The following is a 57,671-nucleotide window of genomic DNA, read 5'->3' as shown; positions in this document are numbered from 1 at the left end:
GTAGATCACCGTGGCGCCGGCTGCGATGGCCTGATCCACGGCCCGGCGGGCAGCAGCTCACGCAAGGGCGTCGTTGAGGTGCGATCTGCGGTCGGACACGTGCCGCATCTCGCCGCGCAGCGCGTCCGGCTCGGTGGCGAGCGTGTGGTGGTCGCGGTCACCAATGAGCCGTACGTACTGGTCGGCCTTGGCGTGCAGTCGCTCCGACAGGCGGCGCAGCCGGTGCTGCTCGGCCGGCACTCCGGCGGCCTGGAACTGGGCGCCGTGCCCGGGGCGATGATCTGCCCGTCGTCGTGGAGCCGTACGGTCCCGGCCGACAGCAGAGTGCCATAGCGAACAACGCTGCCATCAGGGGACGTCGCGGCACACCATCGCCCGTGGCCGGGACATCAGCCGCCTCCCTGCGAACGGTCGGCATCCCCCTGTGGGCCGGACACGAAGGCCAGGATGTGAGGGACTGCCTCGCGGAGACTGACGAAGTGGCGGTGCACCCCCTCCACCGCGACATCGGCGTTCACGCCCCACACCGTCATCCCGGCCCGCAGCCCGGACTGCACCCCGGACGGGGCGTCCTCGATGACCAGACAGTCTCCCGGCTCGGCACCCAGCCGCGCAGCGGCCCGCAGATAGGGCACAGGAGAGGGCTTGCCCTCCTCCACGGCAGCCGCGTCCACGATCACGTCCGGCACCGGCAGGCCCGTCCGCAGGAAACGGCCGCGCACCCGGTGCTCGTAGTTCGAGGTCACCAAGGCCCAGACCTGCGGCGGCAGGCAGTTCAGCAGCTCCGACGCGCCGTCGAAAGCCGCATAGATGCCGGACCGGACGTCCTCGTCCTCCAGCTCGTGCAGCGTGGCCAGGCACTCGCGCGGATCACGCTCCGCAGCGACCTGCGCGAACGTCTCCATCGGCCGTGTCCGCAGAGCAACCCGGTAGACCTCCTCCGCGTCCAGCCCGTACCGCACCGCCCAGGTTCCCCAGACCCGGCGCTGGTTGCTCACCGCGTCGATCAACGTGCCGTCGACATCGAACAGTACGTACCTCATGCGGCCCGGCCGCCCAGGTTCACCTGTCACGCATCGATCATGCCAGGCGACGAGTAGGGGATTTGGGGGACAGCTCTTGGTCCGGAGCGGATCGATGCGCTCGAAGCGCGCGCCGGTCAGCGACTCGAACCGGGTTATCGGTTGCTGTTGCTGACGGACGGAATGGACGCATTTCAATTGACCATGCCGAGGGCCGGGGCCCGCAAGCTCATCGAGGAGCTGAAGGACGGCGCTCCATCCGCACGACCACTCCAGCCGCCGGTGGCGTAATGGTCGCGGGCCAGGCGGCGGACGGCCCACACCGCTTCGGGGCCGGCGACCCAGTGGACCGCGGTCTGCCGTACGGCGAATGCCCGTACGGCGAGAGACGCCTGCTTGAGCGCAGCTCTGTGGGGCGGTGTCCCGGCCGTCCCACGGGTCCTTCGGTGCCATGGGGGTGAACGGCCACCGGCGTTCACCCGTATCCCCTTGTTGAGTAACTCCGCCCCTGGTCCTCGGGCGGGCGCGACCGATCCGGAGAGGCAACGTGCCGCAGCAGCAACCGCGAGTCATAAACCGCCCCCTGTCCACCGCTCGCCTGGTGCGCGGCGCCGCAGTGGCCGGCAGCCTGGCGCTCCTTCCCCTGGTCAGTGCCTGCAGCGGAGGCAAGGAGAACGTGGCGGCGGACAGCAAGCCGTCGATATCGTCCGCCCCCGCGGCCGGGGTGGTGGCGCCGGCGAAGGTCGAGGTGATCGCCGGCCTGACCGGCTGCAAGGCCAAGATCCGCGTCGAGGCGGAGGAACTGCGCCAGGGCCTGTGCCACACCGAGAAGGCCGACTACCTCATCACCACCTTCCCCGAGGAGAAGTACAAGCAGACGTGGCTGGACGAGGCCAGCGTGTACGGGGGCAAGTACCTCGTCGGCTCGCGCTGGGTCGTCGCCGCAAAGCCGCAGATGCTGGAGCAGTTCCGTACGAAGCTCGGCGGAACCATCAAGCAGTTGCGCGGCATGGGCCCCACGCCGAGTGGGTCGTAGCGACTGAGCCATCGCCACGCTGCTTCACGCACACGGCTTCACGCCGGGCCGCCTGCGCCCAGGCGGCCCGGACCGGATCCGACCCCGGCGACACCGCCGTCCCCAGACGGCCTCCCACCCGGGTCACGGGGGAGTGCTGCGGCTGTCGCGTCCATGGCGGGCGTCAACGGGTGCGCGGCTCGTAGGCAGTGATGACGTACAGAGCCTCGTCATCGATCGCGTTCTTCTCCCAGTCCAGCGAGATCCGCACCGGGTGGCCGTCGGCCGCGTACTCCGCTTCAGCCGTGTCCGCCCCGTCGCGCCGGGCCTGCTCCAGTTGCCCCAACAGCTCACGGAGGGTGGGCACTTCAGCGGGCGCCTGACGGACCACCCGGCGGCCGGAGTCGTCGAGGCCGACCGCCTCCGCCACCTTGCCGTCGCGCACCGTGACCCGGAAGGCCCCCAGCAGTGTTCGTTCCCCTTCCGTCGACTGCAATGTGTACGTGTAGGAGTCGGGCTCTTCCCAAGCGGCCGTGCTGTGCGCGCTCGCAGGCTTCGTCCCGGACACCTCGGCCGACGACGAGGAACCAGTGCCACAGGCGGCGGTCGCCGACATCACCCCCCCGATCAGCACAACGGCGGGCACGAATCGGGGGGTTCTGCGTACGGCGGTCATGGCGGAGGTCCTCTCAGGCGGCTACCGCTATGACGCCGACCGGCCGGGGAACGTTCAGGAACCCGTCCGTGCCCCGGCGACCGCGGATCAGCCTTGCAGCGTGGCGTTCCGGCGCCTTCCGATCCACCATGCGCCACCACCGAGGACGGCCGGCGCCACCACAACCCCGCCGACGATCAGTCCGGCCGAGCCGCCTTCGTCCTCCTTGTCCGCGGCGGGAGAGGACGACACGGTGGCCGACGGCGTAGGGCTTGAGGTCTCGCTCTCAGTGAGGCCGGGGCTGATCGGGGTCGCGCCGGGGGCGGCGTCCTTCAGCTTGAGGACCGGGCGGGTTGTTCCGGCTCCTCGCCTCCGCCGGGCAGTTCGATCCAGCGGGAGACCTGGCCGTCGCTGTAGGTCTCGACCGTTTTGAACGCGAGCTCCTTGGCATCCGGCAGCTGCCGGACCCTGACCTTGCATTCGGCGTCGGAGACGAACGTCAGGGTGACGTTCTCCGCGAGGGCCTGCGGGATGTCGGCCTCGGCCGAAGCGGTACATGGACGAAGACACAGGTCCTCTGCGCACCAGCACGTGCGCCCGCGTCTGAGTCCGAGCCTCTTCCAGAGGGGAAGCGGCCGATGAGCCGTACGGAGGGCGGCTCGGGTACGGCAGCACCCGTGGGGGACCGCATCACCCGGGCCAGGACGTCAGCCGCCATCGCCCGCACAGTCCGAGCAGCGGACAGGGCACCGGCAACCGCCGTGTCGGCCCGCTGAAGCAGCCAGGCCGCCGCGAGGGCGGCAGCGACATGCCCGGCGGTCATGGCGGCCCCGGCGTGATGCCAGGCGTGGCCGTCTCCCCTCACCGCTCCTGAGCGACCGGCATGGGCCGCATGGCCGGACTCTGCGTGACGCGCGCCTCCCACCACCGTCAGCGCAGTGTGCAGCACGGCCTGCGCCGCGAGCGTGCATCCGATGACCGTCGGCGGGGCCGTAGGACGATGGGCAAACGGCCGTACAACGCCGAACCGGACGGCGGCGAAGGCAGCCACCAGGCGCCATGGCACCGGCCCCTCGGCGACCGAGTGATGGCCGACAGCCGCGAGCACGCTGCCCACGAGCGCGAACCGCCCGGCCCGGACACATGCCTCCGCATGACTCCTACGACGCGCTCGCCGAGCAGCGCTGCGGCCGCCGTAAGCCGTCACCCGATCACCCGGCACGGTCGCCGGACCTCCTCTCTCGCGTGACCTTGTGCCAGACGGAACTGCGGATCGCATCGGCGAGCCGCTCGGGTACGCCGATGGAGACGTGGACGTACGGCGTGGGATCGTCCGGGTCGACCACCCACCGCGGTCCGACGAAGACCCCGGCCCGACCCGTGACCGCCACCAGGGGACCTGCCTACGACGAACGCCTTATCGCCGCCCTGGTCCTGGCGGGTCACTGCCCTCCTCTTCGGACTCTCCAGGGCCACGGTCTACCTGCCCCACGGTCCGATCGTCGCCCTCATCGCCCTGAGCGCCGTACCTTCCGGAACGCAGAATCGCCCTGGCGGCGATTCTGCTTCCCCTGCCCCGCTACGCGGGAGCGGGCATTCATCCCGGCCCTGAAGGACCGGGCACCCTGCCCGAAAGCAAGGTGGACTGCATGGCGGTGACCGCGGGGACAAGCCCCGGCGGACGTGGCCGGGGCTCCGTGCCACGACCGATCCCCCGGGCGCTGCTCATGGGGGTCTCTTCTCGGTCACCGTGCCTTTTTGACCGGCAGTTCCAGGCGAAGCTGGTAGCCGCCGTCGGCGGTGGGGCCGGAGGTGACGGTGCCGCCGAGGAGGGCGGCGCGCTGTCGCAGGGCGACCAGGCCGTAATGCGCGCTGGGCAGGGGGACGGCGGGCCGCGTGGGCGCGCTGTTGCTGACCGTGACGCGGACGGCGTTGTCCTCGTAGGAGGCGCGCACGGTGGCGGTGGCCCCGGGGGCGTGTTTGCGTACGTTGGTCAGCGCTTCCTGGACGGTGCGATAGACGGCGCGCTGCAGGGTCGGTGGAAGGCCGCCGGGCAGGTCCGTCGTCAGGTGGGCGTCGATGCCGCTGCTGTCGATCAGCCGCCGCAGGTCGGTCAGGGACGGCTGCGGAGTCAGTTCCGTAGGGCGGCTGCGCGAGTCGCGCAGCACGTTGACCATGTGCCGCAGTTCGTCCAGCGTCTGCACGCTCAGCCGCCGTATCGTGGCTGCGGCTTGCTTGGCCACGGTGTCCTGCGTGCCGACCTGCAGTGCCCCGGCCTGCACCGCGATCAGGCTGACCTGGTGGGAGACCACATCATGCATCTCGCGGGCGAGCTGGGCGCGTTCCTCGGCCAGGACAGTCTGCGCGCTCAGCCTGCGCTCGTGGTCGCGCGCCTGTGAGATCTCGGCGAGCCGCAGGGACAGGTCCCGCCGGGCCTGAACGAGCTGGCCGAGGAAGACGGGAGCCGCAGCCGTTGCCGCGGTATAGCCGAGGGCGATCAGGCCCGAGGGGCTCCAAAGGTCGAGTTGCGGGGACGGCGACCACTCGATCATGTCGCTGAGCGTGAGCGCCAGGCCGCAGACGGCCAGGAGAGTCCGCCGCCGGGTGAATGTGGCGAGGGTGTACAGCGCCGCCAGAGAGGCGAAGATCGCGCTCGTGAGCAGGACGGCGGGCAAGGTGAGCAGGAAGACGAGCAGCGGAAAACGCTGACGAAGCACAAGCAGGCAGGCGGCGGCCAGTGCCAAGGCCAGGCTCAGCGGCTCGTCCGGGGCGACATGTACCCAGACATCAAGCAGTGCTGCGGCGACGAACGCAGTGTTCCGCAGTGTGCGGGCCGTGGGGCGGGGAATCATCCCGGCTCCGGGTCGCTGCACGGCTTGAGCAGTCCGGCCCGTTCGGCGACCACGACCGCCTGGACGCGGCTGCTGACCTCCAGCTTGGTGAGGATGGCGCTCACATGGTCCTTCACCGTACCGGTGCTCAGGTGCATCCGGGCGGCGATGTGCGCGTTGGACAGTCCCTGGGCGATCAGGACGAGCACGGCGCGTTCGCGGTCGGTCAGCCGGTCGACACCGTGCGTGGCAGGTGTCTGGCCGCCGGCCTCGAGGTATCCGTCCACGACCGTCCGCGTGACCTTGGGCGCCAGGACGGTCCCCCCGTCGGCCAGGGCGCGCACGAGGAACGGCAGCTCCTCCGGGTCGGTGTCCTTGAGCAGGAAGCCTGCCGCGCCGCAGCGCAGGGCCGTGGCCACGTACTCGTCCATGTCGAACGTCGTGAGCATGGCCACCACCGGGGGCTGCCGCAGTCGAGACAGATCGGCGAGGACGGTGAGTCCGTCCACGTCCGGCATACGGATGTCCAGCAGCACGACATCAGGGTGGGTCTCCTGCGCCACCTGGACAGCTTCTCCCCCCGGAACCGCCCCCACGACCTCGATCTCGTCGGCGGCGTCCAGGATGCATCTGAACCCCGTACGGATCAGCGCCTCGTCGTCGACCACCAGTACCCGGATCATGCGTGCTCCCACTCACCATCGGGTCACTGTCCGTCGTACCACGTCGACAAGCGCCCCGCTTGCCCACGCCGAGACCGGCCAGGTGGCGGGGCCGGAGCCAGCCAGTCGGCGGGGGCGTTCCGGACTCCTGCCGGATGGATATGGCAGGAGGTTTCGCGAAGCCTGAGAACGTGACGCGCAACGTGTCGACCGCCGCGCTCCGGGAGACGGCGCCGGTGGCCGTGGTCGACCGCTTGCTGCCGCCGGAGGGACGTCACCACCGCCGCTGATCCGAAGCGACCTGGCGGTGTCGCACCCTCCGGTGTCAGGCAGGAGCAAACCGAACAGGAGGGCAGCCGCATGACGATTCGCCTGACAGTTCTGGGCATGCACCCCTCAGCTGCATCCGCAGATGCGATCTTCGGCCACGCCCCACTCAGTGAGTACGATCTCCACGAGACAGGCGCCGCCCTGGCAGCGCTTCCGCCCCAGTCGTCGGCCACGCGGTCGCCTTCCACCCGCTGCGCGCTCACCGCCGCATTCCTCGGGCTGAAGGCCACAGCCGAGCCGGCACTGCGCGACATCGACTACGGCACATGGCGCGGCCGCACCCCGGCCGAAATCGTCGCCGCAGACCCGCACGGATACAGCGCCTGGCTCACCGACCCGGATGCCGCACCACACGGGGGCGAAACCGTACGCCAACTCTGCCGACGGACCGCGAACTGGCTCAGCAGCCTGCCCCCTGAGACAGGCCGAGCCTTGGCCATCGTCGAGCCGGCTGTTGTCCAGGCCCTGCTCGTCCATGCCCTGTCCGCACCAGCACGAGCCTTCTGGAAACTTGAGGTACCGCTCCACTGCACAGTCTGTCTGACGCGGCGCGACGGCGTCTGGGACAGCACGTGGACCGCTACCCCGTACTGCCCCAGGACCCGTGCGAGCGGTGCGGGCCGGCCCCGCACCGGCCAGACCGGCGTCGTTCGCGCCGGCACCCCGCAGGAGGACGGCAGGCACCGCCCGGACTACCGGATCGACCTCGCGCTGCGGTCTTAGTAGCTGTTGTCTTTCCGATCTTGAGAGATGCGCGTCGAACGGGAGTCCCGATTAGGTGGTCCTGGGTGCTTGGGGGCGCGTTCGCATCCCGCGGATCCGGGGTGACCCCCGTGCCGACGGTGTTGCCGCCGTCCGGAGCCAGCACCGTGTTGACCCGCCTGCGGGCGATCGCCCACTCCTGCCATTCCAGCTCGGCCGCGGCCAGCTCGGCCTGGATACGGCAGCCTCCTCACGCAGCCCGTCGACTCGACGGCGAGCGGCGAACTCGTACTGTTTCCAGTAGCCCGACCCCGACGGCATTCGAGGCCTCCCGCCGAGCGACAACACAACAGGCCACAGCTCCCACGGAATCACCGACCCCAAGCTTGACCAGCTGAAACGCCGTCCTCAAGTTCGGCAAGCCAACAGCCACCCACCCTTACCGCTTCAGGGGCGGCGGCGCCGTGCTGCTTCTGACCACCAGGCGGGTGGGAACGATGTCCGTGCCGGATCGGGGGACGTCGTGTTCGTGGATCTGCCGCAAGACCTCCTGGGCACTTTTCCGGCCCACCTCGGCGAAGTCCTGGTGGACGGTGGTCAGGGGCGGGGCGAAGTGGGCGGCATCGGGGAGGTCGTCGAAGCCGACCACGCTGATGTCGCCGGGGACGGCCTTGCCTCGTTCTTGGAAGGCGTGCAGGAGACCGAGTGCCATCTGGTCGTTGGAGGCAAACACCGCGGTGCAGTCCGGCTCTTGTGCGAGTTCGAGGCCGGCCGCGTAGCCCGATTCGGCGGTCCAGTCGCCGTGCAGGGGCGGTGGCACAGGCCGTCCGGCTTCCTCGAGCACGGTCTGCCATGTCTGGGCTCGGCGCTGGCTTGCGTACGACGTCTCCGGACCGGTCACGTGCCAGACGGTCTCATGTCCGAGTTCCAGCAGGTGGCTGATGGCCTCTCGGGTGCCGCCGGCCTGGTCGGTATCGACCACGCGATAGCGGTCTCCGGCGTCGGAGTCCACGACGACCACGCGCACGCCGGGCGGCAGCTTCACGGTTCCCGCGTCAAGCAGGTGGACCTCGATGAAGACGATGACTGCGTCGACGGCCAGTTCACCCATCCGGGTGAAGGCGCCCAGCACACTGTCCTGGGTCGGAATATCGACGGGGATCACCGTGATCGCGTATCCCTCGGCCGCGGCCTGGGCCGCGATCGCTTGCACGGTGTCGCTGTGGCCGGTGGCGGAGAGGCTGTGGAGGATCACGCCGATGGTCTTGAACTGCCCGTACCTGAGGGCGCGCGCGGCACTGTTGGGCCGGTAGCCCAGTTCCCGCATCGCGGCCTGCACCCGCTCCCGGGTCGAACCGATCACGCTGGGATGGCCGTTGGCCACCCTGGACACGGTCTGACGTGAAACGCCGGCAAGCGCGGCGACGTCGGCCCTCGTGACGTGCTGCCTGTGGCGCCCGCCCGGTACGGCCGAACCGACTTGCTGTGCGCCCACCGCAGGACCAGGATCCTGCTGTCCCGGCTCACTCAGGTCCATCGAGCCTTCGCTCCTGTCTGTCCACTCGTCGCCGTCCGCTGAAGGCTCGGGCGGAAGTTTTAACGTGCGAGAAACCTTGACCTCCCACTGTGACGGGTGCCACGCTACCGCATCATGTTCACGTGACCAACCGCCTGCGGGCTGAATGGTCACGTGAACAAGGTTCGGATCGGTGCGCTGAGCCGGACTCGATGTTCACGTGACCACGCAGTGTGGTCAGCGTTCGCGCAGCAAGGAGTGAAGCGGTGGTCGCAGCACCCCAGGCAGGGGTTCCAGGTGCCAGGAGGCCATCGGCCTCGAGACGGCGGTCATGGGTCGGCTGGCGGTTCGTCGGGCCGTTTGTGGCGGTGTTTGCGCTGGTCTTCCTCGCACCGATCGGCTACTCGATCTACCTGAGCCTGTTCCGTACACAGCTGATCGGCGGAACGGCCTTCGTCGGTGCCGACAACTACACCGAGGTGCTGGGGGACGCACAGTTCTGGTCCGCCTTCGGGCGGGTGGCGGTCTTCCTTGCCGTGCAGGTCCCGATCATGTTGCTCCTCGCGCTTCTGCTGGCCCTGGCGATCGACAGCGGCCGCCTGTACGGGGCGGGCTTCTTCCGGATCTCGGTGTTCCTGCCTTACGCGGTGCCGGCCGTCGTCGCAACGCTGATGTGGGGCTTCATGTACGGAACCCGGTTCGGCCTGGTCGGCAACATCAATGAGGCGTTCGGGATCTCGCTTCGTGACCCGCTGTCGCCCGATCTGGTCCTGGCGTCGATCGGCAACATCGTGACCTGGCAGTTCGTGGGCTACAACATGCTGATCCTCTACTCGGCGCTGAAGGTGGTCGATCCGGCGCTGTACGAGGCCGCGGAGATGGACGGGGCCGGGCAGCTGCGGATCATCCGGGCGATCAAGCTCCCGGCGCTGCGCGGGGCTCTGTCGATCGCGACGATCTTCTCGATCATCGGCAGTTTCCAGCTGTTCAACGAGCCGAGCGTCCTCAAGAGCCTGGCGCCGAATGCGATCACGTCCTACTTCACGCCGAACCTCTACGCCTACTCGCTGTCGTTTGCCGGACAGAAGTTCAACTACTCGGCCACGGTCGCCATCGTCATGGGCGTGATCACGATGATCATCGCCTACGCCGTCCAGCTGCGCGGCATGCGAAAGGAATCCTGATCATGGCGACCACGACTCCCCGCGTCGGGCACAAGCCGCGCACCGCACGGCACGCGGGTGCCTCTTCGGGCCCGCTGGTGGTCCGCCCCGCCCGGCGCGCCTCCCGCCGGAAGCGGCGCAGCGCCACGCTGACCGCCCTGACGGTGGTCATGCTGGTGTACACGTTGCTGCCGCTGGCCTGGCTGGCGATCAACGCCACCAAGACGCAGAAGGGGCTGTTCGACTCCTTCGGTCTGTGGCTGGATGGCGACTTCGCCCTGTTCGGCAACATCGCCGACACCTTCAGCTACAACGACGGGATCTTCACCCGCTGGCTGCTCAACACCGTGCTGTATGTGGTGCTCGGGGCGGGCGGCGCTACCTTCCTCGCGACGCTCGCCGGGTACGGGCTGGCCAAGTTCGACTTCCCCGGCAAGAAGGCCGTCTTCGCGACCGTCATCGGAGCGGTCGCGGTGCCCGGTACCGCACTGGCGGTTCCCACCTTCCTGATGTTCTCCGAGATGGGGCTGACCAACACCCCGTGGGCGATCATCATCCCGTCGCTGGTCTCGCCGTTCGGCCTCTACCTGATGTGGACCTTCGCCACCGACGCCGTCCCGAAAGAGATCCTGGAGTCGGCGCGCGTCGATGGCGCCGGCGAGTTCCGCACGTTCTTCCGGATCAGCATGCCGATGCTGGCGCCGGGAATCGTCACCGTTCTTCTCTTCAACGTGGTCGCGACCTGGAACAACTACTTCCTGCCGCTGATCATGCTGAAGGATCCCGACTGGTACCCGCTGACCCTCGGCCTGAACAGCTGGAACGCCCAGGCTTCCACCGTGGGTGGCGAAGCGGTCTTCAATCTCGTGATCACTGGATCACTGCTCACCATCGTCCCGCTGATCGTGGCGTTCCTGCTGCTCCAGCGGTACTGGCAGTCCGGCCTGTCCGCCGGGAGCGTCAAGGGCTGATCTGCGCCCGCCGACTGCAACCCCTCCCAGATACACCGCACGAAAGGGAACACCCCATGACGAGAACCCGTCGTCACGCCCTGCTGCTGGGCGCCGCGGCCCTGTCGGTGGCACTCACCGCCACTGCCTGCAGCTCCTCCGGCACCGAGGACTCGGGCAGCGCCAAGCCTGCGTCCAACGCCGACATCCAGGCCGCCCTGAACGCCGGGGGCGAGATCACGGTCTGGGCCTGGGACCCGACGCTGAAGAAGGTCGTCAGCGATTTCGAGGCCAAGTACCCCAAGGTCAAGGTCAACCTGGTCAATGCCGGTACCAACAACGAGCAGTACACCGCGCTGCAGAACGCGGTCAAGGCTGGATCGGGTGTCCCTGACGTCGCCATGATCGAGTACTACGCCCTGTCGCAGTTCTCGCTCGCCAAGTCCGTCACCGATCTCAGCGCCCTGGGTGCGGACAAGCTCAAGGGCACCTTCTCTCCTGGTCCGTGGAGCGCCGTCCACGCCGGCACCGAGGGTATCTACGCCCTGCCGATGGACTCCGGCCCGATGGCCCTGTTCTACAACAAGGAGGTCTTCGACAAGCACAAGATCAAGGTGCCGGCCACCTGGGAGGAGTACATCGCCGCGGCCAAGAAGCTGCACAAGGCGGACCCCAAGGCGTATCTCACCGCCGACACCGGCGACGCCGGCTTCACCACCAGCATGATCTGGCAGGCCGGCGGAAGGCCGTACACCGTGAACGGCACCCAGGTCGGTGTGAACTTCGACGACGCCGGGACCAAGAAGTTCACCACCGCCTGGCAGCAACTCATCAGCGACAAGCTGCTCGCGCCGGTCCCCGCCTGGAGCGATGCGTGGTACAAGGGCCTCGGCGACGGCACGATCGCCTCCCTCGTCACCGGCGCGTGGATGCCCGCCCCTCTCGCATCGGGCGTCAAGGCCGGCGCCGGGAAGTGGCGTGTGGCGCCCATGCCGCAGTGGAACAGCGGGGAGGACGTCACCGCCGAGAACGGCGGCAGCTCGCTGGCCGTCATGGAGGCCAGCACCAAGAAGAAGCTTGCCTACGCCTTCCTCAAGTACGCCACCGTCGACGAGGGCGCGCAGACCCGTATCGACGCCGGGACGTTCCCCTCCACCACCAAGCAGCTGAACTCCCTGGAGTTCCTGAACAAGAAGGACCCGTACTTCGGCGGCCAGAGGATCAACGAGGTGCTCGCCAAGTCGGCCGACGACGTCCTCGTCGGATGGTCCTACCTGCCTTTCCAGGTCTACGCCAACAGCATCTTCAACGACAACGTCGGCAAGGCCTACGTCAGCGGCACCACCCTGCAGGAGGGCCTGAAGTCCTGGCAGGACGCCTCCATCAAGTACGGCCAGGAACAAGGCTTCACCGTCAAGTAACACGCCCCCGGCCCGTGTCCCGCCCGCCTGTTGGCGGGACAGCAGGACCGTCCAACGGCACTTTGTCGCACCTCCACCCTGAGGGCACGAGGCCGCACGACCGGCCGCCAACGGCCGCCGCTGACGACGACCTCAGCGACCCGCCCCCACCATCGCCCCGCCGGCCACCTGACAGGCCGGCGGGGTCCCACCCCGGGCTCACCGAGCCACACGCGGCCTCCCCCCATGCTCGGAGCCGCCCGTACCCGAAGGAGCAACCCGGATGCACGGACGCTCGCCCAGCATCCTGCCCAGGCCACCGCCCGCGCGGATTCGGGCACCGGTGGTCGCGATCACCGCGGTCGGCCGCGCAGCCGCCAACAGCATCCCGTGCCCGCCGCCCCGAGCAAGGACACTCAGCGGGCGGTGACAAGGCCGTAGCGGGCCCCACCCGCAGTGGCCCCTTCTCCACAACAAAGGCCGTGCCCGCCAGCCCAAAGCGAGCACGTCAACTCAGCCGACCCCACGTTCCCCGGCCGCCCGGCGCCCATCACCACCTCGCGCCGTGCCCTCTCCGGAACACACCCGGGCGCCACCACCGCATCACAATCGCCCACCGCGGCAGATCGCTTCGTGGCGCCCAAGGCGGCAACGACCGCCTGCACAGAGCCGCATGCAGAAAAGGAACACGACATGCCCAACTCCCAACGCACCCGGCCAGGTCCTCACTCAGCCGTACTCCCCCCCGCCCGTACCCGCTTCCTCCGCCGCGCGCTGGCCTGCCTCGCGGCCGCACTGATCGCCGCGCCGATCACCATGCTGTCCACCGCGTCGCCGGCGGCTGCGGAAACCAACCCGACGGACGCCAGCAAGTTCCAGGGCGTGAACTGGGCCCGCCCGCTGGACAACTTCGTCCAGGGCGCCGTCGTCCCGGAGGGGCTGAACAGCTCCGACAGCTACGACGTCGTCAAAGCCAAGGCCAACGCCATCCTCAGCGGATTCCAGAGCACGCTCGGCGCCAACACCGTCCGGCTGCCGATCAACACCCACTCCGTCCCCGGCACGACGTGGGGCGACAAGTACACCGGCGCCATCGACGCCGCAACCGCCAAGGGCTTCAAGGTCATCCTCTCCTACTGGGAGGACGAGGCCGCCTCGGGCGGCAAGATCACCAATATGGCCGCCTTCAACTCGATGTGGGACTCGGTCATCGGTAAGTACGGCTCCAACAGCCTGGTCTACTTCGAGCCGATGAACGAGCCCCACGGCTACAGCGCCACCGACTGGGCGAACGTCGCCGCCAAGTGGATCACCGACCGCCCGTCGGTGCCCAAGGACCGGATCATCGTGAGCGGACCGGGCTACAACGACTACGTCACGACCGTGTGCGCCGACTCCCGCCTCGACGGGACCTACCTCTCACTCCACCACTACGCCTTCACTTCGGGGCCGAAGACCTACGACGAGTGGGTCAGCGACTTCAAGAGCAAAGTCGGCACCTGCGGCACGCGCACCCTCCTGGACGAGTTCGGCGCGCCGATGGACACAGGTCTCAACTACAACGACGCGACGAGCACCGACAACTTCGTGCGGTACCTGCGTGCCGACACCGACAGCGTGCGCTCCCTCGGCATGGGCGCGGTCTACTGGCCGGCCCTCGGTGGTAAGCGCATCGAACGGCCCACCTACGACTGGTACTCCCTGTTCGACCTCAAGGGCAGCGGCACCGACCTGGCGCTGGGCGTTCGCAACATCAGCGGCATCGACCGCCTGAAGTACGCCTGGGGCAGCGACCCCGGCTCGCACACGAGCATCCTGCGCAACGTCGGCAGCAACGGCTGCCTCGACGTGCCCCTCGGCCAAGACAACGTCCAGGTCCAGGTCTGGGCCCAGTGCTGGGGCGGCGACAACCAGAAGTGGACCCGGACGCCCTCCGGGCAGCTCACCGTCTACAGCGGTACGAACCAGAAGTGCCTGGACGCCTGGGGAGCCATCAAGGACGGCACCGTGGTCGGCACCTATAACTGCAACGGCCAAGACAACCAGAAGTGGAGGTTCTACTCCGACGGCACGATCCGTCCGATAGTGAACTCCGATCTCTGCCTGGACAGGGCCCTGGAAACCTCCAAGGTCCAGCTCTGGTCCTGCTGGGGCGGCAACAACCAGAAGTGGCAGACCAGCTGAGAGGCCATCCCCCGCCTGACACACCCACAGGCCGGTCGCGGACGTCAAGAGCCGCGACCGGCCTCATCCCCGGGGCGCTCCCCTCCGGGCCCGAGCAGCGCCCCGGTCCATCCACGGTCCCATCCGTACCCCGAACACCTCCCGACCACGAAGCGAGGAAAGCTGTGCCCCTTGACGACCTGACCGCATTCCACTCCGGCTTTGCCTGGGGAGCGGCCACCTCCGCCTACCAGATCGAAGGCGCGGTCGCCGAGGACGGCCGAGCACCATCCATCTGGGACACCTTCTGCAAGCAGCCCGGCACCATCGCCGGCGGGGACACCGGCGACGTTGCCTGCGACCACTACCGCCGGTGGCCCGACGACGTGGCGTTGATGAAGGCCCTCGGCCTCAACGCCTACCGATTCTCCATCGCCTGGCCCCGCGTCATGCCGGACGGGGACAGCCGCGTGAACCCGGCAGGGCTGGCCTTCTACGACCAACTGGTCGACGCACTGCTGGAAGCGGGCCTTGCTCCTCATGCCACCCTCTACCACTGGGACCTGCCGCAGGCCCTCGAGGACCGCGGCGGCTGGCCCGCCCGCGACACCGCCCTGCGATTCGCCGAATATGCCACCGTCGTGGCCGACAGGCTCGGTGACCGGGTCACCAACTGGGCGACGCTGAACGAGCCGTACTGCTCCGCATGGCTCGGCCACCTCCAGGGGGTCATGGCGCCGGGCCGCACCGACCTGACCGCCGCCGTGCGCGCCTCACACCACCTGTTGCTCGCCCACGGGCTCGGCGTCGAGGCCCTCCGGTCCACCGCCTCACAAGCGCGGGTCGGCATCGTCAACATCCTCACGCAGTCCGAGCCCGCGAGCGACCGGCCCGAGGACATCGCCGCCGCCCGCCGCGACGACGGGCACAACAACCGCTGGTGGCTCGATCCCATCCACGGCCGCGGTTACCCGGCCGACATGGTCGAGGTGTACGGGACCGAACCACCCATCGAGGCCGGGGATCTGCAGAAGATCGCGGCGCCGCTGGACTGGCTCGGCGTCAACTACTACAAGCGGTCAGTCACCGTCGATGATCCGCAGGGGCCCGCACCGTTCGCCCGTTCCGTCACACCGCCGGGCACACCCCGCACCGGGATGGACTGGGAGGTCCATCCGGACCGGCTGGAACACCTGCTCGTCCGGGTCACCGAGGACTACGCGCCGCGATCGGTCCTCGTCACCGAGAACGGCTCCGCTTTCCCCGACCGTGCAGCGCCCGACGGCAGCGTCCACGACGTCGAGCGCATCGCCTTCCTGGAGTCCCACCTGGCAGCCTGCGCGCGGGCTGCCCGCCGCGGCGTCCCGCTCGACGGCTACTTCGCCTGGTCCCTGCTGGACAACTTCGAATGGGCCTACGGCTACTCCCAGCGGTTCGGCATCGTCCACGTCGACTACGAGACCCAGACACGCACCATCAAGGACAGCGGCCACCGCTACGCCGAGATCATCCGCGCACACGGGCACACCACACAACACGCAGCTTCCGTCGCGTTCCCCGCCCCCCGAGAAGAGAACCTCTATTCGGAGGAGCGGCGCATTAACTGAAGACCCTCGTCACCAGGGGACTGTCTGACGCTTACATGTCCCGGGCCGACAGGACGCGGCGAAGCGGTGCATGGATGCCGCCGAGGCCGAGGCTCTTGGTAGCTGTTGTTTTTCGATCTTGAGAGAAGCCCGTCGGGCGGGAGTCCCGATTGGGTGGTCGCGGGATGCTTGGCGCATACGGGTGGGGCCTCCTGAACAGCTTGTTGGTATCGAATCACCGAGCAGCAGGAGGCCCTGATGCAGCAGTCTTCCGTGCCGATGGCCGGGCGGTCCAGCTCGGTCACCTGGGAGTGTGACTGTCTGGCTCACCGGTTCGGAAACGCCGCCGACAACGGGTCCCGGCAGCCGCGTTATCCGACGGACATGACGGACCGGGAGTGGACGGCTGTCCGGCCGTTGCTGCCGGTGCCGGGCTGGTTGCGCGGTCGCGGCGGCCGGCCGGAGGCGTACTGCCACCGGGCCGTACTTGATGCGATCCGCTACCTGGTGGACAACGGCATCAAGTGGCGGGCGATGCCTGCTGACTTCCCGCCGTGGGACCGGGTGTACGCATTCTTCCGCCGCTGGCGCGACCACGGTCTGGTCAGGGAGTTCCACGACCGGCTGCGCGCCAGGGCCCGCCTGATGGTGGGCCGCGACGCGGAGCCGAGCGCAGGCGTGATCGATTCGCAGTCGGTCAAGGCGGACGCGGTGGTCGGGGCGGACAGTCGGGGCTTCGACGGCGGCAAGCTGGTCAACGGCCGCAAACGGCACGTCGTGGTCGACACGCTCGGTCTGCTGCTGGGGGTGATGGTCACCGCCGCGGACACCGGCGACCGCACCGCCGCCCGCGTGCTGCTGAAACAGGTAGGCGATGCCCACCACCGCCTCGCCCTCGTCTGGGCCGACGGCGGCTACACCGGCAGCCTCGTCGAGCACTGCCTGGCCGCGTTCGCGCTGGACCTGGCGATCGTCAAGCGCAGCGACGACATGCGCGGCTTCGTGGTGCTGCCCAAACGGTGGATCGTCGAGCGGTTCTTCGCCCACCTGATGCGCACCCGACGCCTGGCACGCGACTTCGAACGCCGCACCACCAGCGCCGAAGCAATGATCTACTGGTCGATGACCCTGCTCATGACCCGCCGCCTGGCCCGGACACGCCCGCAGCCAGCATGAACCGGCCCGGTGCGGGCTCGGCCAGCCAGCCGCGGGCCACCAGGCGTTTCGCCTTCGACCGCAATGCCTCCAAACGCGCTGGCACCACGTCCATACCGAACACCGCAGCCATCTCCTGGCAGGTCAGCGGCCCTTGACGGAGCCGGGACCGGTCCGCGAGCGCCTGCAGGATGCGCTGGTAGTCCGCCGACAGCACCGACGAGGCCAGCCCCTCACGCCACACGGGCACCTGCGACTTCGGCTTCGCCGCATCGGGCGTCGGCTGAGCATCCGCATCCCGCGGATCCGGGATGACCTCCGTCCCGGCGGTGTCGCCGCGGTCCGGAGCCAGCACCATATCGACCCGCCTGCGGGCGATCGCCCACTCCTGCCATTCCAGCTCGGCCACGGCCAACTCGGCCTGGATCCGGTCGGCCTCCTCCCGCAGCCCGTCGACCCGACGGCGAGCGGCGAGCTCGTGCTGTTCCAGCAGTCCAACGACCGACGGCATTCGCGACCTCCCGGCAAGCGACGACCCGACAGGCCACGACTCCCACCGAATCACCGACCCTATGCCCGACCAGCGGAAACGCGGCGATCACGTCCGGAAAAACAACAGCTTCTTAGGGTCGGTTCAAGGCGGTGTTCGACCGCCGCTGACGAGCAGCCGGCCTGACGCAGTGTCAGGCTGTGCGGGGAGCGCCCTGCGCCACCAGGAAGTTTTCGGTGTCGTCGGAGTCAGGTTCTTCGGTGTCGTTGCAGCGAGGCAGGTTCCTGGCCAACACGCGCTGCGCCACGTCACGATCATGGCCGCGACTGCGAGACCTCAGAGGACGTTGGCGGCAAACGCCCGCCAGCCCGCTCACCGCGATCCACACCGACCTCACCGAGCCCGAAGCACGCGCGGCCATCGCGTCCGCCGTGCGTCTCAACACGGCCGCCCTTGGGCGCGCACCAGCTGTGTCGGCAGGGGAGCCGCGTGCTTCGACATGGACGGGGAGAGCATCACGCGTCGGCTCCTGACCAAGGCCTTTGACCAGCCAAGCGGACTGCTCGGCTGTCTCGGCAGCCACCTCATGGCCTGCGGCAATGCAGCCACCGAACGCCATGCCGTCGCCCTTGCCGCCCCCGCCGAACAGGACGTCGTCCTCGTCATCGGCCCTGGGCCCGGTATCGGCCTCACAGCCGCCGCCGGGCGCTCGGCCCATGTCATCGGCATCGACCGTTCCTAGTCAGTGAGCAGGAGTGAGTCTTGGACCCATGCCTGGTCACTGCGGGCATCCCGAACGGTGTTGGATGTCCTGGTCGCCCGCGTTCGCTCCGCGTCCGGCGACACGGATCGTGTCCGTGGTCCGGGAATGCGGGGGCGGGGTCCCTCACGCCCGAGGGCACGCCGGTCGGCCTGGACGGTCCGATGCCCGTGCACATCGCTCTGGTGTGCACGGGGCGGTGTCGTCCGTCGCCGGATCGGGTGCCCCTGGGCGCGTCGTCCGATCGCCACGGCGGCAGCGTCGTGGCGAGTGGTTCTACGGGTGTTGCTGGTGAGGGGCTTGTGCCAGTGCTCGGCGCCCCAGCGGCTGGTGTAGGCGGGGTCGACCGCGATGATGGCGATGCCGCTGTGGTCGGCCATGGAGGTCAGGCGGGCACGGAGGCGGCCGGTGGGCATGCCGGAGATGAGCTGCCGGAACCGTTTTCGGCGGCCGTGCTTCTCGCGGGTCTTCTCCGCGGTGAAGTCGAGGTCTTCGACGGCGATCGCCTTGACAGCGCAGGCCTTGGCCCAGTGCAGCAGCCCGGTGAGGGCGTGGCGGACCTGGGCGTCACGGTGTCCGGCCGGTCCGGACAGGTCGAAGAAGAAGCGGCGGGGGTTGCCGATCGGGTTGCCGTGGACATCGAGGCGCCAGGCGGCCAGGTGATCGGCGTTCGTATCGACGCCGATCACACCATGTGCGAGGGCGGCGGCCAAGGGGACGGTCCGGGATACCGGGATCTGCCAGGAGGCGGTCATATACCAGCGGCCACGGGCCACATCCAGGTGGATGCGGTAGGCGACCGCCCGGTTGGCCTCCACCCGGTCCGCCCACTCCTGCCCCCGGTACGCAAAGCCGACCCGGCAGGCGAGGACGTACCGGCCGTGCGGTGCGTTGGCCAACTCCTTCAGCGGGGTCGGGAGCTTGATGCTCACCTCACCGTCCGGGCTGATGCGGATGGTCTCGTTGCCGTACCGTTTCCCGCTCTCGCCGTCGGCCTGCACGAACCAGCGCTCGGCCTCCCACCGACGGCGCCACTGGTCCTCGGTGAGCTGCGCGGCGGACAGGTGGTGGCGGGTGCGGGCAAGCCGCTTGCCGCCCCGCACGATGTGCACGATCCCGGCCTCACGGTCGGCGCGCTCCCGCTCCAGCCGCTCTTCCAGGACATGCAGACGGCGGCTCTTGGCATGCCACTCCCGCTTGCTGCGGTAACCGCCCAGCGCGGTCTTCGAGCCCTTTTCCCCGATCGGCAGGGACAGCCGGTGCCGGATGGTTCGGGCACCCGCCTGCAGGGACTGGATGCGGGCGAGCTGGCAACGGCGTGCCAGGGCCCACTGGTCATGGCTGGCCTTGGTGATCGCTCCCGCCCACCGCGAGGACGAGGCGGGCGTCAACTCCCGCTTGCGCACCGCCCACGCCTCAGCGTCGTGCCCCAGACCATCCCTGCAGCGTGCCTTCAGATCCCGGGAGGCCAGCGTTCCAAGATGCGCGCCCACCCGCCGCAGCACCTCCTCGTCGGCAGGCGCGAGCTGCTTGAGCCGGGTACGGATCGCGACGCCGGAGGGCCCGGGCGCGACAAACGACGCCGCAAGCTCCCGCAGCCCGCCCACCCTCACACCCCCATCCCCATCCAGCCCGCCAAGACCCGGTCACCACCCCCAACGAGCGCCACCCGGAAAGGTCACCCATTCGACAGGCGAACTCCCCTTCTCCTCCCGCAAGAGCAGCACCCAGCCCCCGGTCAGGAGCGTCAGCGCTCACTCATCCACGCCAGAACACACTCCTACTCACTCACACCCCAGCAGTTCCCAACCCCTCCGACGCCATGCTCGCCATGGCCCGCCGCCGCTGCGCACCCCTGATCGCCGGGGGGTGCGACAGTCTCTTGTGGACGGGTGGAGGCAGTGCACCTCCCGGGACCGGGCGGGATGAGGCCCGAGGGCGGCCGCATGAGCGCCGGTCCGTGCTGTCGGTGCCGCCGCACCCGGACCGCTGGATGCCACCGCGCCGGACCCGTGCTCCGACAGCGGGCCAGAGAGGGGGCCCGGCCCCGTCCCACCAGCCCCGACTGCCCTGCTGGCCCAAGGCCTTACGCGTCATCCGTTCATGGCTCACCCCGGCCACCATCCTGAACCGCTGGTGGCGAGCCTGGACGGACAAGGACCCGCCCGCCGAACTCCAGGCCCTGATCGACGCAGTCACCACCGGACACGGCATTGATCTCTACTGCCGGGTTTGACGAACTGCCGGTAACCGCCGAGTGCCGACATGGGTCGTGCCGGCTGCAGGAACGTCGGATCGTCCAGGCCCGAACCCGCCTTCTTGCCCCACATGGCCAGGTGCCCGATGCGGGCGCAGGGCCCCGCGAGCTGCCGCAGGCCGAGTCCGGGGCCGGCGAGCAGGGTGCTCAACGGCACGGCGGGGGTGCCCGGCGCGGGTGGGGTGGGGCTGGTCGGCGGCATGAGCGGCTTTTCGGGTTGACGGTGCACCACGGGCGGGGGGGCTTCGGGTGGTCACCTCCCAGACTTTGTCCTGTGTGTGGAAAAAGATGCATCAGAGTCGTGCGTAAGTTCTTCCCGGTCTGGAAAATCGCTGCTACGTTCCTCCTCGAAAGCCTGACGACTCAGCCAGTGGAGACAGGCGTTTGGGTCCCCAGCCGTAGGCGAGGGGAGGGGAGGGTTCGTGAGACGGATGACTGCTCGACCTGAGAACGCGCATCAGGCGCGGCTGCTTCGTCTACTGCGTGACAACGGGTCCAACTCCCGTGCTCAGCTGGGTGATCTGATGGACCTGTCCCGTTCGAAGCTGGCTGTCGAGGTGGACCGGCTGCTGGAGACGGGGCTGGTTGTCGCGGACGGGCTCGCCCCTTCGCGGGGCGGCCGGCGTTCGCACAACATCCGGCTCGCGCCGACGCTGCGTTTCCTCGGTGTCGACATCGGTGCCACGTCGATCGATGTCGCCGTAACGAATGCGGAGTTGGAGGTCCTGGGGCATCTGAATCATCCGATGGATGTCCGGGAGGGGCCGGTGGCGGTCTTCGAGCAGGTGCTGTCGATGGCTGCCAAGCTGAGGGCCTCCGGTGTCGCGGAAGGCTTCGACGGCGCCGGGATCGGGGTCCCGGGACCGGTCCGCTTTCCGGAGGGAGTGCCGGTCGCGCCTCCGATCATGCCGGGCTGGGACGGCTTCCCGGTGCGGGAGGCGCTCAGTCAGGAACTGGGCTGTCCGGTCATGGTCGACAACGACGTGAACCTGATGGCGGTGGGGGAGCAGCACGCGGGCGTGGCCCGTTCCGCGGGGGACTTCCTGTGTATCAAGATCGGGACCGGCATCGGCTGCGGGATCGTGGTCGGCGGCGAGGTCTACCGGGGGACGACGGGCAGCGCCGGCGACATCGGTCATATCCAGGTGGAACCGGGAGGCCGTGCGTGTGCGTGTGGCAACCGGGGTTGTCTGGAGGCGCATTTCAGCGGTGCCGCGTTGGCCCGTGACGCGGAGGAGGCCGCGCGCGCGGGCCGGTCGGTGGAGTTTGCGGCCCGGCTGGAGACGGCCGGGCATCTGACGGCCGCGGATGTGTCGGCGGCTGCGGCGGCGGGGGACGCGGTGGCTTTGGAGCTGATCCGGGAGGGCGGGACGCGTCTGGGAAAGGTCATCGCCGGTCTCGTCAGTTTCTTCAACCCGGGGCTGGTCGTGATCGGCGGTGGGGTGACCGGGCTCGGGCACACGCTGCTGGCCAGTGTTCGGACCCAGGTGTACCGGCAGTCGTTGCCGCTGGCCACGGGCAACCTGCCCATCGTGCTGGGGGAGTTGGGAGCGGCCGCCGGAGCCATCGGCGCGGCCCGGCTCATCAGCGACCACGTCTTCTCACCGGCCTGACCGCTGCCGGGCCCCGCCGGACACGGACCACCACCGACCACGGCATCACCGCAACACCATCGCGCCACGGCAACCCCATGGCGCCACGGCAACCCGTAGCGTCACGGCAACCCCATGGGCGCCATCGCACCACCCATAGAGCCGCCACACCACCCAAACCACCGCCGTACCACGGCACCACGCCTCGGTGACCGGCTCCCACCACCGCACTGTTCGCCAGGCCGTCAGGCCTGCCCTGCCTGCTCAGCCCGTACGCCGCCCTGCCTTGCCCAACCCCTACGCCCCGGCGCACACGATGCCAGGGGCGCCCCAGAGCCGCCCATGTACCCGAACCGCCCTGTCCAGCCCTGCCCGCTCACGGCCAGCACCCGCCCGAGGGGATTCCCATGGCACCACAACCACCCCTGCTCACCATGTCCGGTATCACCAAGTCGTTCCCGGGCGTCCGCGCCCTGGACGGTGTGGACCTTGAAGTCCAGGCCGGCGAAGTCCACTGCCTCCTCGGCCAGAACGGCGCCGGCAAGTCAACTCTGATCAAAGTACTCGCCGGAGCTCACCAGCCCGACGGCGGTGAGATCACCTGGCGGGGCGAGCCTGTGACCTTGGGGTCGCCGATCGCCGCCATGCGTCTGGGCATCGCCACCATCTATCAGGAACTCGATCTGATCGAGGGGCTGTCCGTCGCGGAGAACGTCTTCCTCGGGCACGAACCCACGTCCGCCGGGTTCGTCGTACGCGGCTCCGCCGCCCGTACGGCGACCGCGGAGTTGCTGAAACGTCTCGGGCACTCGGAGATCGATCCCTCGCGGCTCGTCGGCGACCTGTCCGCGGCGCAGCAGCAGATCGTCTCGATGGCCCGCGCGCTGTCCCATGAGGTTCGGCTGATCGTGATGGACGAGCCGTCTGCGGCGCTCGACCCCGACGAGGTCGACAACCTCTTCAGGATCGTGGGCGATCTGACGGCCGACGGTGTCGCCGTCGTCTACATCTCCCACCGTCTTGAGGAGATCCGCCGCATCGGCGACCGGGTCACCGTCCTGAAGGACGGACGGGCCGTCGCCGGCGGTCTGCCTGCCAAGACGACTCCGACCCATGAGGTCGTGGCTTTGATGACGGGCCGGAACGTCGAGTACGTCTTCCCCGAGCGTCCCCGGGCGGGGTTCGCCGCGGGGCGGGAACCGGTGCTGACGGTCGAAGGGCTGACCCGGCGCGGCGAGTTCGCGCCCGTCGATCTGGAGCTGCGGCCCGGTGAGATCGTCGGTCTGGCCGGGCTCGTCGGTTCCGGACGCAGCGAGATCCTGGAGACGATCTACGGGGCTCGCAGGGCCGACGGCGGCCGTGTCCTCATCGACGGCACCCCCTTGCGCCCCGGCAGTGTCCGCGCCGCCGTCCGCGCCGGCATCGGTCTCGCGCCCGAGGAACGCAAGGCGCAGGGCCTGCTGATGCTGGAGTCCGTCAGCAGCAACGTCTCGGTCGCCACCCTGTCCCGGTTCTCCCGCGCGGGCTGGCTCGACCGGCGTGCCGAGCGCGCCGCGGCGCACCAGGCGGTTCGGGAGCTGTCCTTGCGGCCCGACAATCCCGATGCCGCGATCCGGACGCTGTCCGGCGGCAACCAGCAGAAGGCGGTGCTCGCACGCTGGCTGTTGCGCGGCTGCAAAGTGCTGCTGCTGGACGAGCCGACCCGGGGTGTCGACATCGGTGCCCGGGCGGAGCTTTACGCAGTGATTCGCCGGCTGGCCGACGAGGGCCTGGCCGTACTTCTCGTGTCCAGTGAGGTGCCCGAAGTCCTGGGCCTCGCCGACCGGGTGCTGGTGCTGCGTGAAGGCAGCGTCGTGCACACGGCGGACGCCCGGGAGCTCGACGAGCACCGTGTACTCGATCTTGTGATGGAAGGGAGCCCGACGTCATGACGCAGCCGGCCACTGCGGCGCAGAAGGAAGCGCCGACGTCCGCCGCCAAGTCCGCGGACAACAAGGAGAGTTCGCGCCGACCGCTCGGTCTGCGGTGGGACGTGCGCAGTCTGTCGCTGCTCGGCGTCCTCGCCGTACTCGTCGTGGTCGGTGGGATCACCGCGCCGGACGAGTTCCTGGCGACGAGCAATCTGCAACTCGTCCTCACCCAGGCGTCCGTGATCGGTGTCGTCACCGTCGGCATGACGTTCGTCATCACCAGCGGCGGGATCGACCTGTCGGTCGGCGCGATCGTGGCGCTCGCCTCGGTGTGGGCGACGACCGTGGCCACGCAGGAGTTCGGCTTCGCGGGCATCCTCTTCACCGCCGTGACCGTCGGTGTGGGCTGCGGTCTCGTGAACGGCATGCTGGTCGCCTACGGCAGGATGGTGCCGTTCATCGCGACGCTGGCCATGCTTGCCTCCGCCCGGGGTCTGGCGTTGCAGATCACGGACGGCACCACCCAGGTCGTGACCGTCGAATCGGTGCTCGATCTCGGTGTCAAGGACGCCTACATCCTCGGCATCCCGCCCCTGGTCCTGGTCTTCGCCGCGGTCACCGTCATCGGCTGGCTGGTGCTCAACCGCACCACCTTCGGCCGCCGCACCGTCGCCGTCGGCGGCAATGCGGAAGCCGCGCGCCTCGCCGGCATCGACGTCCGCCGCCAGCGCCTGTACCTGTACCTGTTGTCCGGCCTGTGCTGCGGTATCGCCGCGTTCATGCTGATCGTGCTCGCCGGCTCGGGTCAGAACACCAACGGCAACCTCTACGAGCTGGACGCCATCGCCGCGGCGATCATCGGCGGCACCCTGCTCAGCGGCGGTCGCGGCACCATCGTCGGCTCCGTCCTCGGCGTCCTGATCTTCACCACGATCACCAACATCTTCGCGCTGAACAACCTCGAGACCGCTGTCCAGCAGATCGCGAAGGGCGCCATCATCGTCGCTGCCGTCCTGGTCCAGCGCCGCTCACTGCGCGGCGGCGACGCCTGACGCCGTGCAGCACACCGCCGGACGGCGGGCCCTGACCGCGCCGTCCGGCACCCCCACCCGCTCCATCTGACGCACACCGCCCAGTCGAAGGGTCGATCCGCCATGGCAAGAATCCCCGCCACCAGCCGCAGAGCACTGCTGTTCGGCGCCGCAGCCGTTTCCTCCGGCGCGCTGCTGACGGCCTGCACCAGCAACGAGCCCACGAACCAGGAAGCGGCCACGGACAACGCCGCCCCGGTCGCGGACGACAAGCCGGGCAAGCCCGTCACCATCGGCTTCGCCGGCCCGCAGGCCGACCACGGCTGGCTCAACGCCATCAACGACAACGCCAAGTCGCGTGCGGAGAGGTACTCCGACGTCACGCTGGAGATCACCGAGGGTTCCAACGACACCGCCCAGCAGATCGGCCAGATCGAGACCCTCATCAACAAGAAGGTCGACGTGCTGGTGGTGCTGCCCGCCGACGGCAAGGCGCTCACCCAGGTCGGGCTCAAGGCGATGCGCGCGGGCATCCCGGTCGTCAACCTCGACCGGATCTTCAACACCCCGCAGGCGTACCGCTGCTGGATCGGCGGCGACAACTACGGCATGGGCCTCAACGCCGGCCACTACATCGGCGAGCAGCTCAAGGACAAGCCGAACGCCCGCGTCGTCGAACTCGCAGGGCTCGACAACCTGGAGCTGACCCAGCAGCGCACCCAGGGCTTCGACGACGCCCTGAAGAACTACCCCAACATCAAGAAGGTGGCCCGTCAGGCGGCCGACTTCACCGTCGAGTCCGGCCAGGCCAAGATGGCGCAACTGCTCCAGGCGCAGTCGAAGTTCGACGCCCTGTGGAACCACGACGACGACCAGGGCGTGGGCGCGCTGCGCGCCATCGAGCAGGCCGGCCGCGACGACTTCCTGATGGTCGGCGGAGCGGGTGCCAAGTCCGCGATGGACGCCATCAAGGCCGGCAACAGCGTGCTCAAGGCGACCGTCCTGTACCCGCCGACGATGGCCGCCTCCGCCATCGATCTCGCCCGGGCGCTCGGCCAGGGCAAGGGTGTCGGCGGCCTCGCCGAGTTCGAGATCCCGTCCTCGCTGACCCTCTACTCGGCCGTGGTCACCAAGGACAACGTCGACCAGTACCTGCCGACCGGCTTCATCTGACCGGTCCGGGCCTCGTGCCCCACGAACACAGCGATGAGTCAGTGACACTCCGACGAGGAGGAATCCGTATGGAACAGAGGGACGGTCGGACCGCACGGCCGGCACTCGGCGTGGGCATGGTCGGCTACGCGTTCATGGGCGCCGCGCACTCACAAGGATGGCGCACCGTGGGGCACGTGTTCGACCTGCCGCTGCGACCGGTCCTGGCCGCGATCGCCGGCCGCGACGCGCACGCCGTGCGGGCGGCGGCCGACAAGCACGGCTGGGCCGCGGCGGAGACCGACTGGCGCGCCCTCGTGGCCCGCGACGACGTGCAGCTCGTCGACATCTGCACACCGGGCGACAGCCATGCGGAGATCGCGATCGCGGCCCTGGAGGCGGGCAAGCACGTGCTGTGCGAGAAGCCCCTGGCCAACTCGGTCGCCGAGGCGGAGGCCATGGTCACGGCCGCCGAAGCGGCCCGCGCGCGCGGGCAGCTGGCCATGGTGGGCTTCAACTACCGGCGCGTGCCCGCCCTCACCTACGCACGCCGGCTCATCGCGGACGGCAGGCTCGGCACGCTGCGCCACGTACGGGTCAGCTACCTCCAGGACTGGCTGGTCGACCCCGACTTCCCGCTGACGTGGCGGCTGCAGCGGGAGCACGCGGGGTCGGGGGCGCTCGGCGACCTCGGCGCCCACATCGTCGACCTCGCCCAGTACCTGACGGGTGACGTACTGGTCGGGGTCTCCGCCCAGATGGAGACGTTCGTGAAGGAACGCCCCCGCATCGACGGTGCCTCCGCCGGTCTGACCGCTTCCGGCGGCACCCGGCGTGGGCCGGTCACGGTCGACGACGCGGCCGTGTTCACCGGCCGGCTCTCCTCGGGGGCGCTCGCCACGTTCGAGGCGAGCCGGATGGCGTCCGGGCGGAAGAACGCCCTGCGGCTGGAGGTCAACGGCGAGTTCGGTTCGCTCGCCTTCGACCTCGAGCGGCTCAACGAGCTGTCCTTCCACGACCACCGGGAACCCGCAGCCACGGCCGGGTTCCGCAGGATCGTCGTCACCGAGGCCGAGCACCCGTACCTGGAGGGCTGGTGGCCGCCGGGCCACGCGCTCGGCTACGAGCACACCTTCGCCCACCAGGCCCGCGACCTGGTCGAGGCCATCGCGTCCGGCACCGACCCGATGCCGTCGTTCGCCGACGGCCTGCAGGTGCAGCGGGTGCTCGCCGCGGTGGAGGAGAGCGCGCAGAAGAACGCCGTCTACACCCCTGTCCAGGCCGTCGAGGCCGAAGTCCGGTAGAGATCCGGCAGAAACCCCGATCGGAGGCGCCATGCCACGCCCGTTCACCCTGTTCACCGGTCAGTGGGCCGATCTGCCATTGGAGGAGGTCTGCCGGCTGGCCCGCGACTTCGGCTACGACGGCCTCGAACTCGCCTGCTGGGGCGATCACTTCGAGGTCGACAAGGCCCTGGCCGACCCGTCCTACCTGGCCGGCCGGCACGCCCTGCTGGAGAAGTACGGCCTCCGCTGCTGGGCGATCTCCAACCATCTCGTCGGCCAGGCCGTCTGCGACAACCCCATCGACGAACGGCACCAGGGCATCCTGCCCGCCCGCATCTGGGGCGACGGGGAGCCGGAGGGCGTACGCCGGCGGGCCGCTGCCGAGATCAAGGACACGGCGCGTGCCGCGGCCGCCTTCGGCGTCGACACGGTCGTCGGTTTCACCGGATCGTCGATCTGGCATCTGGTGGCGATGTTCCCGCCGGTACCGGAACGGATGATCGAGCGCGGCTACGAGGACTTCGCGGAACGCTGGAACCCGATCCTGGACGTGTTCGACGCCGAGGGCGTCCGTTTCGCCCACGAGGTCCATCCCAGCGAGATCGCCTACGACTACTGGACCACCCGACGCGCCCTGGAGGCGGTGGACAACCGGCCGGCCTTCGGGCTCAACTTCGACCCCAGCCACTTCGTCTGGCAGGACCTGGACCCGGTCGGCTTCCTCTACGACTTCCGGGACCGGATCTACCACGTCGACTGCAAGGAGGCCCGCAAGCGTCTGGACGGGCGCAACGGGCGGCTCGGCTCCCATCTGCCCTGGGGCGACCCGCGGCGCGGCTGGGACTTCGTCTCCGCCGGGCACGGCGACGTCCCCTGGGAGGACGTGTTCCGGATGCTGCGTTCGATCGGTTACGACGGTCCGATCTCCGTGGAGTGGGAGGACGCCGGCATGGACCGCCTCATGGGTGCGCCGCAAGCACTCGCCGATCTGAAGCGGTTCGACTTCGACCCGCCCTCGGCGTCCTTCGACGCCGCCTTCGCGGGCGGCGACAACTAGGGCACCGGCCAGGTCAAGGCCCGGTGGCGGGAGAGCTGCCGGGCCGGTCCGGGGTGCCCGGACACGCCTTTGTCCTCGATCTGGAAAAAGTTCGACTTCCTTGTTGCGCAAGGTCTTTCCGTCGAGGACGAACCGGGCTACGGTCCCCTCTCGTGCACAGGAGCTACAGGTGGCTTCGCGAGTGACAGCGCATCACAGCTCACCTTCCCTCGTTCGACCGGCCTACGGAGGACATCCGTGCACAGCACAGAGCCAAGGCCACCCAAGGACCCCGCACTTCTCACCGGCGGCCTTCCCGCCGCCGACTCGCTCGCCGTAACCGCGCCGACCAGGGGGTTGCTCTCCTAGGCCGCGGCCAGAGCCCGCTCCACATGCCGGCGGTGGGCGGGGAGGCTTTGAGCCCCCGCCCACCGCCCTCCACCCACATCGGAACATCGCCATGGCAGGGAGGCAGCCCGTGAACAACGACGGGAACGCATCGCAGCCCCGGACCGGCGGGCGGACCGCACGCACCGGTGTCTGGTTCGTCGGAGCCCGCGGATCGGTGGCCACCACCGCCGTCGCCGGATGCGCGGCGGTCACCGCCGGACTGCATCCGCCGACCGGCATGGTCACCGAGACACCACCGTTCCACGGCACCGGCCTGCCGCCCCTGGACTCACTCGTCTTCGGCGGCCACGACACCGCCGACTGCCCGCTGCCCAAGCGGGCCGAACACCTCACCGGCGCGGGCGTCCTGCCGCACGGCCTCGCCTCCGCCGTGCGCGCCGAACTTCAGGCCGCGGACGAGGAGATACGGCCCGGCGGCCCGCTGCCTGGTGACACGTGCAGCGACGAGGAACTCATCACCCACTTCGCCGCCGACCTCACCTCGTTCCGCGTGCGCAACGCACTGGCGCGGGTGGTCGTCGTCAACGTCTCCTCCACGGAGCCACTGCCCGCGCCCGACGCCGTACGGCTGCCGCCCAGCTCCCTCTACGCGGCCGCCGCCCTGCGAGCCGGCTGCCCCTACGTCAACTTCACGCCGTCCACCGGGCTGCGCACCCCGGTCCTCACGGACGCCGCCGCGGCCAGTGGACTTCCCCACGCGGGCCGTGACGGCAAGACCGGCCAGACGCTGCTGCGGGCCGTGCTCGCCCCGATGTTCGTCCAGCGCGCCCTGTCCGTGCGGGCCTGGTCCGGCACCAACCTGCTGGGCGGCGGCGACGGGGCGGCGCTGGCCGACCCGGGGGCGGCCGCGGCGAAGAACGCCGGCAAGGAGCGCGTCCTGGCCGAAACCCTCGGGCACACCCCGGAGGGCGAGGTGCACATCGACGACGTGCCGGCGCTCGGCGACTGGAAGACCGCCTGGGACCACATCGCCTTCGAGGGCTTCCTCGGCTCGCGGATGATCCTCCAGACCATCTGGCAGGGCTGCGACTCGGCCCTGGCCGCACCGCTCGTGCTGGACCTGGCCCGCCTGGTCGCCCGCGCCCACGAGGCGGGCCTGTCCGGCCCGCTCCCGGAACTGGGCTTCTACTTCAAGGACCCCGACGCAGGCCCGTCGGGCCTCTCGGAGCAGTTCACCGCGCTGCTGGCGTTCGCCGACCGCCTGCGGGAGGGGAATTGATCCGCTCCCTTCTGTCCCGTCTCGCCCCATCCGCACCGGTGCCTGCCCCGAAGCCCACCCGACCCGGGAACGGTCAGGGCCCCGTGGGCGCCGCACCGGAGCGCGGGCGACGCGCGCGGCTGCGGGACTGGGCCGAACTGCTGCGTGTCTCCGCCCTGTTCACCGTGCCCGGTGACGCCCTCGCCGGCGCCGCGGCCACCGGGCTGCGGCCCAACCGGGGCACGGCGTACGCCGTGGGCGCCTCGCTCTGCCTCTACGAGGCGGGCATGGCGCTCAACGACTGGGCCGACCGCGACGAGGACGCCGTCGACCGCCCACAGCGTCCCGTCCCCTCCGGTCGTATCTCCCCGACGGCGGCGCTGGGTGCGGCCGGACTCCTGACCGCGGCGGGCCTGACGTGCGCCGCCCGCGCCGGCCGCCCCGCACTCGCGGTGGCGACGGCCCTGACCGCCACAGTCTGGGCGTACGACCTCCGGTTGAAGCACACCCCCGCGGCCCCGGCGGCGATGGCCGCGGCCCGCGCCCTGGACCTCCTGCTCGGCGCCACGGCAACCATGTCGGCGCCCACCAGGACCCGGTCCGGCCGAGGAGCCGTCGGCACGGCACCGTCCGCGCGCGCTCATGGCCCGCTGCCCCACCGGGGCGGCGCCACAGCGCCGTCCGGTCCGGACGTGACTGCTCCCGCTGCCGGCCCGGCGCTCTCCGCCCCGGACGCCCGCACGCTGCGGGGCGAGGCCGGCACCGGGGACCCAATGTCCCGTCAGGGGCGCGGCTACGGCAAGGCATGGGGTGGGCCACCTCCCGCCCCGCCCGGTGCCGCCCTGCGCGTCGCGGCCCCCGCCGCCGCGCTGGCCGCCCACACCTACGCCGTCACCGCCGTCTCGCGCCACGAGGCGCACGGCGGTTCGACGCTCACCCCCCTCGCCGCGCTCGGCGCGACAACCGCGCTCGGCCTGCTGTTGGCACGGACACGCGGGACGGCAGGGCTCGTCCCGGCGTTGCCGGCCGCCGTGTACGTCCGTACCGCCGCCGTCCCCTGCCTGCACGCCGCCCTCAACCCGTCCCCGCCCCTCACGCAGCGCGCCGTCGGCGGCGGGATCCGCGCCATGATCCCGCTCCAGGCCGCGCTCGTCGCCCGGTCCGGAGCGGGTGCCACCGGGCTCGCCCTGCTGGGGCTCGTCCCCCTGGCCCGCACGCTCGCACGGAAGGTGAGCCCCACATGAGCGACCGGCAGCCACTCCGCCTCGGCTACGGCACCAACGGCCTCACCGACCTCCGTCTCGACGACGCCCTCGGCCTGCTCGCGGACCTGGGCTACGACGGCGTCGGGCTCACGCTCGACCACATGCACCTCGACCCGCTCGCCCCCGATCTCGCCGCCCGTACCGCCCACGTCGCCCGCCGGCTCGGCGAACTCGGTCTCACCGCGACCGTCGAGACGGGCGCCCGTTACGTGCTCGACCCATACCGCAAGCACGGTCCGTCGCTGCTGGAGGCGGACCCTGAGGGCCGTGCCGCCCGCACCCGGCTGCTGATCACAGCGGTCAGGGTCGCGGCGGACCTCGGGGCGCACGCCGTGCACTGCTTCAGCGGCATCACCCCGCCCGGCACCGACGACGACACCGCGTGGCAGCGCCTGGAGGAAGCGCTCGTGCCCGTGCTCGACGCCGCAGCCGCCGTCGGCGTGCCGATCGCGATCGAACCCGAGCCGGGACACCTCCTCGCCACCCTCGCCGACTTCCATCACCTGCGCACCTTGCTCGGCAGTCCTTCTCCTCTCGGCCTGACCCTCGACATCGGCCACTGCCAGTGCCTGGAGCCGGCCCCGCCCGCCGAGTGCGTCCGTGCGGCCGCGCCCTGGCTGCGGCATGTGCAGATCGAGGACATGCGCCGCGGGGTGCACGAGCATCTGCCGTTCGGCGACGGCGAGATCGACTTCCCGCCCGTGCTGGACGCCCTCGCCGCCACCGGCTACCAGGGCCTCACCGTCGTCGAGCTGCCCCGCCACTCCCACGCCGGGCCTGAACTGGCCCGATCCTCCATCGAGTTCCTCCGGACCACGGCAGCCGCCGCCACGAAGGGAGCGCCGGCACCATGACGCAACCACCTCCCTGGACCCGCGGGGACATCGACGCGGCGCTGCCCGACGACACCACGCGCGCCTGGTTCGACGAGGCGCTGGCCGACGCCGCGTACGCGGCCGAAGCACCCCAGGCGGCTCCCTCCCCGTACATCGCCCACACCTGGGAGCTGCGGTTCGCCGCCGCCGGGCGGCACTGCGGCCACCACAACGCGGACGCCGTCCGTACGCTCCTGCTGGTCGAGGCCCGGGCGGGACTCGAGACCCTGACCCGGCTCTACCAGCACGGCAGTGCTGCCGAACGCCGCGCCGTACTCCGGGCGCTGCCGGCTCTGATCGAAGGGCCGCACGTCGTGCACCTCGTCGAGGACGCCCTGCGCTCCAACGACACCAGCCTTGTCGCCGCAGCCGTCGGCCCCTACGCCGCCGCCCACCTCGACCCGCACGCCTGGCGCCACGCCGTCCTGAAGTGCCTGTTCACCGGCGTCCCGCTCGACGCGGTCGCGAGCTTGGCGCAGCGGGCGGCCGGCGACGGCGAACTGGCCCGCATGCTCACCGACTACGCCGCCGAGCGGACCTCCGCCGGCCGCGACGTCCCCCACGATCTCGGTCGCGTGCTGACCCTGACGGGCGACAAGCCCAAGGAGCTTTGATGCGCATCTTCGACCCCCACATCCACATGACGTCCCGCACCACCGACGACTACGAGGCGATGTACGCCGCCGGTGTGCGCGCCGTCGTCGAGCCGTCCTTCTGGCTCGGCCAGCCCCGCACCTCCCCGGCCAGTTTTTTCGACTACTTCGACGCCCTGCTCGGCTGGGAACCCTTCCGCGCCGCCCAGTACGGCATCGCCCACCACTGCACCATCGCCCTCAACCCCAAAGAGGCCAACGACCCCCGCTGTACGCCGGTCCTGGACGCCCTGCCCCGCTACCTCGTCAAGGACGGCGTCGTCGCCGTCGGCGAGATCGGCTACGACGCCATGACGCCGGCCGAGGACACCGCGCTGGCCGCCCAGCTCCAGCTCGCCGCCGACCACGGTCTGCCCGCCCTCGTCCACACGCCCCACCGCGACAAGCTCGCCGGGCTGCACCGCACCGTCGACGTCGTCCGCGAGTCGGAACTGCCCATGGAGCGCGTGCTGCTCGACCACCTCAACGAGACGACCGTCGAGCACGCCAGGGACAGCGGCTGCTGGCTCGGCTTCTCCGTCTACCCGGACACCAAGATGGACGAGGACCGCATGATCACGATCCTGAGGACGTACGGAACGGAGAAGGTCCTCGTCAACTCGGCCGCCGACTGGGGAAAGAGCGACCCGCTGAAGACCCGCAAGGTCGCCGACGCCATGCTCGAGGCAGGCTTCGGCGAGGACGACGTCGACCAGGTGCTGTGGCGCAACCCGGTCGCCTTCTACGGACTCAGCGGCCGTCTCCGGCTCGACGTCCCGAAGCCGGAGAGCCTGCACGAGGGCAACTCCATCCTGCGCGGCGGGGAGTGAGCCATGCGCTTCCGGCACCCCGACGGCTCCACCGTCCACCTCGCCTACTGCACCAACGTCCACCCTGCGGAAACCCTCGACGGGGTCCTCGCCCAGCTGCGCGACCACTGCGAGCCGGTCCGCAAATGCCTGGGACGCGACCGCCTCGGCATCGGCCTGTGGCTCGCCAAGGACGCCGCACGCGCGCTGATCACCGACCCGGTGGCGCTGCGGGAACTTCGGGCCGAGCTGGACCGGCGCGGCCTCGAAGTCGTCACGCTGAACGGATTTCCCTACGAGGGGTTCGGCGCGGAGGAGGTCAAGTACCGCGTCTACAAGCCCGACTGGGCCGACACCGAACGCCTCGCGCACACCACCGACCTGGCCCGGCTCCTGACGGCGCTCCTGCCGGACGACGTCACCGAGGGGACCATCTCCACCCTTCCGCTCGCCTGGCGGACCGACTTCGACGAGCGCGCCGCCGACACCGCCGGTGCGGCACTGACCACCCTGGCGCAGCGGCTCGACGCGCTTCAGGAGCTGACCGGCAAGTCGATCCGTATCGCCCTCGAACCGGAGCCCGGCTGCACGGTGGAGACAACCACCGACGCGATCGGACCGCTCACCGTGCTGCCCGGCCACCGTATCGGTGTGTGCGTCGACACCTGCCATCTCGCCACCTCCTTCGAGGACCCGGAAACGGCGCTGGCCGCGCTCGACGCGGCCGGTGTCGGCGTCCACAAGGCGCAGCTCTCGGCCGCCCTGCACGCCGAGGAGCCCCGTCTGCCGGAGGTCCGCGACGCCCTCGCGGCCTTTGCCGAACCGCGCTTCCTGCACCAGACCCGCACCCTCACGGCCGCCGGACTGCGCGGCACCGACGACCTCGGCGAGGCGCTGGCCGGCGAGGCCCTGCCCGACGACGCGCCCTGGCGCGCCCACTTCCACGTCCCCCTGCACGCCCCGCCCGCAGCACCGCTCACCTCCACTCTGCACGTGCTCCAGGACGTGCTGACCCTGCTGGTGGGAGGCATGGAGCCGCGCACCCGTCATCTCGAGGTCGAGACCTACACCTGGCAGGCCCTCCCGCCCGAGCTGCGCCCGCGCACCAGGACCCAGCTCGTCGACGGCATCGCCGCCGAACTGGCCCTCGCCCGCGACCTGCTCACCGACCTCGGCCTGAAGGAACTGCCGTGACGGACGTGAAGGAACTGCCATGAGCGACAAGCGCCCCACCCCCCTTCTGGTCCTGGACGTCGTCGGCCTCACCCCCCGGCTCCTCGACCGCATGCCCCGCCTCAAGGCGTTGGCGGCCTCCGGCTCGCAGGCGAACCTGTCCACCGTCCTGCCGGCCGTCACCTGCGCCGCGCAGTCCACCTTCCTCACCGGCGTGCTCCCCGGCGAGCACGGCATCGTCGGCAACGGCTGGTACTTCCGCGAGCTCGGCGACGTACTGCTGTGGCGCCAGCACAACGGTCTCGTCGCCGGCGACAAACTGTGGGACGCCGCCCGCCGTGCCCACCCCGGCTACACGGTGGCCAACATCTGCTGGTGGTACGCCATGGGCGCCGACACCGACATCACCGTCACCCCCCGCCCCGTCTACTACGCCGACGGCCGCAAGGAACCCGACTGCTACACCCGCCCGCCGGCCCTGCACGACGAACTCACCGAGAAGTTCGGCACGTTCCCCCTCTTCCATTTCTGGGGACCGGGCGCGGACATCGTCTCCAGCCAGTGGATCGCCGACGCGACCCGCCACATCCTGCGCACCCGCCGGCCCGACCTGGCCCTGTGCTACCTGCCACACCTCGACTACGACCTGCAGCGCTACGGCCCCGACGACCCCCGCTCCCACCGCGCCGCCGCCGAACTCGACGCCGTGATCGGCCCGTTGCTCGACGACGCCCACGCCGAGGGCCGCACGGTCGTCGCCCTGTCCGAGTACGGCATCACCCGCGTCAGCCGCCCCGTCGACATCAACCGCGCCCTGCGCCGGGCCGGACTCCTCGAAGTCCACATCCAGGACGGCATGGAGTACCTCGACCCGATGGCGTCCCGCGCTTTCGCCGTCGCCGACCACCAGATCGCCCACGTCTACGTCCGCCGCCCGGAGGACCTGGAAGCCACCCGCGCGGCGCTGGAGAACCTGTCGGGCGTCGACGAGATCCTCGACGACGACGGCAAGAAGGCGCACCATCTCGACCATCCGCGCTCCGGCGAACTCGTCGCCGTCGCGGAGCCGGACGCCTGGTTCACGTACTACTACTGGCTCGACGACGCGCGCGCCCCCGACTTCGCCCAGCTCGTCGAGATCCACCGCAAACCCGGCTACGACCCGGTCGAACTCTTCATGGACCCGCTCGACCCCTACGTCAAGGTCAAGGCCGCGACCGCGCTGGCGCGCAAGAAGCTCGGCATGCGCTACCGCATGGCGGTCGTGCCCCTGGATCCCTCACCTGTTCGCGGCAGCCACGGCCGCCTCCCCACGAGCGACGACGACGGTCCGCTCGTCCTGGTTTCCACCCCCCGCGCAGTGTCCGGCCGCGTAGCGGCCACCGATGTGAAGTCCCTGCTGTTGCGGCTCGCCGGCCTCTCCTGAGGCGGCTGCCGTCAGGCACCCGCAGCACCGTGACAACGAAAGCGAGACACACTGTGACCACGTTCAACGACGAATCCGTCACCGGCGACGCCCTGCGCCGCACGCTCGGCGTCAGCCGTCGCCGTTTCCTCAGCACCTGCACGGCGGCCACCGCCGCGGCGATCGCCGCACCGGTGTTCGGAGCCGCGCCCGCGCTGGCGCAGGACGGCGTGGAGGCCGCCGACACGGACCGGGGCCGCTCCGCTCTGGTCCCGCCGCACAAGCGCGGCATCATCCTCTACACCGTCCGCGACGCGATCGGCCGCGACCCGCTCGCCTCCAACCTGCCCTCCGGTTTCCGTGAGGTCTTCCGCCAGTTGGCGCGCTTCGGCTACCGCCAGGTGGAGTTCGCCGGCTACGGCCAGCACGCCAACGCGCCCGGCGGCGCGAACCTGGGCACCGTCGAGGGCGCCAAGCTGATGCGCTCCTGGCTCGACGAGTACGGGCTGCGAGCGCAGGGCAGCCACGGCTTCATCCCGCCGTCCTGGCCGCTCACCCAGGCCGACCTGGACACCTTCAAGCGCAATCTGGAGATCGCCAACATCCTCGGCATGGACCACATGGGCACCGGCGGCGACCCCACCGGCAGCCCCTACCGGGCCGACTGGGACGTGGCCGCGGAGAAGTGGAACACCATGGGCGCCATCGCCCGCCGTGAGGGCGTCAAGCTCTACACCCACAACCACGACAGCGCCTACGACTTCCTGCTCGACGGCGGTCCGCTCGACGCCCAGGGCCGGCCGACCCGCAGCTCCGGCATCCGGAAGCTGGAGTACTTCCTGGAGGTGACGGACCCGAAGAGCGTCTATCTGGAGCTGGACGTCTTCTGGGCGCACGTGGCCCAGTACAAGTTCCACACGTACACCGCCCACGACGGCTCGCAGCGTGAGCAGGTCTTCGACCCGGCCGGTCTCGTGGTCCGCAACACCAACCGCTTCCCGCTCTTCCACGCGAAGGACGGCGTGGTCAACCCCCAGAGCGGCCTGGGCTACGACATGGTGCCGTTCGGCACCGGGGACATCGACTACCGGAAGTTCTTCACCCGGGTGGGTGCGAAGAACTACCACAACCCGATGGTCGAGCAGGACAACGCGCCGAGCACGAGCGTTCCCGGCCAGTCCCTGGAGTTCGCCCGGATCGGCTACGACAACCTCGCGGCCCTGCGCGCGCGCAACTGACCGAGCGTCACCCGTATCGCCCGCCCAGGGCCTCGGCGCGGGGCGGGCCTCCGGGCATGCCCGAAACTATCTGAAATACCCGGACAAACTTTCCCTGAAAAGGTTGAAACTTTGTCCTTGACGGGTCGAAAGTGGGCGCTCTAGCGTCCAACTCACGTACTTCGCATGGCTTTTCACTCGCCTTCACCCTGTAGCGGCCGGCCGGGGGCCAAGCCCCCGAGCCTTTGCAGCCGTTGACCAGACCAAAGGAGTTCTGAGTGCGCAACAGACGGATCGTCACCCTCGTGGGGGCGGCTGCGCTGGCGGGAGCCGTCGGGCTCCTGCCCCTCTCCGCAGCCCAAGCCGCCAAAACAGACACCGCACCGCCGGCCCCGTCGGACTTCCAGAAGGTCACCCTCAACGACCGCCCGGGCGAGCCCATGGCCCTCGCCGTCCTGCCGGACCGGCGGGTGCTGCACACGGCGCGCACGGGAGAGGTCCGCGTCCACGACCCCAAGAGCGGCGTGAACTTCCTTGCCGCCGACATGAAGAAGAGCCCCGCCGGGCTCTACCAGCACGACGAAGAAGGCGTGCAGGGCATAGCCGTCGACCCCGGCTTCGCCAAGAACCACTGGGTCTACCTCTACTACTCGCCCCGCCTCGACACTCCCATGGACGACCCGGCCACCGCGGGCGTCAACGAAGGGGACGCACCGCAGTTCGGCACGGCCGAGGACTTCGCCAAGTACAAGGGCGTCACGCGACTGTCGCGGTTCAAGCTCGAGGGCAACAAGCTCGACTTCGACACCGAGCAGAAGATCCTCGACGTCCCGGCCGACCGCGGCATCTGCTGCCACGTCGGCGGCAAGATCGACTTCGATCACAAGGGCAACCTGTTCCTGTCGACCGGTGACGACTCCAATCCGTTCTCCTCGGACGGCTACGCCCCGCTCGACGACCGCACCGACCGCAACCCGGCCTACGACGCGCGGCGCACCTCGGGCAACACCGACGACCTGCGCGGCAAGGTCCTGCGCATCAAGGTCAAGCGCGACGGCGGCTATGTGGTACCGGACGGCAACCTCTTCGCACCGGGCACCCCCAAGACCCGTCCCGAGATCTACGCCATGGGTCTGCGCAACCCCTTCCGCTTCGGGGTGGACGACAGGACCGGCGAGGTCTACGTCGGCGACTACTCGCCCGACGCCAACAGGGCGAACCCGGACCGCGGCCCCGCCGGCCACGGCCGCTGGATGGTCATCGACCGCCCCGCCAACTACGGCTGGCCGTTCTGCGTGACCCAGGACATGCCGTACCAGGACTACGACTTCGCCACCCAGAAGTCGGCCGGCGCGTTCAACTGCGCCAAGCCGGTCAACGACTCGCGGCACAACACCGGCCTGAGCAAGCTGCCGCCGGTCACGGACGCGGAGATCGTCTACGGCTACGGGGCCTCCGAGGAGTTCCCCGAGCTCGGCACGGGCGGCATCGGCCCCATGGGCGGCCCGGCGTACCGCTACGACAGGCGGAACACGGCCGAGAACCGCTGGCCCGAGTACTTCGACGGCAAGCCGCTCTTCTACGAGTGGACCCGCGACCAGATGAAGGCCATCACCCTCGGCAAGAAGAACGAGGTCGAGAAGATCGAGGACGCGATCCCCTCGATCACCACGGACGGCCCGATCGACGCCGAGTTCGGCCCGGACGGCGCTCTGTACGTCCTCGAGTACGGCACCGGGTACTTCGCGGAGCTGCCCGAGGCCCAGCTCTCCCGCATCGACTTCACGCGAGGCAACCGCACCCCGGAGCCCAAGGTCGCCGCAGACGTGGTCAACGGCACCAGCCCGCTGACGGTCCAGTTCTCCAGCGCCGGCACCAAGGACGCCGACGGTGATGCCCTCAGCTACGCCTGGGACTTCGACGCCGACGGCACCGTGGACTCCACGGAGGCGAACCCGAAGCACACGTTCACCAAGAACGCCGTCTTCGACGCCACGCTGAAGGTCACCGACAGCACCGGACGCTCGGCCTCCGCGTCGGTTCCCGTCGTGGTCGGCAACAAGGCGCCGGTCGTCTCCCTCACGACCGACCCGGCCCCGCACGGCGGCACGGCCTTCCACTGGGGTGACACGGTCACCTGGGAGGTCACCGTCACCGACGACCAGCCGGTGGACTGCTCGAAGGTCACCGTCTCGTTCATCCTCGGCCACGACTCGCACGGCCATCCGCTGTCTTCGAGCAACGGCTGCTCGGGATCGTTCAAGACGTTCGTGGACGGCGGTCACGCCGGTGCGGACAACCTCAAGGCGGTCTTCAACGCCACCTACAAGGACACGCCCCCGGACGGCCTGCCGTCCCTGTCGGGCAGCGCCGAGGTCGCGCTGACACCGGCCGACTGACCGGCGGCCAAGACACAGAGGCGGGGGCGCCATCCCTTGGGGATGGCGCCCCGTCGCCGCTCCTGCAACGCCTCGTCCCGCTCGCTGCCCCACGGAGGCCAGGAGCCCACCGGCAACACCTCCGACGCTGCCGGAGTGCCCGGACGGCGTCCGAGGGACAACGTCCGAGCAGGACCGAGCCCGGCCGGTGATCCTGCCGGGCTCGGTCCAGCGCCGCCATCGTCCCATCCACGGTCTGGGAGATCCTGCACGCTGCCGACGTCGACCCTGCCCCGCAGCGATCCGGTCCGACCTGGCTCCTCGCACGCTGCGAGGAGATCATGCGGGACGTCTGCGCCGACTTCGGCGCCGAACTGGCCGAGTTCAACGGTGAGCGGGATCATGTGCACCTGCTGGTGTATTACCCGCCCAAGATCGCCCTCTCCCGGCTGGTCGGCTCGCTCAAGGGCGTCTCCGCCCGCCGCCTGCGCCAGGAGTTCCCCGACCACATCCACCGTTTCCTGTGGGGCGAGCACTTCTGGTCCCCCTCCTACTTCGCCGCCTCCGTCGGCGGAGCCCCTCTCTCCGTGGTCAAGGAGTACATCGAGAACCAGAAACGCCCCGACTGAGGCGGGAGCGCTCTCCGGCTCCGCCGGACAGCCCTACGGGCGCTCCGCGCCCGAACCCCGGGACACTGCGACGCTCCGCGTCGCCACCACACGATGCGATTCCTCCCAGGCGTAAACGCCTGGGGTTCCTCGCAAGAGCCTCGCTGGACATCGGACACCTGCCGGAGCACGATCTCCGCGAGATCATGAACGCGATCCTGTACGTGAACCGCACCGGGGTGCAGTGGCGCTACCTGCCGCACGACTCCCACCCCTTGGGGTATATCCGACGCACTGACTCCGCCAGACCCACCGGAACAACGACTCCTCCTCGAAAGAGGAGATGCAAAGCGCGCTTCACGAGAGAAAACGACCCCTTAGCCCTTTAGTGGAGATATCACCCTTCTATCCTCCCATTTATCCGTTCGTGGTGATCTTGTCCGTAGTCTGTGGGCGTCGGGTGGCATCGAGGTGAGGGCGGGCAGTGGACCGGGCGACGAGCGAACCGCAGCGGGGAGGGGACGGTGCCGGGCCACGGGTGGTTGCGGTCGAGGTGGCTGTGCCGCCGCACCAGTACCGGCAGGAGGACATCACAACGGCATTCGCGGATCTGCTCCCCGGACCTGCGGGTGCGCATCGTGCTCTGGGCAGGGTGTCGGCGAACGCCGGGGTGGTCACGCGGAACCTGTCGCTGCCGCTTCATCAGTACGCGGCGCTGGACGGGTTCACCGGCGCCAACCGTGCCTGGCTGCGCACGGCCCTGGAGCTGGGCGAGCAGGTGGTGAACGAGGCATTGAGCGCGGCCGGGGTGGAGCCGGACGAGGTGGATGTGGTGATCAGCACGACGGTGACCGGCCTGGCTGTGCCGTCGCTGGAGGCCCGCCTGGCGCAGCGGATCGGGCTGCGCCAGGACGTCAAGCGCATCCCGCTGTTCGGTCTGGGCTGCGCCGCGGGGGCTGCGGGCATCGCGCGGTTGCACGACTACCTGCGGGCGTTTCCTGACCAGGTCGGGGTGCTGCTGGGGGTCGAACTGTGCTCGCTGACGGTGCAGCGCGGCGACTGGTCCCTGGCCAATCTGGTGGCCACGAGCCTGTTCGGGGACGGTGCCGCGGCGGTCGTTGCCGTGGGGGAGCAGCGGGCCCGGGGCTGCCGCGGGCCGGAGGTCGTGGCCACCCGCAGCCGGCTCTACCCGGACAGCACCGACGTCATGGGCTGGCGGATCGGCGCGAGCGGGTTCGGCATCGTGCTGTCCCCGGACGTGCCCACGGTGGCGGAGCGGGAACTGCCCAAGGACGTGAGCGCTTTCCTGGCCGATCACGGCCTGACGGTCGGCGATGTCGCCGCCTGGATCTGCCATCCCGGCGGGCCCAAGGTCATCGACGCGGTGGAGCGTGCCCTCGGCCTGCCCGAGCAGGCGCTGGCCCACACCCGTCATTCCCTGGCGACGCGGGGCAACCTGTCGTCGGTGTCCGTTCTGGACGTGCTGCGGGCGACGCTGGAAGCACCGCCCGCCCCCGGCTGCGTCGGGTTGCTCACCGCGATGGGGCCGGGCTTCGCCAGCGAGCTGGTCCTGCTGCGCTGGTGACCCGGAACGTCCCCTGACCGCGGCGGCTTGCCGTCTGCCCGCCTTCGAACCGCTTCAAGGAGTCGGCGTATGCCCTTGTCCGAGCTTGTCAGGCAATCATGCGCGCCGCCTGGCAGGACTGATTGGTGCCCGCAGGCCGTGGCCGGCCCGGCGGACAGCGGTGCAGCGTGGTGATGCGCATGGGGATGCTGCCGGCGTGGCTGGTCGTGCTGGTGGCGGCGGTCGCCGCAGAGCGGCTGGCGGAGCTGGTGGTCTCCAGGCGGCATGCCCGATGGGCTCAGGTGCGCGGTGGTGTGGAACACGGCCGAGGCCATTACCCGGTCATGGTGGCCGTCCACACGGCGCTGCTGGTCGGCATCCTCGCGGAAGTCGCCGTCGCGCGGCGGGCGTTCATCCCCGTGCTGGGCTGGAGTGCGCTGTGTGCCGTGGTGCTGCTGCAGGGGCTGCGGTGGTGGTGCGTGTGGTCGCTGGGCCCGCGCTGGAACACCCGGGTCATCGTCGTTCCGGGACTGCCGCTGGTGCGGCGTGGCCCGTACCGGTGGCTGCGGCATCCGAACTACGTGGTCGTCGCAGCCGAGGGTGTTGCGCTGCCGCTGGTGCACAGTGCGTGGCTGACCGCGCTGCTGTTCACTGCTGCCAATGCCGCGGTCCTTACCGTGCGCCTGCGGGTGGAGAACGCGGCGCTGGGACTTTCAGCGTGAGCCGCGACGTGTACGACACCGATCTGCTCATCGTCGGCGCGGGTCCGGCCGGGCTGGCCGCCGCGCTGTACGCCGCGCGGGCGGGTATGTCCGTGACCGTCTGTGAGAAGCGGCCCGACCCGGTGGACAAGGCATGTGGCGAAGGGCTGATGCCCGGCGGAGTGCGACGGCTCCACGCCCTGGGGGTGTGCCCGGCAGGGGCGCCGCTGACCGGGATCGACTACCTGGACCTGTCCGGCCGCCGGGCGCACGCGCCGTTCCGAGCCGGGCCCGGCATGGGCGTGCGCCGCACCGAACTACAGGCCGCACTGTCTGCCGCCGCGCACGCCGTCGGCGCTCACCGGCTCGATACCCGTGTGACGGCAGCGGCGCAGGATGCCACCGGGGTGAACGCCGCAGGACTGCGCGCACGCTGGCTCATCGCCGCCGACGGTCTGCACTCCCCGCTGCGCCGTCACCTCGGTGTCCCCGTCCGGCGCGGGTTCCCGCGCCGCTTCGGACTGCGCCGTCACTGGCACACCGAGCCTTGGAGCCAGAACGTGCAGGTGGTCTGGGGCCCACATGCCGAGGCGTACATCACCCCCGTGGCTGCGGACCAGGTGGGCGTCGCAGTCCTGTACCGCCCCGACGCCACGCCGTCGGGCGCGGCGGCACACCACACCTACGCCGGGCTGCTGGAGGCCTTCCCTCACCTGCACCATCGGCTCGCTCACGCCGCCCCGGCGTCCAGCGTGCGCGGCGCCGGCCCGATGCGGCAGCAGCCGGCGCGCCGCGTCGTGGGCCGGATCCTGCTCGTCGGTGACGCAGCCGGGTACGAGGACGCGCTCACCGGCGAGGGCATCAGCCTGGCACTGGCCCAGGCCGAAGCCGCAGTCGACGCCCTGGTCGCCGACACCCCCGCTCGCTACGGGCACGCCTGGCGGCGCCTGACGCGCCGCTACCGGTGGCTGACCCACACCTTGGTCCTCGCCACCACCCACCCTGGCGCCCGCTCGCTGCTGGTGCCCGCATGCCTGGCCGCACCGACGCTCTTCCGTGCCGCGGTCAACCAGCTCGCCGACCCGTGAACACCCCACGCTGCACATCACACCACTACCGCATCCGCACACGCACACACCACCGCGGGAGGTGGAGCACCATGCACCACGAGCAGTTCCCCCGGGGCGGCCCCGGCGCCCCATGGTGGGACCGTCTGTACGAAACCGACCGAGCCGAGTGGATCGACTTCATCGACCACCCCGATCCCCGGCTGGCGGAAAGGGCCCGCAGGGGACTGCGCGAGCTGGACCGCTTCCAGCGCGCGTCACTGGCCTACCGCACGTTCAGCCGACTGGCCCTGGCAGAGGCCGGCCGGCAGCGTGAGCCCCGCATCCTCGAACTCGGAGCAGGCCGGGGCCACCTCGCTGAACAGCTCCTGCGCGACCACCCCACCGCACACGTCACCGTCAGCGACATCAGCACCGACTCCGTCCAGGCATTCCGTACCGGCCCTCTGGGCGACCACCCACGGGTCACCACACGCGTCATCGACGCCACTGCCATCGACGCCCCCGACCACACCTGGGACGTGGCCGTCTTCACCATGTCCCTGCACCACCTGCAACCAGCTCAGGTACGCATGGTGCTCCGCGAAGGCACCCGAGCCGCACACCGCCTGCTCATCATCGACGCCTGGCGGCACCCCGCATACCTGGCCATCGTCCCGCTGCTGCTCCTCCTCGGCGGGGCCACAGCCGCACACGACGGCACGATCAGCCTGCGCAAGGCCTACAGCCCGTCCGCACTGCACGCCCTCGCAGACGACTGCGGCGCACCAGTGCACCTGCACTGCAGGTTCCACCTCCCCGGCTACCTGGTGGCCTCCGCCAGCCGCAGCGCACAACAGTTGCCCGGCGACACCGCAGCCACCACAGCACAGAACCGAGACGATTGAGCTGGCACACCGATGCGCAGTCGGCTTCTTACTCCCCTCCTCTGCCCCGCAGAGCCTCGTGACGCTTCAGCGAGGCTCTTGCGAGGAACCCCAGGCGTTTACGCCTGGGAGGAATCGCATCGTGTGGTGGCGACGGGGAGCGTCGCAGTGTCCCGGGGTTCGGGCGCGGAGCGCCCGTAGGGCTGTCCGGCGGAGCCGGAGAGCGCTCCCGCCTCAGTCGGGGCGTTTCTGGTTCTCGATGTACTCCTTGACCACGGAGAGAGGGGCTCCGCCGACGGAGGCGGCGAAGTAGGAGGGGGACCAGAAGTGCTCGCCCCACAGGAAACGGTGGATGTGGTCGGGGAACTCCTGGCGCAGGCGGCGGGCGGAGACGCCCTTGAGCGAGCCGACCAGCCGGGAGAGGGCGATCTTGGGCGGGTAATACACCAGCAGGTGCACATGATCCCGCTCACCGTTGAACTCGGCCAGTTCGGCGCCGAAGTCGGCGCAGACGTCCCGCATGATCTCCTCGCAGCGTGCGAGGAGATCATCGGTGAGGACTCCGCGACGGTACCTCGGGGTGAAGACCAAATGTGCGTGCAGAGCGTAAACGACGCTACGCCCCCTGCGTATCTCGGGGTTTGGTTCCCATCTCGGCGACACAGGCCAATGCCAGGCGCCAGCCTGGCCGGGTGAAAATGGTGGTGCAGGTCAAGCTCCTGCCGACGCCTGTACAGGCGTCGGCACTTGAGGCGACCCTGCACTCCTGCAACGAGGCGGCGTCCTGGGTGTCCGAGGTGGCCTTCGCCAAGGACATGAAGCGGAACTTCGCGTTGCGCGAGCACACCTACACCGAGATCAAGCAGCGGTGGGGGCTGGGCGCGCAGGCCGCCCAACACGTCATCAAGAAGACCTGCGACGCCTACCGCACACTGGCGGCGAATGCGAAGGCCGGGAACCTCGGCAAGCCGTGGTCCAAACGGTACCGGCGGGCCACCCAGAAGCCCATCGCCTTCCGGCCCGAGGGCGCGCAGCCCTACGACGACCGGATGCTGTCCTGGCAGATCACCGAACGCCGAGTCTCCATCTGGACCGTCCACGGCCGGGTCAAGGACGTGGCGTTCACCGCCGCCCCCGAGCAGCTGGCCACCCTGGCCCTGTACCGCCGGGGCGAGTCCGACCTCGTGTACCGGGACGGCATGTGGTTCCTCCTGGCCACCTGCGAGGTACCCCAGGCAGCGCTGAACACCGACCCGGCGGGCTTCCTGGGCGTCGACCTGGGCATCGTGAACATCGCCACCACCACCGACGGTCAGACCATGGCCGGACGCGAGCTCAACCGCATCCGGGTGCGGGAACGCACGCTGCGCACCAAGCTGCAGAAGAAGAACACCCCGTCCGCCAAGCGCCGGCTGAAGAAGCGCAGGCGCAAGGAGACACGGCGGGCACGGGACATCAACCACAAGATCGCGAAGCATGTGGTGGCCGAGGCAGAACGCACCGGTCGCGGAATCGCCCTGGAAGACCTCACGGGCGTCCGCGAACGGGTACGGCTTCGCAAGCCCCAACGGGCCACCCACTCCAGCTGGTCGTTCGCCCAGCTGGGAAGCTTCATCGCGTACAAGGCCCGCCGGGCGGGAGTGCCGGTGGTGTACGTCGATCCGGCGTACACCTCGCGCACCTGCGCCGAGTGCGGCCACATCGACAAGGCGAACCGGGTCTCCCAGGCCTGGTTCGCATGCCGGTCCTGCGGCGTCGTTGCGCACGCGGACCGGAACGGCTCCCGCAACATCCGCGCTCGCGCGGAAGAGTTGTGGCGACGCGGGGCGCAGTCAACCGCCCCAGACCCGCCCCCGAAACCGGGGCGCGGGACAGGACGCAAGCGCAGCACCACAACCAGTGGCGCCCGCTGTGCAAGCCCGTCGCTTTAGCGACGGGTCGTTGACCAAAGCTGTCAACCGACCTCGAAGAGATTCGGCAGCCGGAGGAGGTAACGGGTGCGGTCGTGGCGTTTGAGCGCCTCGAATTCGGGGGCCCGGTACAGCGGGGTGACGGTGCATCGCTCGGCGGTCGAACCGATCCCGTCCAGCAGGGCGTTGACAGCCTGCCGGGCCGAGGTGTTGGCGCCTTCCATGGTGGCGAGATCGATGGGTACGGCCACGTAGTCGCCGGCCAGGAAGAGGTTGGGGATCTTCGTGGCCGACCGCGGACGGTGGTGGAAGGTCCCTGTCGGATGGATGAGCAGTTGTTCCTCGTTGACGGGGTTCGGGGTGCCGAGTCCGTCCACTGCCGGATCGAGGAACCAGGAGTGCAGCACGGAGTCCTTCAGGATCGTACGGCCGCTGTCGTTGAGTGCCGCCTTCAACTGCGCCCACACCTCGCGGGCGACTTCGGCGCGAGTGCACTGTTTGGCCGTCTTGCCGTACAGGATGCCCGGCTGGTCCCACTCGGAGACGTCCACGGACAGACAGTCCGCGACCGTGCCGTCACCGAAGTCGGAGGGGAAGTCGTGGCCCGGCCAGTGCTGGGCCTGGGCGATCGCGGTCAGCGACCAGGGGGAGTCGATGAGGTCGAGGTGGCCGTGCAGGATCGGCGTACGTTCGGTCAGGTAGAACTGAATGCCGGTCATCCAGTCCGTCTCCAGCCGGTCGCACTCGGCCAGTTGGGGGTCGGCGGCGCGCACGGCGGAGTTCCAGGTGCGGCGGGCATGCTCGACCGGCATGGCCGAAATGTAGTGGTCGGCGGTGACGGTCCGGCGGGCACCTTCCGGGTCCTCCATGACGGCCCCGGCGATCCGGCCCGCGTCCAGGGTCAGGTCCCGTACGGTCCAGCCGATGTGGAACTCGACTCCGAGTGACTTCAGGTACGTCACCCAGGGGTCGATCCAGGCCTCGTTGGTGGGCGCGTTGAGGATCCGGTCCAGCGGTCCGTCCGCGCCCCGCCCGAGGAGGTTGAAGGCGAAGGCCTCCAGCAGGGTGGCGACCGTACGGGTGCTGGCCTCCTCCGCCTTGGTGGCCACGATGTTGCGGGTGATGCCAACGGCGAGGATCCGCTGGTAGTCGTACGACATCCGTCCGGCCCGTACGAACTCCCACCACGGCATCTGCTCCCAGACTTCGTCGCGGCGTTCGTCGCAGCTGGTGAGGAAGACCAGGAAGCGGTTGGCGAAGTAGAGGGCCTCGTGGAGGGGGAGGTTGAAGGCGGTGTCCAGGACCGAGGTGAGGGCGCGGCGGATCTCGTCGGGGGTGAGTTCGGCCGGGGTGTTGCCGGGCCAGGGCAGCGGGATCCGGATGTCCTCGCGGCCGCCCGACCGGGCGAACAGCATCTCCTTGGGGGCGACGAGGTTGTCGTGGACACCGTTGGGGTTGCCGGGGAAGGGGATGCGCCGCATGGTGTCGGGCAGGTTGTGGTAGATGCCGGGGATGAAGCGGAAGCCGTGCTCCCCCGGCAGGGGGCGGCGGCCGCCCGTGCCGCTGCCCGGCACGTCCATGCTGCGGGCCTTGCCGCCCAGCGCCTTGCGTTCGTAGACCGTGACCCGGAAGCCGCGTTCGGCGAGTTCGTGCGCGGCCGTGAGCCCGGCGACGCCCCCGCCCAGTACGACCACGGTCTGTGGGGCGGCGCCGTTCTGGGCTGCGGTCCGCTTGGGGGTTTCGAGGGTGATCCCGCCGCCGGCGGCCGCGGCTGTGCCCAGGAACCCTCTGCGTGTGGTGCCGCCCATCGCTACCCCTTACCGTCGGTAACCATTGGCGCACGAGGATATGAGCGACGCACCGATCTCGGAAGGCGACCGACGGAGCTTGGGCCACTTTGGCTTGATGCCGCATCACCTCGGCGGCACCCGACGGCGTGCGGCAAAGGCATTCCCGGTCCGACTGCGGCCAGCCGTATGCCGAAAGGCGGGGAAGCGTCGAGGGAGCGAATTTCATCGTAGAGCGGAGCAGCGGACTCATAATCCGTCGGCCGTGGGCTCGAGTCCCACCCGCCCCACCACAGGTCAGTGGTGAAGAAACGTTCTGACTTGCAGAAAAGCAGCAGTGGGACCTTCACGTGTCCCGGGAGGGCCCCCGTAACGGCTCCGAACCAAGATCAAGGGGCCCACTCAGGGGTCCGCAAGCCTCGGCCGTCGTCGGTCACCACGAGCCGCGCGGCGTCGTCGGCCGGGCGGAGCACCACCGTCACCCGCGTGGCCCGCGCATGCCGGCGCGCGTTGGTCACGCCCTCCTGCGCGGCCCGGTACAAGGAGGTCAGTTCGAGCGTGCCGTAGCCGTCCTGGCCGCCGCTCACCTCGACGGTGACTTGCGGCCGTGCCTCACCGCTGTGCGCCAGGTCGGCGAGCGCGGCCGACAGCGGGGGGCGCGGCGCCTCGCCCCGTAGTGCACGGACCGACTGCCGTACGTCGCCCAGCGCGAGTCTCACCGACCGCCTCGCTTCGTTCAGCCACTGCCCCGCCGCTCCCTACGGTGACGGCCCTGACCACTGTCCGAGCAACCGGAGTGGCCTCATGTCCTCACCCACCACCTCATCGACGTTCTGCGCCGACGCCCTGGCGGGGCGCTGTCCGGCCTCTTGGTCACCCTGCCCGCGCTGGTCGAGACGTTCACCGGCGAGACGTCCGCGACCAGCGTCACGTTCGCGCTCTCGCCCGCGTTCGCCCTGCCGCTGCTCACCGGGCTGCAATTGCGGCAGCGCCCGGCCACCGGCCGCTTCGGGACGTCGCCCGCACCGTGAACCTCATTGGCCTCGGCCTGTCCGGCGGTGCCGCGTTCGCCTCGAACCTGGTGCTGTTCTACTTCGACGACGTCGTCGACGAGGCACTGACCGGCCCTGCCGTCCCCGCGCTCATCGGCTCCGCGGCCGTTTTCGCCGTGGGCTGCGTCCTGTTCGGGGGCGGCGGTGATCCGTGCCCGCGTGTTCCCGAGGATTCCGTCGTGGGGCTACGCCGCCGTCCTGCCCCTGTTCGCGTTCCTGACCGCACTCCCCGACTCCCTGCTCACCAGCGCGCTGCACATCCTGGTCGGCGTCATCCTGCTGTGGCTCTCCGCCGCGCTGTGGCGGACGGCCCGGAGCGTCGAGCACACTGCGATCCCGGGTGGACCGGATGTGTTCGCCCACTACTCCGACATCACCGCCGCCCAGGGTTACCGCGAGCTGCAGGAGGGGCAGAAGGTGGAACTCGATGTCACCCAGGGCCAAAGGGCCCCCAGGCGGAGAACATCCGCCCGATCTGAATCTGCGTCGATGAGGGCCAGCTCCCCGTACAGCGATTACCGCCAGTCTCTGTAGGCGTGGTCGGCCTACACCGCATGCGAACCTGGCGCAGCCCCGGTCCAGCGCCGGCACGACCCCTTTGGGCCATGACGCCCCAGGTGTCCGATCAGTCGCGACACGTAGGGGTCATGCCAACAGTGGTCACATAGAAGGCAACTCCCAGGGAATCGAGCCTCCATCAGCCCGGAGCGTCTCAACTACCCGGACATGTCGGTCCAGTTCTTGGGACGTCGGCCTGTCTCATCGACCGGGATGCGACTCTGCTCGGAGTTGTCGGGGGGTTGCTGGCGCCCCGTCGGAACAAAGACGGCCAGATACGCTTCGAAGCGTTCACGGGTGCCGTACTCGCCGCGGTCCATGGCTGCTTGCCACCGCTCCCGAGAGTCTGTGCGGCCTTTGGTGTAAATGTGCACGATGTAGACGCTGCTTGGGTCTAGGCCGTTCGTTCGGATCATCTGATCGTTGGTTCAGGCGTGCCGTTAAGCGTCGTAGGCCGGGGAGTTAAGCGTTTCCCGTTCGGTTGGTTTGACCATCTGTTAGCGTGCGCGGATGGAAGATCTGGGACTCGCGGCTTGGCCGCCTGAGCCGATCAGGACCGAGCGGCTCGTGCTCCGTGAGTCCGAGGCGCGGGACCGTGCGGCGTTCATCGAGCTGCTCGCCTCGCCGGAGGTGCACACCTACCTCGGTGGTCCCCGCCCGCGTGACGAGCTTGAGCGCGAGACGCCTGAGGTGCCCGAGCGGTGGCCCGGGAGCTTCGTCGTTGATCTCGACGGGGCGATGATCGGCCAGATCCTGCTCAGGAGAGCACCGGAGCACCGTCGCCCGGCTGCCGCGGGGAAGGCCGATCTCGGCTACCTGTTCCTGCCGCGGGCGTGGGGATTCGGGTACGCCGCCGAGGCGTGCGCGGCAGCACTCGGCTGGCTCGCCGGCGCGCTTCCCGGCGAGCCGGTGGTGCTCGCCACCCAGACCGCCAACGTCGGCTCGATGCGCCTCGCGGCGAAGCTGGGGTTCACCGAGGTGGAGCGGTTCGAGGCATGGGGCGCCGAGCAGTGGCTCGGCATGTGGTCCCCGGTTGCGCCGTCCAGTTGAGTTCGTGACGGAACCGTCGGGGAGTACCCGCCCATCCACGCGCGCGAGCGGCCTGCAACCGCGACTTGCCCGTGCGTATGCCGGGCATCACCTCCAGGCCGTTCGTTCGGATCATCTGATCGTTGGTTCAGGTGTGCCGTTGAGCGACGCGCAGTGGGCGCGGAGCGAGCCGTTGTTGCCGGACCGGACGCCCAGGCGGGGTGGGCGGTGGCGGGATCACCGTGAGGTGATCGATGCGATCACCTGGAAGTTCCAGACGGGGTCGCAGTGGGTGCACCTGCCGGAGAAGTACGGGAACTGGGCCTAGTCGCAGGCCCGAGGCCCAGGCGCTTCCTGTGGCGGTCTCGCTGACCACCATGTGTCCGGTGTGCACTGGACGGTAGGGGTACTGCCCCAGGGACTGCCATGTCTCATCGGGTGCGAGAGCGTGGTCGCTGATACGCAGTGTGACATGTGCCGTGTGGTCCTGGACGCGGGTGGTGATCGTGATGAGCCCGTGAGTGACGGTTACGGGCTCGCCTTCTCTGAATTCCGGCAGGCCGAGGCTCGGAGCTTGTTAGGCGATGGAGAAGTGGCTGTGGTCGACACCCACGGTGCCGCTGGTGCTGATCTCTGGCACGTTCGTGCTCCCATGCATCGTGAACTGGTTGAGTGGTGGGCAAGCCCAGACCGGACCTGCCCACCACCGGCGGCACAGGCTGATCACGGGGTTGGCCGGTCTGGTCGACCCAGATGCCGTAGGCGTCGCCGCGTACCGGGCCGCCACCGAGGTCTTGTTCACCGAGGTCAGCCGGATCACCGAGCCCAGCGCGGCCCTCGCGGGATGCTGAACGCCGCGATGCGTACCTACTGCCGGCTGCTGGCCGCCAACCCCGGCCCGGCCCGGTCGCCTGCCCGGCGATCCGCGAGGTACGGGTCGAGTGCCTCGCGGCATGGTCCCAGCTGATGGCGGCGCTGGTGGCCGAGCGCCGCCCCGACCGGTCGGTGCCGCCGAGGGCCGGTACCGCCGCGATCGGGGCGGTGGTGCATCTGCCGGCCACCGCCGTCGAGGAGGGCCGGGACCTGTCCTCGATGACGGCATCCTGGCCGAGACCGCCTACCGTCTGCTGCCCGCCAGACGGCCCGGCCTCACTTCAGGTGTCGGTCCAAGAACCGGCACCCGTCCTCCAGTTCGAACCACGGGGTGCCGGTGTGCCCTCCCAGATTGGCGTGCAGCGTCTTCTCCTTGCTGCCGAAGGCGTCGAACAGGTCCAGGGCCCGTTGCCGGGGGTTCCCCTCGTCGTCCCACTGCAGCAGGAACAGCAGCGGAATGGTGACCTGCCGGGCCTCCTCGCGCTGGGCACGGGGCACGTACCCTCCGGCGAAGAAGCCTGCGGCCGCGATGCGCGGCTCGACCACCGCCAGCCGAATGCCGAGGGCGGTCCACCCCCCGGAGTACCCGACCGGGCCGCCGATCTCGGGCAGCGAAAGGAGGGCGTCCAGAGTGGTCTGCCATTCCGGGACCGCGTTTTCGACCAGCGGGCCGATGAAGGACTCGAAGATCTCGTCGACCGGCTCGTCGGCCTGCATCGCCCGCCGGAGGTCGGCACGGGCCTGCTCGTCGGCGGCGGAACGGGGACGGTCACCGCACCCGGCGGCGTCGATGGTGGCCACCGCGTAGCCGCGCGCCGCGGTGTACCGGGCCCGGGCCACCAGCCGGGGTTCCGCCTTGGGCAGGCCGTTGTTGTGGGCCATCAGGACCAGCGGGGCCGGTGCGGATCCAGGCGTCCACAGGGTGCCGGGAATCTCGCCGAGGGTGAATTCGCGCTCGAGGACGCCGTCGTCGAGGCGCTGTTCAGAAGTGAATTGCACGGTCGTGCCTTTCGGGAGGGCTCAGAGCGGCGCTCCCGGACGACCTATCGCCCGACCGTGACCCCGGAGGGGAGCACCCATGTCGATACGTTCACGGGTACCACCTCCTCGTTCTCTCGCACGGCCTCCGGGAGATTAGCAACGGTCGCCGTGGTCCGCCAACGGGTTTTTGCGGAGGCTCCGTGGCCGGATGCCGCCTCATCACCTAGGACACGGTCTTAACGTCCTGGTCCATTGGATCGGGGTAGGCGGTGCCGTCCCCGAAGTCGCGGGTGTTGGAGCTGACGAAGTAGACGGTCTCCTCCGGATTGATGCGGGCGTACTCGATGGCCGACATCCAGATGGCCGTGTCTCGGAAGCCCGTCTTCGTCTGCTTGCCACCGTTGTTGACCTTGCACGGGGCCAGGCCGTTGGCCTCGCGGAACGCGGCCTCGCGGAGGGCGCTTTCGCTGGTCTCGATCACGTCGACGATGTTGCGGTACTCCTTGCGCAGTGCTTGCGGACTCGTTCGGGGTCGTAGTCCCCGAGGACGGTCGGCACCTTCCAGGGCGTGTTCTGGTCGAGGGCTTCGATGGCCTGCACAGCGGCCTCGTACTTCTGCCGGTACTTCACAGCCTGCTGCGCCGCGAGCTCCTCCAGGACCATCCACGGTACGGAGATGCCTTCGGTGCCGACGGCGCGAATGGTCTGAAGAAGTTCCGCGCTACTGCTGCCGAGACCACAGCCCGCAGAATGCATGCGTCGAGAATGATCAAGGTTGTGCCCCTCCCGTACTGCCTGATCAAGGGTCCCAGGAGGCAAAGACTGGTGCATCGAATATTCAGAACACCGGGGACTGTAGGCACAGTCGGTTCCCGGCGTACTCATCCTTGACGAAGACCTTGCCCCCTGTGAGCGAGGAGTTGTCGACTTCGTTTGTCACCGAAGGACTCCGTCTCCCCGCGCCTGCTCTGGCAAGGGGGCCGGCTGGGAGTACCTCGGGCAGTCCCAGCCGGCACCGGATCAGCGGTGCTCGATCCAGTAGACCGCCCAGGCGGCCAAGCCAGTCGTGGACGCTTTCACCGCCCATCGCACGAGTTCGTCACTCGCGGTCGTCCGGGATTGCTGGCGGCTGTTTCCGTCGTTGCCGGGCGGGCAGGCCTCACCGCTCGGCCAGTCGGATGGCCGGCCCCAACCTGCCATGCGCCAAGAGATTCGGATCGTCGAACGCGGCGAAGACCGGCACCCGGGTTTTTCACTTACGAGGCGCCCTGATGTGAGCGTCGAGAACTCTCATCATTACAGGTCACAAGGCACTTCTCGTTCCCGGTCCTCATCCCGGCAGACGCTCACACGGTGGACCTCCGGCAATGGCCAGCGGCCCCGGCTCGGCGAGGTTGAAGGCCTTGAGATCAGCCTGGCCGGCGCCGAGGACAAGCTGGCCCAACTTGATGTCTCTCTCAAGCCCACAGTCACCCACTTGGGATTGCCGACCTTCAGCCAGATCGCCGGACGGTCTAGCGGCCCTGGCCTCTTGTCATGAACCGGTTTCAGTGGCCGCGTCATGAGCCTCATCAGTGTCGCGGAGGGCCATCTCCTGGGCTTCAGGGTGGGCGGCCGTCCCCGGCGCATCGTGCGAGGGCGGAAGCTCCCGTCCCAGGCGTGCGAGCGGGGACAAAGCCATCACCACTGGGGACAGCATCATGCCTGCGGCCGTCACCAGGAGACTCGTGCGCAGCCCCCACTCCTCCGCGAGAAATCCGCCGACCAGAGAACCGAGCGGGGTCATCCCCATGCCGACAAACGTGATGGTCGCGGCCGCGCGGCCTTGCATCCCATCCGGAGTGACGGCCTGCCGGACGGCCATGACCGTGACGTTCACCAACTGGCCGCCGCACCCGAACACGAAGCCGACCGCGAGGAGCGCGGGAACCGTCACCGTGGCAGGGCCGTGCAGCGCGGGCACGCACAGGAACACGCCGTCGCCGAGTGCCGCCGCACACACGAGCATCGCGCCATGACCGAACCGGCTCGGCAGGCGGGCGGCCAGCAGCGAGCCTAGGAGCGCGCCCAGTCCCGCCGCCGTGAGCGCCAGCCCGACCACGGTGCCCGACAGGTGCAGTTCCCGCGGCAGGAAGAGTAGATAGACGGTCATCACGGCCGCGAAGGAGAACTGGAAGGCGGCCGAGGCCAGGCATACGGTCCGAAGCACGGCATCGCCGGCGACGAAACGCAGGCCCTCATGGATCCGCTGCCAGACCCGAGGGGAGTGTTCCGGGAGTTCCGGGATCGATTCGGCTCGGCGGATCCGCCGGAGCGACAGGAACGACAGCGCGAAAAACAGCGCGCTGGAGGTGGCAGCAATCGGCGCCGACAGCAGGGACACCAACGCACCGCCGAGAGCGGGACCGCCGATCTGGGCCGCGGACCGGCTGCCCTCGAGCGCGCTGTTGCCTTGCACCAGTTGGTCGCGTTCCACCAGTCGTACGAGAGACGCCTGGTATGCCACGTCGAAGAACACGGACAGGGCCCCGACGGCGAAGGCGAGCGCAAGCAGGGCGGGCAGGCCGAGCCAGCCGAAGAGGCTGGCCATGGCGGCGGCGCCCAGGGCCAGGGCCCGACCGACGTCCGTGAGCACCATCGTCGTGCGGGTCCGCCACCTGTCCACCCACGCGCCGACGAAGAGCGAGAGCAACAGGATCGGCGCCTGCCCCACTGCGCGAAGGACGCCCAGCTGGCCAGGACTGGCGTTGAATGTCAGGACGGCGAAGAGCGGCAGAATCACCAGACTTGCGTGTTCACCGAGTTGGGAGGCTGTCTGCCCCGTCCAGAGTCTGCGGAAGTCGGCGTCCCGCCACAGGCTTGACGGAACAGGTCGACCGGAATCGGATACAGCGGAGGAAGCGGACGGCACGGGAATCCCTTGTGTTGCCGACAACGAGGCCCGCCACCGAGCACATGAAAGGTGCACCGACGGTTCAGGCAGGGGAAGGCTCGCTATGCCGCAACATCAAGGGCAGCACGCGATGACAGGCCGGTCACGGCCAACAACGTCAACGCGCGCTCGGAACACCGACCATGTCTTGGCTCCTCGTTGGTGACTCGCTGCGTCCAAACCCTAGCCGTTGGCGACCCGACGCGAAAGGCGGCCTTCCTCGCCTCTCGCGCAATCCAAGTAGGCTGAACCCGTAGTTCGGAGAAGGCCTGCTGTGCGTGTCCTGCAACAAGCGGGAGGGCACCTGCCGACGCCTCGCGCAGGACGGGACGCACCCTGGAACGCCGTGCTTTCAGGCCTACTGGGATGATCCGCCGGCCGCACCGCTGCGCTGGATGTACGGGAAGCCATCCCTATCGGCCGCATGACAAGGGGCACTGAGGAATCCGCAGCGCTCCCGTCTGGCTGTTGCCGTCGACCCGCTCGGCCTCGCTCGAGAACTCGCCGCCTAGTAGGACTCCGTTAGGTCTGTCTCGATCTTGGCGCCGTGTGTGTCCGGCTGGGCAGGGGCTGGTGACAGGTGGTGCAGATGCCGGTCCAGCACCTCAATACGTCCTGGAGGGTGTCGAGGACTTGGTAGAGGGTGAGACCGGTGCGGGGGCTTTTGGGGCCAGGCGTTGTTCGGTGAGGAAGGCGTGGGCGGCGGTCACAAGGGTGACGTGGTGGTGCCAGCCCGGCCAGGAACGGCCTTCGAAGTGGTCCAGGCCCAGGCCATGCTTGAGTTCACGGTAGTCGTGCTCGATGCGCCAGCGGACCTTGGCCAGACGGACCAAGTCGGCGATCGGAGTGTCGGCCGGAAGGTTGGACAGCCAGTAATCGGTCGGCGCCTCGGCGTCGGCGGACCATTCGACCAGCAGCCAGCAGTCCGGCAGGACCCCGTCCCACCAGCCCTGCTCGGCTGAGGCAGCGGCTTTGATCGGACGCTCGACGGCCTTGCCCGCCGGGCGGACACGCACGGCAGCGAAGCGGGAACGTAACTCCCCTCGCGAGCCATTCCGCCAGGTCAGGGGTGTGAATGCGTCGCGCCCAAGGCTGACGGCCAGGGCCGCCATCGACGGTGCCCGGTGGCGGTAGCGGGGCTGAGGCCAGCAGCCGACAGGCCCGTTGCGGTCCGGGGCCACGGGCTTCGCGTCGAACGGATGGGCGGTGACATCCGCCCGGACGGCCAGTACGTAGGCGAGTTGACGATCGGACAGGGCGGCCCGCAGGTGCGCGTTGGTGCCATAGGCGGCATCAGCCACCACGACCGGCGGCCTCATGCCCCAGCCGGCCAGCGTGTCGAGCATGTCCAACGCCAGGCGCCACTTCTCGCGGTGCCTGACCTCGGGCGGGACGCGGGTGACGGTCCTGCGGCCGGCGTCCGACGCCCACTCCGCAGGCAGGAACAGCCGCCACTGCAGCGGGCAGGAGACGGTATCGCGCGCGGCATGGACACTGACCGCGACCTGGCAGTTGGCCCGCTTGCCCAACGCCCCGCAGTACTGCGGAGCCACCCCGACGGACATCCGGCCGTCCTTGGGCACCGACACATCGTCGATCACCCAGGCCGTCGGGTCGATGAGCGGCAGCATCCGCTCACAGATGCGCCGCTGCACCGGCACCGGATCCCACGGGGACTGGTTCACGAACTGCTGCAGGTTCTGCTCGTTGCCGTCC

Annotated in this window: 53 protein-coding genes and 3 pseudogenes; 36 read left to right on the top strand and 20 right to left on the bottom strand. The window is 69.7% G+C overall.

From position 1 onward, the window contains the following. Positions 1-57: 57 nt before the first annotated feature. A complete protein-coding gene (locus tag ACFV7R_RS34475) occupies positions 58-240 on the bottom strand; it encodes a hypothetical protein (RefSeq protein WP_385270561.1) in 183 nt (60 codons plus the stop codon). A 149-nt stretch (positions 241-389) separates the two neighbouring features. After that, complete coding sequence (locus ACFV7R_RS34470) at positions 390-1,043, bottom strand: HAD family hydrolase (RefSeq protein ID WP_385270558.1); 654 nt, start codon at positions 1,041-1,043, stop codon at positions 390-392. 580 nt (positions 1,044-1,623) lie between these two features. On the opposite strand from ACFV7R_RS34470, the gene ACFV7R_RS34465 reads away from it, so the two are divergent. Then, a complete protein-coding gene (locus ACFV7R_RS34465) occupies positions 1,624-2,058 on the top strand; it encodes a hypothetical protein (protein ID WP_385270555.1) in 435 nt (144 codons plus the stop codon). A gap of 163 nt (positions 2,059-2,221) precedes the next feature. Here ACFV7R_RS34465 and ACFV7R_RS34460 read toward each other — a convergent pair whose 3' ends face one another. The 6 genes from ACFV7R_RS34460 to ACFV7R_RS34435 form a co-directional block, all read right to left on the bottom strand. Continuing rightward, on the bottom strand, positions 2,222-2,713 hold the full coding sequence (locus ACFV7R_RS34460) for a DUF6174 domain-containing protein (protein ID WP_385270552.1): 492 nt from the start codon (positions 2,711-2,713) through the stop codon (positions 2,222-2,224). Between the two features lie 87 nt (positions 2,714-2,800). Further along, positions 2,801-2,944: a hypothetical protein gene (locus tag ACFV7R_RS34455; protein WP_385270549.1), complete on the bottom strand. Its 144-nt coding sequence runs from the start codon at positions 2,942-2,944 to the stop codon at positions 2,801-2,803. A gap of 80 nt (positions 2,945-3,024) precedes the next feature. After that, positions 3,025-3,150: a DUF1775 domain-containing protein gene (locus tag ACFV7R_RS34450; protein WP_385270666.1), complete on the bottom strand. Its 126-nt coding sequence runs from the start codon at positions 3,148-3,150 to the stop codon at positions 3,025-3,027. 753 nt (positions 3,151-3,903) lie between these two features. Beyond that, a complete protein-coding gene (locus ACFV7R_RS34445; protein ID WP_385270546.1) occupies positions 3,904-4,083 on the bottom strand; it encodes a hypothetical protein in 180 nt (59 codons plus the stop codon). Between the two features lie 354 nt (positions 4,084-4,437). Then, positions 4,438-5,544: a sensor histidine kinase gene (locus ACFV7R_RS34440; RefSeq protein WP_385270543.1), complete on the bottom strand. Its 1,107-nt coding sequence runs from the start codon at positions 5,542-5,544 to the stop codon at positions 4,438-4,440. Next, positions 5,541-6,206 (bottom strand): response regulator, encoded by a 666-nt coding sequence (locus tag ACFV7R_RS34435; RefSeq protein ID WP_385270540.1) that lies wholly within the window; start codon positions 6,204-6,206, stop codon positions 5,541-5,543. Before ACFV7R_RS34435 ends, ACFV7R_RS34440 begins: the two co-directional genes overlap by 4 nt. Positions 6,207-6,545: 339 nt before the next feature. On the opposite strand from ACFV7R_RS34435, the gene ACFV7R_RS34430 reads away from it, so the two are divergent. Further along, entirely contained in the window at positions 6,546-7,238 is a 693-nt protein-coding gene (locus ACFV7R_RS34430; protein WP_385270537.1) for a histidine phosphatase family protein, read from the top strand. Positions 7,239-7,656: 418 nt separating this feature from the next. Here ACFV7R_RS34430 and ACFV7R_RS34425 read toward each other — a convergent pair whose 3' ends face one another. After that, complete coding sequence (locus ACFV7R_RS34425; protein ID WP_051803924.1) at positions 7,657-8,754, bottom strand: LacI family DNA-binding transcriptional regulator; 1,098 nt, start codon at positions 8,752-8,754, stop codon at positions 7,657-7,659. A 245-nt stretch (positions 8,755-8,999) separates the two neighbouring features. On the opposite strand from ACFV7R_RS34425, the gene ACFV7R_RS34420 reads away from it, so the two are divergent. The 6 genes from ACFV7R_RS34420 to ACFV7R_RS34395 all read left to right on the top strand — a co-directional run bounded on the left by ACFV7R_RS34420 (position 9,000) and on the right by ACFV7R_RS34395 (position 17,171). Beyond that, complete coding sequence (locus ACFV7R_RS34420; RefSeq protein WP_385270534.1) at positions 9,000-9,917, top strand: carbohydrate ABC transporter permease; 918 nt, start codon at positions 9,000-9,002, stop codon at positions 9,915-9,917. 2 nt (positions 9,918-9,919) lie between these two features. Then, entirely contained in the window at positions 9,920-10,867 is a 948-nt protein-coding gene (locus tag ACFV7R_RS34415; protein WP_385270531.1) for a carbohydrate ABC transporter permease, read from the top strand. A 56-nt stretch (positions 10,868-10,923) separates the two neighbouring features. Continuing rightward, positions 10,924-12,267, top strand: coding sequence for an ABC transporter substrate-binding protein (locus ACFV7R_RS34410; RefSeq protein WP_385270528.1), 1,344 nt, complete (start codon positions 10,924-10,926; stop codon positions 12,265-12,267). 672 nt (positions 12,268-12,939) lie between these two features. Further along, positions 12,940-14,430 carry a ricin-type beta-trefoil lectin domain protein gene (locus ACFV7R_RS34405; protein WP_385270525.1) on the top strand — a complete coding sequence of 497 codons (1,491 nt, stop codon included), beginning with the start codon at positions 12,940-12,942 and terminating at the stop codon, positions 14,428-14,430. 164 nt (positions 14,431-14,594) lie between these two features. After that, positions 14,595-16,016, top strand: coding sequence for a GH1 family beta-glucosidase (locus ACFV7R_RS34400; RefSeq protein ID WP_365995134.1), 1,422 nt, complete (start codon positions 14,595-14,597; stop codon positions 16,014-16,016). 237 nt (positions 16,017-16,253) lie between these two features. Next, the gene (locus ACFV7R_RS34395) at positions 16,254-17,171 is read left to right on the top strand and encodes an IS5 family transposase (protein WP_385270521.1); all 918 of its coding nucleotides are present in this window, start codon (positions 16,254-16,256) and stop codon (positions 17,169-17,171) included. Here the strand turns inward: ACFV7R_RS34395 and ACFV7R_RS34390 are convergent. Further along, positions 17,128-17,661, bottom strand: a complete 534-nt coding sequence (locus ACFV7R_RS34390; protein WP_365995136.1) for a hypothetical protein — start codon at positions 17,659-17,661, stop codon at positions 17,128-17,130. The two genes, ACFV7R_RS34395 and ACFV7R_RS34390, sit on opposite strands and share 44 nt — an antisense overlap. A 478-nt stretch (positions 17,662-18,139) precedes the next feature. Here ACFV7R_RS34390 and ACFV7R_RS34385 point away from each other — a divergent pair, with 478 nt between their 5' ends. Continuing rightward, the gene (locus ACFV7R_RS34385) at positions 18,140-18,382 is read left to right on the top strand and encodes a hypothetical protein (RefSeq protein ID WP_385270517.1); all 243 of its coding nucleotides are present in this window, start codon (positions 18,140-18,142) and stop codon (positions 18,380-18,382) included. Here ACFV7R_RS34385 and ACFV7R_RS34380 read toward each other — a convergent pair. Together ACFV7R_RS34380 and ACFV7R_RS34375 are read right to left on the bottom strand one after the other, a co-directional pair. Then, positions 18,379-20,007, bottom strand: a complete 1,629-nt coding sequence (locus tag ACFV7R_RS34380) for an IS200/IS605 family accessory protein TnpB-related protein (RefSeq protein ID WP_385270663.1) — start codon at positions 20,005-20,007, stop codon at positions 18,379-18,381. The two genes, ACFV7R_RS34385 and ACFV7R_RS34380, sit on opposite strands and share 4 nt — an antisense overlap. A gap of 588 nt (positions 20,008-20,595) precedes the next feature. After that, on the bottom strand, positions 20,596-20,859 hold the full coding sequence (locus ACFV7R_RS34375; protein WP_385270674.1) for a hypothetical protein: 264 nt from the start codon (positions 20,857-20,859) through the stop codon (positions 20,596-20,598). 229 nt (positions 20,860-21,088) lie between these two features. On the opposite strand from ACFV7R_RS34375, the gene ACFV7R_RS34370 reads away from it, so the two are divergent. The 21 genes and pseudogenes from ACFV7R_RS34370 (at position 21,089) to ACFV7R_RS34270 (ending at position 44,854) form a co-directional block, all read left to right on the top strand. After that, complete coding sequence (locus ACFV7R_RS34370; RefSeq protein ID WP_385270514.1) at positions 21,089-22,270, top strand: ROK family protein; 1,182 nt, start codon at positions 21,089-21,091, stop codon at positions 22,268-22,270. Between the two features lie 386 nt (positions 22,271-22,656). Further along, on the top strand, positions 22,657-24,180 hold the full coding sequence (locus tag ACFV7R_RS34365) for a sugar ABC transporter ATP-binding protein (protein ID WP_385270511.1): 1,524 nt from the start codon (positions 22,657-22,659) through the stop codon (positions 24,178-24,180). Beyond that, positions 24,177-25,211: an ABC transporter permease gene (locus ACFV7R_RS34360; protein ID WP_385270508.1), complete on the top strand. Its 1,035-nt coding sequence runs from the start codon at positions 24,177-24,179 to the stop codon at positions 25,209-25,211. Before ACFV7R_RS34365 ends, ACFV7R_RS34360 begins: the two co-directional genes overlap by 4 nt. Positions 25,212-25,313: 102 nt before the next feature. After that, on the top strand, positions 25,314-26,363 hold the full coding sequence (locus ACFV7R_RS34355; protein ID WP_385270505.1) for a substrate-binding domain-containing protein: 1,050 nt from the start codon (positions 25,314-25,316) through the stop codon (positions 26,361-26,363). Positions 26,364-26,431: 68 nt separating this feature from the next. Beyond that, a complete protein-coding gene (locus ACFV7R_RS34350; protein ID WP_385270502.1) occupies positions 26,432-27,646 on the top strand; it encodes a Gfo/Idh/MocA family protein in 1,215 nt (404 codons plus the stop codon). A 31-nt stretch (positions 27,647-27,677) separates the two neighbouring features. Beyond that, positions 27,678-28,685, top strand: coding sequence for a sugar phosphate isomerase/epimerase family protein (locus ACFV7R_RS34345; protein ID WP_385270499.1), 1,008 nt, complete (start codon positions 27,678-27,680; stop codon positions 28,683-28,685). A 457-nt stretch (positions 28,686-29,142) separates the two neighbouring features. Further along, positions 29,143-30,294 (top strand): inositol-3-phosphate synthase, encoded by a 1,152-nt coding sequence (locus ACFV7R_RS34340; protein ID WP_385270496.1) that lies wholly within the window; start codon positions 29,143-29,145, stop codon positions 30,292-30,294. After that, on the top strand, positions 30,291-31,517 hold the full coding sequence (locus ACFV7R_RS34335; protein ID WP_385270493.1) for an SCO3242 family prenyltransferase: 1,227 nt from the start codon (positions 30,291-30,293) through the stop codon (positions 31,515-31,517). The genes ACFV7R_RS34340 and ACFV7R_RS34335 overlap by 4 nt, the downstream gene beginning before the upstream one ends. Beyond that, complete coding sequence (locus ACFV7R_RS34330) at positions 31,514-32,392, top strand: sugar phosphate isomerase/epimerase family protein (protein ID WP_385270490.1); 879 nt, start codon at positions 31,514-31,516, stop codon at positions 32,390-32,392. Before ACFV7R_RS34335 ends, ACFV7R_RS34330 begins: the two co-directional genes overlap by 4 nt. Next, on the top strand, positions 32,389-33,027 hold the full coding sequence (locus ACFV7R_RS34325; RefSeq protein ID WP_385270487.1) for an EboA domain-containing protein: 639 nt from the start codon (positions 32,389-32,391) through the stop codon (positions 33,025-33,027). The genes ACFV7R_RS34330 and ACFV7R_RS34325 overlap by 4 nt, the downstream gene beginning before the upstream one ends. Continuing rightward, a complete protein-coding gene (locus tag ACFV7R_RS34320) occupies positions 33,027-33,875 on the top strand; it encodes a TatD family hydrolase (RefSeq protein WP_385270484.1) in 849 nt (282 codons plus the stop codon). The genes ACFV7R_RS34325 and ACFV7R_RS34320 overlap by 1 nt, the downstream gene beginning before the upstream one ends. 3 nt (positions 33,876-33,878) lie before the next feature. Further along, on the top strand, positions 33,879-35,048 hold the full coding sequence (gene eboE / locus ACFV7R_RS34315; protein WP_385270481.1) for a metabolite traffic protein EboE: 1,170 nt from the start codon (positions 33,879-33,881) through the stop codon (positions 35,046-35,048). 19 nt (positions 35,049-35,067) lie between these two features. Next, positions 35,068-36,453, top strand: a complete 1,386-nt coding sequence (locus ACFV7R_RS34310; protein WP_385270478.1) for an alkaline phosphatase family protein — start codon at positions 35,068-35,070, stop codon at positions 36,451-36,453. A 53-nt stretch (positions 36,454-36,506) separates the two neighbouring features. Next, the gene (locus ACFV7R_RS34305) at positions 36,507-37,670 is read left to right on the top strand and encodes a sugar phosphate isomerase/epimerase family protein (protein ID WP_385270475.1); all 1,164 of its coding nucleotides are present in this window, start codon (positions 36,507-36,509) and stop codon (positions 37,668-37,670) included. Between the two features lie 257 nt (positions 37,671-37,927). After that, positions 37,928-40,048, top strand: a complete 2,121-nt coding sequence (locus ACFV7R_RS34300; protein WP_385270472.1) for a PQQ-dependent sugar dehydrogenase — start codon at positions 37,928-37,930, stop codon at positions 40,046-40,048. A gap of 296 nt (positions 40,049-40,344) precedes the next feature. Next, positions 40,345-40,656, top strand: a pseudogene (gene tnpA, locus ACFV7R_RS34295) (IS200/IS605 family transposase); the annotation flags it as partial. A gap of 143 nt (positions 40,657-40,799) precedes the next feature. Further along, positions 40,800-40,901 (top strand): annotated as a pseudogene (locus ACFV7R_RS34290) (transposase); the annotation flags it as partial. A gap of 218 nt (positions 40,902-41,119) precedes the next feature. Then, positions 41,120-42,220 (top strand): type III polyketide synthase, encoded by a 1,101-nt coding sequence (locus tag ACFV7R_RS34285; protein WP_385270470.1) that lies wholly within the window; start codon positions 41,120-41,122, stop codon positions 42,218-42,220. A gap of 173 nt (positions 42,221-42,393) precedes the next feature. Next, the gene (locus ACFV7R_RS34280; RefSeq protein ID WP_224740431.1) at positions 42,394-42,921 is read left to right on the top strand and encodes an isoprenylcysteine carboxyl methyltransferase family protein; all 528 of its coding nucleotides are present in this window, start codon (positions 42,394-42,396) and stop codon (positions 42,919-42,921) included. Continuing rightward, positions 42,918-43,988, top strand: a complete 1,071-nt coding sequence (locus ACFV7R_RS34275; protein ID WP_385270467.1) for an NAD(P)/FAD-dependent oxidoreductase — start codon at positions 42,918-42,920, stop codon at positions 43,986-43,988. Before ACFV7R_RS34280 ends, ACFV7R_RS34275 begins: the two co-directional genes overlap by 4 nt. Positions 43,989-44,059: 71 nt before the next feature. Then, entirely contained in the window at positions 44,060-44,854 is a 795-nt protein-coding gene (locus tag ACFV7R_RS34270; RefSeq protein WP_385270464.1) for a class I SAM-dependent methyltransferase, read from the top strand. Positions 44,855-45,067: 213 nt separating this feature from the next. Here the strand turns inward: ACFV7R_RS34270 and tnpA (ACFV7R_RS34265) are convergent, their stop codons facing one another. After that, positions 45,068-45,496, bottom strand: a complete 429-nt coding sequence (gene tnpA, locus ACFV7R_RS34265; RefSeq protein ID WP_385270461.1) for an IS200/IS605 family transposase — start codon at positions 45,494-45,496, stop codon at positions 45,068-45,070. Positions 45,497-45,525: 29 nt separating this feature from the next. On the opposite strand from tnpA (ACFV7R_RS34265), the gene ACFV7R_RS34260 reads away from it, so the two are divergent. Continuing rightward, entirely contained in the window at positions 45,526-46,764 is a 1,239-nt protein-coding gene (locus tag ACFV7R_RS34260) for an RNA-guided endonuclease InsQ/TnpB family protein (protein ID WP_385270458.1), read from the top strand. A 23-nt stretch (positions 46,765-46,787) separates the two neighbouring features. Here the strand turns inward: ACFV7R_RS34260 and ACFV7R_RS34255 are convergent, their stop codons facing one another. Continuing rightward, positions 46,788-48,551, bottom strand: a complete 1,764-nt coding sequence (locus ACFV7R_RS34255) for an FAD-dependent oxidoreductase (RefSeq protein WP_385270455.1) — start codon at positions 48,549-48,551, stop codon at positions 46,788-46,790. 368 nt (positions 48,552-48,919) lie between these two features. Continuing rightward, complete coding sequence (locus ACFV7R_RS34250) at positions 48,920-49,249, bottom strand: sensor histidine kinase (RefSeq protein ID WP_385270452.1); 330 nt, start codon at positions 49,247-49,249, stop codon at positions 48,920-48,922. A 150-nt stretch (positions 49,250-49,399) separates the two neighbouring features. On the opposite strand from ACFV7R_RS34250, the gene ACFV7R_RS34245 reads away from it, so the two are divergent. The 5 genes and pseudogenes from ACFV7R_RS34245 (at position 49,400) to ACFV7R_RS34225 (ending at position 52,020) form a co-directional block, all read left to right on the top strand. Then, complete coding sequence (locus tag ACFV7R_RS34245) at positions 49,400-49,561, top strand: hypothetical protein (protein ID WP_385270449.1); 162 nt, start codon at positions 49,400-49,402, stop codon at positions 49,559-49,561. 318 nt (positions 49,562-49,879) lie between these two features. After that, positions 49,880-50,061: pseudogene (locus ACFV7R_RS34240) on the top strand (cold-shock protein). A 589-nt stretch (positions 50,062-50,650) separates the two neighbouring features. Further along, the gene (locus tag ACFV7R_RS34235) at positions 50,651-51,190 is read left to right on the top strand and encodes a GNAT family N-acetyltransferase (protein WP_385270446.1); all 540 of its coding nucleotides are present in this window, start codon (positions 50,651-50,653) and stop codon (positions 51,188-51,190) included. A 139-nt stretch (positions 51,191-51,329) separates the two neighbouring features. Then, positions 51,330-51,497, top strand: coding sequence for a transposase (locus ACFV7R_RS34230; RefSeq protein WP_385270443.1), 168 nt, complete (start codon positions 51,330-51,332; stop codon positions 51,495-51,497). Positions 51,498-51,837: 340 nt separating this feature from the next. Then, positions 51,838-52,020 (top strand): hypothetical protein, encoded by a 183-nt coding sequence (locus ACFV7R_RS34225; RefSeq protein WP_385270440.1) that lies wholly within the window; start codon positions 51,838-51,840, stop codon positions 52,018-52,020. Positions 52,021-52,318: 298 nt separating this feature from the next. On the opposite strand, the gene ACFV7R_RS34220 is transcribed toward ACFV7R_RS34225, so the two are convergent. From ACFV7R_RS34220 to ACFV7R_RS34200, 5 genes are all read right to left on the bottom strand, one after another. Beyond that, positions 52,319-53,041 carry a dienelactone hydrolase family protein gene (locus ACFV7R_RS34220; protein WP_385270438.1) on the bottom strand — a complete coding sequence of 241 codons (723 nt, stop codon included), beginning with the start codon at positions 53,039-53,041 and terminating at the stop codon, positions 52,319-52,321. Positions 53,042-53,246: 205 nt separating this feature from the next. Then, positions 53,247-53,504 (bottom strand): PIN domain-containing protein, encoded by a 258-nt coding sequence (locus tag ACFV7R_RS34215; protein ID WP_385270435.1) that lies wholly within the window; start codon positions 53,502-53,504, stop codon positions 53,247-53,249. After that, a complete protein-coding gene (locus ACFV7R_RS34210; RefSeq protein WP_385270432.1) occupies positions 53,501-53,779 on the bottom strand; it encodes a hypothetical protein in 279 nt (92 codons plus the stop codon). The genes ACFV7R_RS34215 and ACFV7R_RS34210 overlap by 4 nt, the downstream gene beginning before the upstream one ends. A 778-nt stretch (positions 53,780-54,557) precedes the next feature. Then, complete coding sequence (locus ACFV7R_RS34205) at positions 54,558-55,934, bottom strand: MFS transporter (protein WP_385270429.1); 1,377 nt, start codon at positions 55,932-55,934, stop codon at positions 54,558-54,560. Positions 55,935-56,560: 626 nt separating this feature from the next. Continuing rightward, the coding region (locus tag ACFV7R_RS34200; RefSeq protein ID WP_385270426.1) for an IS701 family transposase at positions 56,561-57,671 on the bottom strand (1,111 nt) is incomplete at its 5' end.

This window comes from Streptomyces sp. NPDC059866 (assembly GCF_042731325.1).
GTDB lineage: Bacteria > Actinomycetota > Actinomycetes > Streptomycetales > Streptomycetaceae > Streptomyces > Streptomyces flavusporus.
Note: the sequence above shows the minus strand (reverse complement) of the source record. Positions and strands in the feature narration are given on the sequence as shown.

What these genes read in the sequence shown, in the direction of transcription:
- ACFV7R_RS34470 (WP_385270558.1), bottom strand. Translation starts at nt 1,043, where the DNA reads ATGAGGTACGTACTGTTCGATGTCGACGGCACGTTGATCGACGCGGTG.
- ACFV7R_RS34460 (WP_385270552.1), bottom strand. Translation starts at nt 2,713, where the DNA reads ATGACCGCCGTACGCAGAACCCCCCGATTCGTGCCCGCCGTTGTGCTG.
- ACFV7R_RS34440 (WP_385270543.1), bottom strand. Translation starts at nt 5,544, where the DNA reads ATGATTCCCCGCCCCACGGCCCGCACACTGCGGAACACTGCGTTCGTC.
- ACFV7R_RS34435 (WP_385270540.1), bottom strand. Translation starts at nt 6,206, where the DNA reads ATGATCCGGGTACTGGTGGTCGACGACGAGGCGCTGATCCGTACGGGG.
- ACFV7R_RS34430 (WP_385270537.1), top strand. Translation starts at nt 6,546, where the DNA reads ATGACGATTCGCCTGACAGTTCTGGGCATGCACCCCTCAGCTGCATCC.
- ACFV7R_RS34425 (WP_051803924.1), bottom strand. Translation starts at nt 8,754, where the DNA reads ATGGACCTGAGTGAGCCGGGACAGCAGGATCCTGGTCCTGCGGTGGGC.
- ACFV7R_RS34415 (WP_385270531.1), top strand. Translation starts at nt 9,920, where the DNA reads ATGGCGACCACGACTCCCCGCGTCGGGCACAAGCCGCGCACCGCACGG.
- ACFV7R_RS34410 (WP_385270528.1), top strand. Translation starts at nt 10,924, where the DNA reads ATGACGAGAACCCGTCGTCACGCCCTGCTGCTGGGCGCCGCGGCCCTG.
- ACFV7R_RS34405 (WP_385270525.1), top strand. Translation starts at nt 12,940, where the DNA reads ATGCCCAACTCCCAACGCACCCGGCCAGGTCCTCACTCAGCCGTACTC.
- ACFV7R_RS34395 (WP_385270521.1), top strand. Translation starts at nt 16,254, where the DNA reads ATGCAGCAGTCTTCCGTGCCGATGGCCGGGCGGTCCAGCTCGGTCACC.
- ACFV7R_RS34390 (WP_365995136.1), bottom strand. Translation starts at nt 17,661, where the DNA reads ATGCCGTCGGTCGTTGGACTGCTGGAACAGCACGAGCTCGCCGCTCGC.
- ACFV7R_RS34385 (WP_385270517.1), top strand. Translation starts at nt 18,140, where the DNA reads ATGGACGGGGAGAGCATCACGCGTCGGCTCCTGACCAAGGCCTTTGAC.
- ACFV7R_RS34375 (WP_385270674.1), bottom strand. Translation starts at nt 20,859, where the DNA reads ATGCCGCCGACCAGCCCCACCCCACCCGCGCCGGGCACCCCCGCCGTG.
- ACFV7R_RS34370 (WP_385270514.1), top strand. Translation starts at nt 21,089, where the DNA reads ATGACTGCTCGACCTGAGAACGCGCATCAGGCGCGGCTGCTTCGTCTA.
- ACFV7R_RS34365 (WP_385270511.1), top strand. Translation starts at nt 22,657, where the DNA reads ATGGCACCACAACCACCCCTGCTCACCATGTCCGGTATCACCAAGTCG.
- ACFV7R_RS34360 (WP_385270508.1), top strand. Translation starts at nt 24,177, where the DNA reads ATGACGCAGCCGGCCACTGCGGCGCAGAAGGAAGCGCCGACGTCCGCC.
- ACFV7R_RS34355 (WP_385270505.1), top strand. Translation starts at nt 25,314, where the DNA reads ATGGCAAGAATCCCCGCCACCAGCCGCAGAGCACTGCTGTTCGGCGCC.
- ACFV7R_RS34350 (WP_385270502.1), top strand. Translation starts at nt 26,432, where the DNA reads ATGGAACAGAGGGACGGTCGGACCGCACGGCCGGCACTCGGCGTGGGC.
- ACFV7R_RS34345 (WP_385270499.1), top strand. Translation starts at nt 27,678, where the DNA reads ATGCCACGCCCGTTCACCCTGTTCACCGGTCAGTGGGCCGATCTGCCA.
- ACFV7R_RS34330 (WP_385270490.1), top strand. Translation starts at nt 31,514, where the DNA reads ATGAGCGACCGGCAGCCACTCCGCCTCGGCTACGGCACCAACGGCCTC.
- ACFV7R_RS34325 (WP_385270487.1), top strand. Translation starts at nt 32,389, where the DNA reads ATGACGCAACCACCTCCCTGGACCCGCGGGGACATCGACGCGGCGCTG.
- ACFV7R_RS34320 (WP_385270484.1), top strand. Translation starts at nt 33,027, where the DNA reads ATGCGCATCTTCGACCCCCACATCCACATGACGTCCCGCACCACCGAC.
- eboE (WP_385270481.1), top strand. Translation starts at nt 33,879, where the DNA reads ATGCGCTTCCGGCACCCCGACGGCTCCACCGTCCACCTCGCCTACTGC.
- ACFV7R_RS34310 (WP_385270478.1), top strand. Translation starts at nt 35,068, where the DNA reads ATGAGCGACAAGCGCCCCACCCCCCTTCTGGTCCTGGACGTCGTCGGC.
- ACFV7R_RS34280 (WP_224740431.1), top strand. Translation starts at nt 42,394, where the DNA reads ATGCGCATGGGGATGCTGCCGGCGTGGCTGGTCGTGCTGGTGGCGGCG.
- ACFV7R_RS34270 (WP_385270464.1), top strand. Translation starts at nt 44,060, where the DNA reads ATGCACCACGAGCAGTTCCCCCGGGGCGGCCCCGGCGCCCCATGGTGG.
- ACFV7R_RS34255 (WP_385270455.1), bottom strand. Translation starts at nt 48,551, where the DNA reads ATGGGCGGCACCACACGCAGAGGGTTCCTGGGCACAGCCGCGGCCGCC.
- ACFV7R_RS34235 (WP_385270446.1), top strand. Translation starts at nt 50,651, where the DNA reads ATGGAAGATCTGGGACTCGCGGCTTGGCCGCCTGAGCCGATCAGGACC.
- ACFV7R_RS34210 (WP_385270432.1), bottom strand. Translation starts at nt 53,779, where the DNA reads ATGCATTCTGCGGGCTGTGGTCTCGGCAGCAGTAGCGCGGAACTTCTT.